The following is a 56,711-nucleotide window of genomic DNA, read 5'->3' on the forward strand; positions in this document are numbered from 1 at the left end:
TCCGGATCGACGTACAGGCGCAAGAGTTCTCGCAGCGCCTCTGCGCCGCCATGTCCGATACGGTCGGAATTCGTGATCGAGAGATAATTCAGCGATAGGTGACTGATCAGCTTCCACGCGACATCGCCGGTGGCAAAGGAATGACGCGGCTTGGTTGGCATCGACAGACATCGCGTCGCGGAAACCGGAGCTCCGATTTCGAGTGTGAAGTCTGTCTCTTTATGACCGATTGGCAATAGAAGCGGCAGATGCCTGTTCGAGCAAAGGCATCGTACCGACAACTGCCGGGGATTTACCGAATTGGCAGCCGCCCGACGATCAACAATTGAGATGAAAGTCTCTGTGCCGCCATAATCAGTCCTGGCACTGTTGGGGCGCTGGTGCTGCGAGCGCAGACGACTCTCGCGCCTGACTGTATAATAGCTGGAGTGCTGCACCTCCCGTCCATGGGCGCTGATGCTGTAAAATGGAAAAAACTGAATGGGGGCGGCTTCGCCGCTGCCTCCTTCGCCGCTCATCTCGAGGATCGACTGAACCTCGAAGTCGACCGGCCTCATTCGATCTACAACCAGATGATGCTCGTAGCTCTTGTCGCTCAAGTGAATGCGATCCGCCTGGCGTTCGAAAAGATTGATCGCCGGCGTCGCGAACAGACTGATGTTCTGAGTTCCGAGGTGATGTTCCAACCGTGGCTCGGCACGGTCGAGCACGAATACAATCTCAAGGCTCTCAGTCGTCGACATCGCCACGGCGTTGGCGAGCCCGCCGAGCTCGATGAACAGGGTTCGCTCTGCAAGGGCAAAATACTCTTGAAGTAGACGATACCCGTCGAAGGAGCGGGGAACCTCGGGCAGGAGAGCGGAGTCTGGCTCCAGACAGCACTGCCGCAGTTGGCCGAGCGGAATTTTCTCCTGCCAGGGGGGCGGCAGGCTGGCGGGCCGGGCGACAATTGCGCTAGCATCGCCCATAAGCTGTTCGGCGACTGTTGCACCGATGCCACCAGGGCCGGCGAGGTAGAGTGTCAGGGCTCTCAGCGCGAGATTTTTGAACGGTATGCCATTGGTTGTCCGAAGGCGCAGTCGCAGCGCGGCCTTCGCATCTTGCCGGGGCGGAAGATTCAGGCCCGAAATTTGCGCCGGCGTCGTGTAGTAGTCTACAGCACTCACCGCAATCGGCCAGAGGTGGACATCGTGCGCCGTGCGGAACTCGCAATGGGTGATCGCATCCGAAGCGAGTTGGCCCAGCAGCTTGGTTCCGCGCGGCACCACATATCCTTGCTCAAACCGTCCGGCCAGTGGATCCGGCCCGAATTGGACAATTGTCATCGAGGGGATTGGCGCCAGAAAATGGGGATAGACCAATTCCAGCAGGTGCTGCGTGAAGTCTGGAAAACGAGCTTGCAGCTTCAATTGGACCCGTGCTGCCAGAAAGGCAAAGCCTTCCAGCAGCCTCTCGACATAAGGGTCGGCGATCCCAGCTGCTTCCATTCCCAGCCGGCCGGCAACCTTTGGGAATGCGCGGGCAAACTCAGCTCCCATCTCCCGCATATACGCAAGCTCATCATTGTATAACCGCAGGAGCCTTGGGTCCATCAGCTTATCTCTGCACCTAGATCGGTAACGCGTAACCTCTTGCGTTCCGGGTCAAGCTCGGTGCAGATCACAATGCGCAGCGGCACTGACTGCGCTGGGAGGTCGGCCTCGATCCTAAAGCCTAGAGAGCCATTGCGGTCGGCCTCAGTCAGGGGTGTGACCTTGACACTGTTGGCAAGCAGCCGAGGTTCAAAACGTTGCAAGCTGTCAGCAATCTCCTGTCCAAGTGAGGCAGCGTCGAGGCCATCGACGATGTGCCCTGCAAAGGGCCGGATACCGAAATTGAGAGTGCTGGCTGCCACGTGGGGGTAGGACTGGAGGTCCACGGTTGCAGCCAACTGGTTTGCGTTAAACAGCCACGACACGTCGCGAAGGATCATTGCTTGCACTTGTCGCAGCGACAAGCTGGATAATTTCGACGATTCGGATGCGCTGCGTGGCTCGTCATCCGTTAGCTGGTCGAGAAGGGATGGCTGGACCAAATCCCACTTGGGAGTAATAACCATGTTCAATCTCCACATCTTGAGCAGCTATCCGAAACCCGAATGCGTGGCGAGCGGCTAGACGCACGCGGATCTGCAAGCTCAGGCGACGAGCTTATTGAAGTCAGTACTGTTGGCGATTTGGTTCCAGATCCCCTCACCAGCCTTGGTAAGAGCACCTGTCTCGTCCTGAGAGTAGTATATGATCTTGCAGGCGCCGAATCGGAAGGTGATCGTCTCCTCCGGAGCTTCTTCAGCATAGGCCCACTCGACCTTCTCGATCGCAAGCATATTAAAGGTCCAGTGTAAGAACAGGTTCGAACCGGCCGTCGCCAGCCCGGCGCCCGTCGATTTGAATAGCTTCAGATCGACGTTGTTGAAATGGACTCCGCGGCCACATGCTACGTATAGAGAAGCAGAGGCGTTATCCACTTGCTTCTTGATGGTGAAGACCTCGAATTCGGCCTTACCTGACCCGGCGCCTGCGGTGTGAGGGCCGATATTGAGCTTGTTCTCCATTGAGAAACTCCATTGGTCGCCAAGCGTGACAGCGTTCTTCAGGATAATGGATTCGCCCTTCGGCTGGATGCCATCCTTGGACGCTTGGGTGAACATCATAACTGCATCGAATGCCATTTCTAAATTCCTCTATCTGGCGGTTTCGTATCGGGCCGGAATGGGCCGGACAACCGCGTGGTATGAAGGCGGGCTCTATGCCTTTAGCGGCGGGACTTAAGGGCTCAGCCCTTGCGGGCCGCAGGTAGCCGTGACACCAGCCTCAGAGAGATGGTAAGACCCTCGAGCTGATAGTGTGGTCGCAGATAGAATATGGCGGTGTAATAGCCGGGATTATCTTCGACGTCCTCGACATTGACCTCTGCTGAGGAGAGCGGCTGTCGCGCCTTGCTTTCTTCGCTCCCCAACTCGGGCGAGGGATGAACATAGCCTTGGATCCATTGGTTCAGCCACTCCTCGACCTCATGCCGTTCTTTGAACGCGCCAATCTTGTCGCGGACCATGCACTTCAGGTAGTGCGCAAAGCGGCAGGTCGCAAAAATATAGGGTAGCCTGGCGCTAAGCTCTGCATTCGCCGAGGCATCCGGGTCTGCGTATCTGATTGGCTTGTTGACAGTCTGGGCACCGAGGAACACGCCCAGCGAGGTGTTCTTCCGATGCAACAATGGCAGAAGGCCGTTCTTGGAGAGTTCCGACTCGCGCCGATCGCTGATTGCGATCTCCGTTGGGCACTTGAGATCGACGCCACCGTCGTCACTGGGGAAGCTGTGCACCGGTAAGTCCTCAACCAGGCCACCGGATTCGAAACCACGGATTTTGGACAGCCAGCCGTAGAGCTTGAACGACCTCGTGATGTTCACACCCATGGCATAGGCGGCATTCATCCAAAGATACTTTGCGCTGTCGCTGCCGTCGATGTCCTCTTCGAACGCAAATTCATCGACTGGATTGGTCTTAGCGCCGTAGGGCAGCCGTCCGAGCACCCGCGGCAGTGTCAGCGCCACGTACCGGGAGTCTTCGCTCTCGCGAAAAGCCCGCCAGGCGGCGTGCTCGGGTGTTAGGAAGATCTTCGTTATGTCGCGAGGATTGGCAAGTTCACGCCAAGAATCCATCTGCAGCAAATGCGGTGAGGCTGCTGAGACAAAAGGGGAATGGCTAGCCGCAGCAATTTGCGCAATTCCAGTCAGTATATCAATGTCGTGGGGGCTATGGTCGAAATAGTAGTCCGCAACCAAGCAGCCAAACGGGTCGCCGCCAATTTGCCCGTATTCCTCTTCGTAGATCTTCTTAAACAGAGGACTCTGGTCCCAGGCTATTCCCTTGTACTTTCGCAGCGTTCGAGACAGTTCTTTCTTCGAAATGGAAAAGACGCGGATCTTCAATGTCTCGTCCGTCTCGGTGTTGAATGTAAGGTGATGCAAGCCCCGCCAAGCCGACTCCAGCGCCTGAAAGTCCTGGTGATGGAGTATCTCGTTAATTTGTTCAGATAATTTGCCATCGATCGATGCGATGATTGATTGGATCGTATCAACGGCGTCAGCGCTGATTAACGGTGTGTGTCGGAGGGCTTGGTCAGCCAACGTTTTGACCGCATTCTCAACTGCGTTGCGGGCTTGATCCGAATGAGTCTTGAACTCGCGTTGCAGCAGAACGACGAAATCCTCGGGATCGACAACCGGCGCCTGCACCTCGGCAGGTATTGAGTTTACGAAAGTCACAATCAATCCTCCTTCATCTCTGGGAAGGAGGGCAGGGGTGCTTTCGTCGTGTCATCGGGCGTTTCGTCCTTCGGCACGCCACTGAGGCTGCTTAGCAGCGCTGGATTGCCGAGGAAGTAGGCGATCAGTTCCTCGGCACCCATCTTGCCGTCCATGTAGGCTAGCAGATTGGAGAGCTGCATGCGGGCCTCCAACAGCGCGTTGAGACTTCCCACTTTGCGCGCTACGGATGCGGGCGAGAAATCGCTCATACACTCGAAGGTCAAGTCCACAACCAGTTGGCCCTCGCCGGTCAAACGGTTGGGTACCCGCATGGCCACCCTGGGTTTTAGCGATCTGAGCCGATCATCGAAATTATCGATGTCGATCTCCATCATCTTGCGCTCGCCCACTGGGGGTAGCGGCTCGGCGGGGTTGCCGGCGAGATCAGACATGACTCCCACCACAAAGGGAAGTTCTACCTTTTTTGGGGAGCCGTAGGTCTCTAGATCGTATTCGATCTGGACCCGCGGGGGGCGATTTCGGGTGATGAATTTCTGACTGCTTGCCTTTGCCATTCTGCGGTTTGTCCTCATGTTAGGCTTCGAGATTCCGAGGTCATGCCCCCGAGTCGGCCGCAAGACCCGCGATCGAGCGGTATTGAGCAGCTCCATCTGGCGCGAGATCCTCGATCAGAGCCATAAAGTCCTTCGATACGAGTCGCTTCGCCCGCTCAAGCAAGGCTGGCACAGGGCTGGCCGGCTCATTCACTTGATACCAACGGCAGATACCGTCGAGTATGCTGATGACATCGTTACGGCCGCGTATCTCTCCCGGACTGCGCACCTCGGCTCCTGGTAGGAGTGGCTGCATAACGGTTTCGGATTGAGGGATTTTCAGGTGGCGACTTACCATGTCCTTGCACTGACGGAGCACCGACATGAGGGGTTCGAATCGGACCGCATCGATGATATCGACGTGTTCTTTCATTATGGCGTCTAGGCCGGTCGCAGCCTTTAGGCTGGCGTCGAGATCCGCTCCGAGTTGATAGAGGAGGGCGGGGTCGGTGTCGCCGAAGGCGAGGTCGATCGTCGCTGAATCGATCTCGGTCGATTGAGATCGCTGCGTCTCCATCCTGTCGCGCAGCGTAAAGGTGCCAAACTGTCTGGACGCAGTGAGGGGAACCTGGCAAACCTCGGCGATAAGCCCGGAGGGATCACAGAGATTTGCCAGAGCGTTAAGGCGCACCGTCTGATCGCCAGAGTCTTCTACGTCTGGCCGCGGATGCAGCTCCGGCCAATGGAATTCCGCATACCCAACGAGCAGCTCCAGGCCGTTTCGAAGGCCGGGGTAACCGAATTGGCTGAGAGCGGAGCGGGTGAGCAGGACACCGACGCGCAGGTCCTTTGTGCGGGTAGCGAGCTCCAGGCCAAGCTGCCAGACTTGGCGCCAATCGGGAGCCTCCGCGGCTATGACGGAATCTCCCATCTGCCGAGCGGGCTTGCCCTGCGCCGCCATCTCAAGTTCGAGAAAACTCAGATCGTAATCGAGAGCATCACCGCATGGGTTGCTGTCGCTGACCGGCTCCATCAAACGATCTACATCAAACATGGCCAATTCGTGTTGCCCTATCAGGTTCGCGCCGCCCTTGACCAAACCAGTCTCAGGGAGTTTGTGTCTCTTAGGCGATGATGATGCCTCATCAGGCATGCGAAATTGATATGCAGCTATTGATGTTCAGCTATGGTGAGAGCGAACGAGCTATGGCGGAAAATGGGTGATGACGGTTTGAGAAGGGCGGCGTATCGAGGCGGGTGATTGAAGCCTGCCAGAACCTCTCAAGGAGAGCGATACGCCATGAACGAGACTATCAACATTGTTCGCCTTCGTCAGCCCGACGAGATCGATGATCCCCTGACGGATGTGCTCCGCACCGGCGCGCGCAAATTGCTGGCGCAGGCGATCGAGATGGAGGCCGAAGCGTTTCTTGCCGAGATGCGGGATCTGAAGCTGCCGGACGGACGTGAGCGGCTGGTCCGGCACGGTCGCGGCCCGGAGCGGAGCATCCAGACGGGGATCGGGCCGGTGCCCGTCAGCCGGGTGAAGGTCCGGGACCGCGGCGCGACCGGCGAAGCGGACCGGGTCCGGTTTTCCTCATCGATCCTACCCAAATGGGCGCGTCGGACGCGAAGTCTGGACGCGCTGCTTCCCGTTCTTTACCTGCGCGGCGTTTCGACGGGCGACTTTCAGGAAGCTCTGGCAGCCCTGCTCGGCAAGGAGGCAGCGAACCTCTCACCCTCGGTGATCACGCGGCTGACGGCAGAGTGGACCACCGAATACGAGCGTTGGCAAAAGCGCGATCTTTCGGCGCGCCATTATGTCTATGTGTGGGCGGACGGGGTCTATCTCCAGGCGCGCATGGAAGACCATGCCGAATGCATGCTGGTGCTGATCGGCGCCACGCCTGAGGGCAAAAAAGAACTCGTCGGCTTCCAGACAGGGATTCGTGAGAGTGCGCAGAGCTGGCGCGAGCTGCTGGTCGACGTGAAGCGTCGTGGCCTGCAAATCGCGCCCGATCTTGCCGTCGGCGACGGCGCGCTTGGCTTCTGGAGCGCGCTCGATGAGGTCCTTCCCGGCACCAAGCACCAGCGGTGCTGGGTGCACAAGACAGCCAACGTGCTCAACAAGGTGCCGAACTCAATGCAGGCCGGCATGAAGACAGATCTGCGCGAAATCTTTTCCGCCCCGAACCGAGCCTCAGCCGAGACGGCGATTGCCGTCTTTGTCGAGAAATATGATGCGAAATACGGCAAGGCGGTCGACTGCCTGACCAAAGATCAGAATGCCTTGCTGGCGTTCTACGATTTCCCCGCCGAACATTGGGATCATCTGCGGACATCGAATCCCATCGAGAGCGTTTTTGCCACCGTTCGCCATCGCACGGTGCGCACGAAAGGCTCCCTATCATCGAAGACCGCAAGGCTGATGGTCTTCAAACTGGTCATGGCCGCCGCCAGGACATGGCGACGATTGAAAGGACAAAATCAGTTGCCGAAACTCATCGCAGGTGCCAGATTCCAAGATGGAATCGAGGTCATCGAATTGAAGCCGCAGAGCGCCGCTTGATCAGCCTCGTCACCCAAATTCCAGCATAGCTCCGCGCATAATCAGGGCCGTGCTTTCGGCACCATCGGCGGATGGTCTCGTAGGAAAGATCCCGCGATCGAGCAGCATTTCCTCGACATCGCGCAGGCTCAGATTGAAGCGGAAGTAGAGCCAGACAGCACGGGCCACGATTTCGATCGGATAGCGGTGGTTCTTGTAGGTCGGTGCACTCACGGTCATGGGCGCGCTGCTACCTCAATTTCCTTACCCCTCAATCAATGTGACAGCACCAGCGCTGGGGCTGCGGTTGAGCCAGGCATGGAAGCCTGATCGGGACACATCCAGCGCATTACACAGCCATGCCACCGGCCAGATATTCCGGTGCCTCGCGATGAAAGCGAACCTCATGTCACTTCCCTCGCGAAGTAGGCTGCGGCCTTCCTAAGGTCTTAACTCCCGTCGGGCAATCGGCCGCGCTTGAGAAGCTTGGCGCGAGCCTGTTTATAGTATTTCTCAACAGTAGCGGAGTCGACCCCAATTCGTTTACTGATCTGGTCGTAAACTTCCTTTCGCTTCATTCCGCGCTCACGGCGGCGCATCCAATCGAAGATTTCCTGCTCCCGGCCCGTTAGCCCTGAATAGTGAAAATCATCCGCCAGCTGGTCCTTTTCCGATATCCGGATAGCGAATCCGCCTTGTGAGATATCCTGTAGCACCTCAGCCAAAAGTCCGCGCATCAGTCCGGTCTTGCTCACATATCCAGCTACCCCAATCCGACGACAGTGGTTAGCTTCGGCAACCGAACCTAATCCAGTGATGACCACGTGTGTCGCCAAAGGGGATGCATCAACGATCTGCTGGATAACCGAAAGCCTATCCCAGAGTGAGGTTGGATTTACCCCCGGCAAGCCGGGGTCTATGAGAATGAGATTAAACTCTTGGGACTTAATTCGCGCCTGGGCGCTATCTAATGTAGGGGCTCCAAGAAGAACGCTTTCGGTATGGCAGTCCTTAAGTTCCTGGATCAGCGCCAAGCGCATTAAATCCTGATCTTCAATCACTAAAATCTCTTGCATAGTGCGGTCCGATTATGACTGAGCCCACACTCGCCCTACGGGTCTATGAATAATATGATCGAGAAAGGCAACCTCAAATGGGAGTGCGCCCCTTGGGGCGGACCGATTGGGATTTTCGGATTGACCCAGTTGAGGTGCTCCCCGTCTTTGGATGAGCTATGGCGGAAAATGGGTGATGACGGTTTGAGAAGGGCGGCGTATCGAGGCGGGTGATTGAAGCCTGCCAGAACCTCTCAAGGAGAGCGATACGCCATGAACGAGACTATCAACATTGTTCGCCTTCGTCAGCCCGACGAGATCGATGATCCCCTGACGGATGTGCTCCGCACCGGCGCGCGCAAATTGCTGGCGCAGGCGATCGAGATGGAGGCCGAAGCGTTTCTTGCCGAGATGCGGGATCTGAAGCTGCCGGACGGACGTGAGCGGCTGGTCCGGCACGGTCGCGGTCCGGAGCGGAGCATCCAGACGGGGATCGGGCCGGTGCCCGTCAGCCGGGTGAAGGTCCGGGACCGCGGCGCGACCGGCGAAGCGGACCGGGTCCGGTTTTCCTCATCGATCCTACCCAAATGGGCGCGTCGGACGCGAAGTCGCAGCCCGGTGCTGTCACATTGATTGAGGGGTAAGGAAATTGAGGTAGCAGCGCGCCCATGACCGTGAGTGCACCGACCTACAAGAACCACCGCTATCCGATCGAAATCGTGGCCCGTGCTGTCTGGCTCTACTTCCGCTTCAATCTGAGCCTGCGCGATGTCGAGGAAATGCTGCTCGATCGCGGGATCGTCGTTTCCTACGAGACCATCCGCCGATGGTGCCGAAAGCACGGCCCTGATTATGCGCGCCGCATACGCCGCAAGGCACCAACGAAAGACGATGTCTGGCATCTGGATGAAGTCGTGGTGCGCATCAACGGTCAGAAGTGCTGGTTGTGGAGAGCGGTTGATCAGGACGGATATGTGCTCGACGAGATTGTCCAGACGCGTCGCAACACCAAGGCCGCCAGGCGCCTGCTGACGCGACTTCTGAAGAAGCAGGGTCTGCCGCCAAAGCGTATGATCACCGACAAACTGCGCTCCTACGGGGCGGCCAAACGCCAGGTCATGCCGAACGTGGAACACCGCTCGCATAAAGGCTTGAACAATCGGGCGGAGAATTCTCATCTGCCGTTCCGAAAACGGGAACGAACGCGACAGGGTTTCCGGTCGGTCGGCTCATTGCAGCATTTCGTGTCGATCTTCTCCGCCGTCCGAAATCTCTTCGTCCCCTCCCAGACCAACCGCTCGGCAGCACAAATTCGAACCCATCGACGCCAGGCAATGGCCGCGTGGGAAGCCGTGAGTGCACTGCCTGCCTGAAAAGCGCGGTGTCGGCCTCACGCGGCCACATTTCAAACAACGTGACAACGCCGCAGCCCCAGCGCTGGTGCTGTCACATTGATTGAGGGGTAAGGAAATTGAGGTAGCAGCGCGCCCATGACCGTGAGTGCACCGACCTACAAGAACCACCGCTATCCGATCGAAATCGTGGCCCGTGCTGTCTGGCTCTACTTCCGCTTCAATCTGAGCCTGCGCGATGTCGAGGAAATGCTGCTCGATCGCGGGATCTTTCCTACGAGACCATCCGCCGATGGTGCCGAAAGCACGGCCCTGATTATGCGCGGAGCTATGCTGGAATTTGGGTGACGAGGCTGATCAAGCGGCGCTCTGCGGCTTCAATTCGATGACCTCGATTCCATCTTGGAATCTGGCACCTGCGATGAGTTTCGGCAACTGATTTTGTCCTTTCAATCGTCGCCATGTCCTGGCGGCGGCCATGACCAGTTTGAAGACCATCAGCCTTGCGGTCTTCGATGATAGGGAGCCTTTCGTGCGCACCGTGCGATGGCGAACGGTGGCAAAAACGCTCTCGATGGGATTCGATGTCCGCAGATGATCCCAATGTTCGGCGGGGAAATCGTAGAACGCCAGCAAGGCATTCTGATCTTTGGTCAGGCAGTCGACCGCCTTGCCGTATTTCGCATCATATTTCTCGACAAAGACGGCAATCGCCGTCTCGGCTGAGGCTCGGTTCGGGGCGGAAAAGATTTCGCGCAGATCTGTCTTCATGCCGGCCTGCATTGAGTTCGGCACCTTGTTGAGCACGTTGGCTGTCTTGTGCACCCAGCACCGCTGGTGCTTGGTGCCGGGAAGGACCTCATCGAGCGCGCTCCAGAAGCCAAGCGCGCCGTCGCCGACGGCAAGATCGGGCGCGATTTGCAGGCCACGACGCTTCACGTCGACCAGCAGCTCGCGCCAGCTCTGCGCACTCTCACGAATCCCTGTCTGGAAGCCGACGAGTTCTTTTTTGCCCTCAGGCGTGGCGCCGATCAGCACCAGCATGCATTCGGCATGGTCTTCCATGCGCGCCTGGAGATAGACCCCGTCCGCCCACACATAGACATAATGGCGCGCCGAAAGATCGCGCTTTTGCCAACGCTCGTATTCGGTGGTCCACTCTGCCGTCAGCCGCGTGATCACCGAGGCCCAACTTGAACAGTTGGACGTGAACGGATAGCGAACACTGTCCGTTAAGCCATTGAATTCATTTGCCTTGAATTTCGGGCGCGAAAATGTGTGGTAACAACATTTGTGCTGTTTGCTCTGTTTTGTCTGGATTTGACGGCATTTATTTACTAACAACGCTGGCATGTTTGTCGTTGAGAGAGTCGCGCGCGGCCATCGCTATCTCTACCTCGTGGAAAGTGTCCGCGACGGCAAAACCGTTCGCCAGCGCACGATAAAGGCACTGGGCCGCAAGGATGCGCTGGTTGCCAGCGGCGAACTTGACAGATTGGCGGCCTCGATTGCGCGCCATGGCGAACGCAGCCTCATCCTGTCCGACATTGACGCGGGGCGGATTGCCTCTCGCCGCATTGGCGGTCCGCTGTTGTTCGGGCGGCTGTGGCAGCGGCTCGGGATTGGCGATGTGCTGGAAGAGGTGCTGGAAGGGCGCCAGTTCGGCTTTGCGGTGGAACGGGCGGTGTTCATTGGCACGTTGCATCGGCTGTTCGTGTCGGGCTCGGACCGCGACTGCGCGAACTGGATGGCCGATTATGGTATCGAGGGCGCCGAGGGTCTGGCGCTCCATCACTTTTACCGGGCCATGGCGTGGCTGGGCGAGGAACGCGGCGAAAAGGCGCAAGGCGCGCTGGTGGCGCGCTGCGTGAAAGACGTGATCGAGGAAAAGCTCTTCGCGCGCCGGCAGGACCTGTTCACCGACCTCAGCCTTGTGTTCATGGACACAACCTCGTTATCCTTCTACGGCGCGGGCGGCGAGACGCTGGGCAAGCGCGGGCATTCCAAGGACTTCCGCCCCGATCTGGCGCAAATGATCCTGGCGCTGGTCGTTGATGGCGAGGGCCGGCCGATCTGCACCGAGATGGTGCCTGGCAACACCGCTGACGTGACCGTCCTGTTGCCGGTGGTCGATCGGCTGCGAACGCGCTTCGGCGTCACACGCGCCTGCGTTGTCGCCGATCGCGGCATGATCAGCGCCGATACCATCGCCGCGCTCGAAAAGCTGGGCATGGAATACATTCTGGGGGCCCGCGAACGCTCGAGCAGCGTGATCCACAACGTCGTGCTCAATGACACGGCGCCGATGGTTCCGCTCGTTCTCGAGCGCCAGCGCGGTGAAACTCAGTTGTGGGTCAAAGAGGTCAAGTTCGGTAAAGACCGCTACATCGTCAGCCGCAATGACGCCGAGGCCGAGAAGGACAAGGCCGACCGCCAGGCGATCATCGCCGGCCTCGAGGCACAGCTCAAGAAGGGCGACAAGGCACTGGTCGGCAACTCGGCCTACCGGCGTTACCTCAAGGCCGGCGGCAAGAACTTCAAGATCGATGTCGGCAAGCTTGCCGAGGAAGCCCGCTACGACGGTATCACCGTGGTGCGGACCAACGCGAAGGTGACCCCGCTCCAGGCCGTGCTGCGGTATCGCGATTTGCTCGAGGTCGAGAGCCTGTTCCGCGCCGCCAAGGCAACCTTCAATACCCGGCCGATCTTCCACCAATCCGATGCCGCCATCCGCGGGCATGTGTTCTGCTCGTTCCTGGCGCTCGTGCTCAGCAAGGAACTGCGCCGCCTCTGCCGGGCCAAAGGCCTGACGCCCGAATGGCAGCCGCTCCTACGCGATCTCGATCGCCTCCAGGAAGCCACCATCGAAAAGGATGGTCGCATCGTCACAACCAGAACTCACGTCACCGGCCAAGTGGGCAACGTCTTCAAGGCAGCTGGCATCGCTCTGCCACACAACCTCGACGAACAACTCGCCTGAGATCCCCCCAAAATGTAGTGGTAACACGCGCCGGCGCGCGCCTAACATGCTGACTTAATGACATATTCTCACAGGCGGTGTTTAAGTCGGGTCAGATCCCGCATCTCGGCAAGAAACGCTTCGGCCTCCATCTCGATCGCCTGCGCCAGCAATTTGCGCGCGCCGGTGCGGAGCACATCCGTCAGGGGATCATCGATCTCGTCGGGCTGACGAAGGCGAACAATGTTGATAGTCTCGTTCATGGCGTATCGCTCTCCTTGAGAGGTTCTGGCAGGCTTCAATCACCCGCCTCGATACGCCGCCCTTCTCAAACCGTCATCACCCATTTTCCGCCATAGCTCTTATGCGCGCCGCATACGCCGCAAGGCACCAACGAAAGACGATGTCTGGCATCTGGATGAAGTCGTGGTGCGCATCAACGGTCAGAAGTGCTGGTTGTGGAGAGCGGTTGATCAGGACGGATATGTGCTCGACGAGATTGTCCAGACGCGTCGCAACACCAAGGCCGCCAGGCGCCTGCTGACGCGACTTCTGAAGAAGCAGGGTCTGCCGCCAAAGCGTATGATCACCGACAAACTGCGCTCCTACGGGGCGGCCAAACGCCAGGTCATGCCGAACGTGGAACACCGCTCGCATAAAGGCTTGAACAACCGGGCGGAGAATTCTCATCTGCCGTTCCGAAAACGGGAACGAACGCGACAGGGTTTCCGGTCGGTCGGCTCATTGCAGCATTTCGTGTCGATCTTCTCCGCCGTCCGAAATCTCTTCGTCCCCTCCCAGACCAACCGCTCGGCAGCACAAATTCGAACCCATCGACGCCAGGCAATGGCCGCGTGGGAAGCCGTGAGTGCACTGCCTGCCTGAAAAGCGCGGTGTCGGCCTCACGCGGCCACATTTCAAACAACGTGACAACGCCTTTCCTCGACATCGCGCAGGCTCAGATTGAAGCGGAAGTAGAGCCAGACAGCACGGGCCACGATTTCGATCGGATAGCGGTGGTTCTTGTAGGTCGGTGCACTCACGGTCATGGGGAGCTATGCTGGAATTTGGGTGACGAGGCTGATCAAGCGGCGCTCTGCGGCTTCAATTCGATGACCTCGATTCCATCTTGGAATCTGGCACCTGCGATGAGTTTCGGCAACTGATTTTGTCCTTTCAATCGTCGCCATGTCCTGGCGGCGGCCATGACCAGTTTGAAGACCATCAGCCTTGCGGTCTTCGATGATAGGGAGCCTTTCGTGCGCACCGTGCGATGGCGAACGGTGGCAAAAACGCTCTCGATGGGATTCGATGTCCGCAGATGATCCCAATGTTCGGCGGGGAAATCGTAGAACGCCAGCAAGGCATTCTGATCTTTGGTCAGGCAGTCGACCGCCTTGCCGTATTTCGCATCATATTTCTCGACAAAGACGGCAATCGCCGTCTCGGCTGAGGCTCGGTTCGGGGCGGAAAAGATTTCGCGCAGATCTGTCTTCATGCCGGCCTGCATTGAGTTCGGCACCTTGTTGAGCACGTTGGCTGTCTTGTGCACCCAGCACCGCTGGTGCTTGGTGCCGGGAAGGACCTCATCGAGCGCGCTCCAGAAGCCAAGCGCGCCGTCGCCGACGGCAAGATCGGGCGCGATTTGCAGGCCACGACGCTTCACGTCGACCAGCAGCTCGCGCCAGCTCTGCGCACTCTCACGAATCCCTGTCTGGAAGCCGACGAGTTCTTTTTTGCCCTCAGGCGTGGCGCCGATCAGCACCAGCATGCATTCGGCATGGTCTTCCATGCGCGCCTGGAGATAGACCCCGTCCGCCCACACATAGACATAATGGCGCGCCGAAAGATCGCGCTTTTGCCAACGCTCGTATTCGGTGGTCCACTCTGCCGTCAGCCGCGTGATCACCGAGGGTGAGAGGTTCGCTGCCTCCTTGCCGAGCAGGGCTGCCAGAGCTTCCTGAAAGTCGCCCGTCGAAACGCCGCGCAGGTAAAGAACGGGAAGCAGCGCGTCCAGACTTCGCGTCCGACGCGCCCATTTGGGTAGGATCGATGAGGAAAACCGGACCCGGTCCGCTTCGCCGGTCGCGCCGCGGTCCCGGACCTTCACCCGGCTGACGGGCACCGGCCCGATCCCCGTCTGGATGCTCCGCTCCGGGCCGCGACCGTGCCGGACCAGCCGCTCACGTCCGTCCGGCAGCTTCAGATCCCGCATCTCGGCAAGAAACGCTTCGGCCTCCATCTCGATCGCCTGCGCCAGCAATTTGCGCGCGCCGGTGCGGAGCACATCCGTCAGGGGATCATCGATCTCGTCGGGCTGACGAAGGCGAACAATGTTGATAGTCTCGTTCATGGCGTATCGCTCTCCTTGAGAGGTTCTGGCAGGCTTCAATCACCCGCCTCGATACGCCGCCCTTCTCAAACCGTCATCACCCATTTTCCGCCATAGCTCGTCATGGGCGCGCTGCTACCTCAATTTCCTTACCCCTCAATCAATGTGACAGCACCATGTGGCCATATTCATAGAGCACACCGAGCACAAAGCATTCACAAGCTCGGTGCGCTGATGGAGGAGGCGCTCCCGGGCTCGGAACAACACCGCGCAGGCCTGCTGATCTTCCGACTTCGGCTGGACAAAACGCATCTCGGGGCGCTGTGCCGCAACGACGATTGCTTCGGCATCGGCAGCATCGTTTTTCTGCCTCTTCACGAAGGGCCGTACGTATTGCGGCGCGATCAGTTTCACCTCATGGCCAAGCTTGACCATTTCCCGCGCCCAATAGCTCGCGCTGCCGCACGCCTCCATCACCACCACTGCAGGCGGTTGGCATGACATAAACTGCCGGAACCGTGACCGCGTCAGCTTCTTACGGAATTTCAAATCCCCTGTCATTGTCGCGCCCTGAAGCTGGAAAACGTTCTTTGCCAGGTCCACCCCGATCATTGTATTCTTCATTTGCCGTCCTCTCCTTCTTGTGGCGTTGAACACCACGACCTTGGCACATTGCGATGCCGTCTGGGGAGGGCGGCAACCATCCCATCTTGTAGGTCGGTGCACTCACGGTCATGGGCGCGCTGCCACCTCAATTTCCTTACCCCTCAATCAATGTGACAGCACCAGTGTTCCACTTATAACTCCGGAATTCCTGTCCAAACAAACCGAGCCACCTCTGTTGAGCTGATGACAGCGTATTGCGGGGAAAGTGGAACAGGTTGGCAATCGGATCATGGATGGAAACGAACCGCTGAAGCTGGCGTGCCGACTTGAAGCGTTTCATGGTCCTTTCGCGTCGTCGGGTCGGCTGGTGCGAATTTTCCGCTCGATTATTGAGGCCTTTGTGCGACCGGTGTTCGACACCGGGCATGAGGTCGCGCCTGGCGGCATCATAGGACCGGAGCTTGTCGGTGATCATGACCCGCCCTTGAGCCTTCAGCAACTTGCGCATCAGACGCTTTGCCGCCTTGGCATTTCGGCGGCTTTGCACCAGCACTTCGAGGACGAAGCCGTCCTGATCGACGGCACGCCAGAGCCACTGCTTCTTGCCATTGATGGCCACCACACATTCGTCGAGATGCCATTTGTCGCCCAGGCAGCCGGCTGACCGTCGCTTGATCTCCCGGGCGAAATGCCGCCCGATAGATGTCCGTCCCAAGGGGCACAATCCAAATAGGGAGGGCCGCCCCCCTTTTTTAGGAAACGGAATACGTCCATGGTCGTCAGCGTGGGAGGTTGTGGAAATCCCCGAACCCGACGAATCGAGGAATAGAGACCATGCGCGAGCTCTCTTGTCGAAATGCCGCACAAAATTGCAGTCGGCCGCACGCAGGTCTGTTAGCCCCCCACCACTATGTCGAACGGCGACCAAATCTGAATCTGGCATCCATCGACCTGAACCTGCTGGTGGCATTGGAAGCCTTGCTGGAAGCCCGCAACGTCACGCATGCGGGCTGGCGCGTCGGCAAAAGTCAACCAGCGATGAGCCGGGCGTTGGCGATGTTGCGCGACATTTTCAATGATGAACTCTTGGTCCGAGGCTCAAGGGGCTTCGTTTTGACGTCGCAAGGCGAACGCTTGGCCCTAATGCTGCCATCGGCGTTGAATGCGATTCGAAAAATTTTGGTGGACAGCAGCGTCCCCACAGGGGAGTGGCGTTCGAAGGCCACGATCGCCGTGCCCGATCACCAAACGCTGATCCTGCTGCCCCGGCTCATGCAGCGCGCGCCTGACCTTGAGATCGTCTTCCATTCGCTCTTTAAAGGCACTCTACGAGCGCTTGAGGATGGCGATATCGATCTGGCCATTGGGCAGATAGCCGCCGCTCCGCCAGGCTACTTGCGCCGCCGCCTCTATACTGACCACTTCGTGTGCTTGCTGCGCCACGACCACCCGTCACTGGCGCAGGAACGGACAATTGAGAGCGTTATGGCCCTGCGTCATGCCGCCATCAGTTCAGACTCCGGTAGCCAAGTCGGGCAAATTTACGACGTTATGCCAGAGTTGGGATTACCGGACCGCAGGATGCGGTTTTCCAACGTGTTAACAGCCGCCATGGTGGCTGCGACTTCCGATATGGCCCTCGTTGTCCCGCACCGGGCGGCTATGCGGTTTTCCGCCATGCTACCGCTCAGGGCGGTCGACCTACCGATCAAAATGGAGCCCTACGAGGTTGCGCTGATCTGGCACGAGCGTTGTCATCGCGACCCAGAGCACAAATGGCTGCGTGGTGAGATCGCTGCGGCACTGACTGCAGGAGCCGACTGAGCCAAGGACTGGCGAGGAAGGCTGCACCATAGTGATGATGCCTGCAGCTTACCTTGTCTGAAACAGACGTCATTCCCTAGTCTACGGCAATTAAGACCACATGAACCGGATCGGATGCTCGGGAACAGCGAGTTTTCCTGAACCCTGATTAGCTGTGAAGCCCGGACACAAATGCGTTGGTCGCCGCAAACGACATAGCAGCCGGTCAGATCATACAGTTGAACCTACTCGATAGTTTCGTCGCTGAAACGTGCACGAAATAATTCGACCAGTATGACATACACGGCTCATCAGGGGCTGATTAATGAGTATAAAGGGATCCGATTGAAGTGTTCCGTATTTCTTTTTTTAGAGTGGCTGCCATCCTCATATGTGCTTGGGCACTGCTCATTTTTCGCCGGTTCACTACGGTGCAGCCGGTGCCATGATCCTAAAACGATTCTTCAACTCCACAGCCGGCATCTACGCCGCGCTGGCGATGGCACTGTCACTAGGCTGCTGGTCGTTTGTTCTGTCCGAACACTACCGACAAGAGACCGGACGATCAATCGGCAAGGCCTTCGAAACTCTGCACCTGGCGGGAGAGGCCCGGGTGGGCATCACGCGGATTGCCGGCTGGCTTCGTCTCGCCAGCGCGACCGGAGAACTCGAGCCGGCGTTCGGGCGCCAAATCACATCGATCGTCGAAAATATCGACCGACTACTGACGCTCCGACAGTTGAGCCAAAAGGAGGTCGAACTTCTGCTCAGAGCCCGGAAAGCCATAAAGACGCAGGTCGCGCCAGTCGCTCTGACCGGCAGAGGTTACTATGAGGCGCTCCGGTGCACGGACGAAATCGAGCAATCTCTGTCCGAAATCGGTCGTTTGCCAGCTGCTTACCGCACCAGCGTCAAAGAGAAAGCAAAGATCACGATCGCTGCTACGCGTAACCGCTTCGTTTTCGCACTCGCGCTCGTTTTGGTGGTTATCGGCTTCATAATAATTGTGCAACGTGCCGAGTTTTCCAGGCGCCGCGATGGATACGTTCGGGCTTTTTCGTTGCTGCATGCGCATATGACCCGATCACGCCTTGTCGCACTTCGGCTGTTTCTTGGCGATCAGACTTCAGCATCACCCGTGATGCATAAGGCAGCACAAGACGCGGTAAAGGAACTTGAAGGTGTCACTAACGGGCTCATAAGGATCGCCAATTCAGAGCGCGACGTTCGTACCCAGCCGCTCGGCAAACTTCTTCAGGAGAATCGCGGTGCACTGGACACTCACATCCGATTTGACATCGAAGACAACGTGCAGGAGCTGCAAGTTCCGGCGACCCAAGTTCGCATGATTGTCGAAGAGCTTGTAAACAACGCTATGACGGCTGTTCAAGGAAAACAAGACAAACAGGTCACAATTGGAGCGCGCCTTCTCAATCGACGCTTTTTGTTCGCGCGCAGGCTTCTCATTGAAATTGCAGACAATGGTTGTGGCATGTCCTCGGATATTCTGGGCAAAGCCGCAACGCCGTTCTTTTCGACGCGAGGAGGGTCGAACCCTGGGCTCGGTTTGACAGGTTGCATTGAAATGGTGAGCGCGATGCGTGGCAATGTGAGAATTAAATCCACGCCCGGGGTCAGCACTGTCGTGCGGATTCTGTTGCCGATCGGCCCCCGCAGCCACCATTCTGACCGGCATCGAAATGATTCACATGATGCGCAAGTGACAGGCGAGGTACGCCTTCAATCCGAATCCGTCCTTGGCCGAGCAGTTCGAAAGGTTCTGTCGCAAACTCTAAGTGTCCGCTCCAAAAAGAAGTGAGTGATTTCAGCGGGTTGTGATTCTGTCGGATTGCTGAGATTCGACGGAGATCATGATGCCCTGGACCGAAACCACTGGCCCTCACTATGAACGGCGCTGCCCGCGCTACGCAAGCGACCTGACGGACGCGGAGTGGGCGCTGATCGAGCCGCTGATGCCGGCGCCGAACCGGATCGGCCGGCCGCGGAAGACGGACCTGCGCGAGCTCGTGAACGCGCTGCTTTACATGGCTTCGTCGGGCGGAGCATGGCGGCTTCTGCCGAAGGACTTCCCACGGCACTGTAAAGTTATCAGCGGATTGATGCAGCGATAGCTGGCCGGGACGGCTGTCACGCTGCGGCGAGACACGCGATTTTGTTCCAGATTTGCATGGCGGCGTTACGCAGGTCTCGATGTTGAGCCGATGACAGCGTATTGCGGGGAAAGTGGAACAGGTTGGCAATCGGATCATGGATGGAAACGAACCGCTGAAGCTGGCGTGCCGACTTGAAGCGTTTCATGGTCCTTTCGCGTCGTCGGGTCGGCTGGTGCGAATTTTCCGCTCGATTATTGAGGCCTTTGTGCGACCGGTGTTCGACACCGGGCATGAGGTCGCGCCTGGCGGCATCATAGGACCGGAGCTTGTCGGTGATCATGACCCGTGGTGTCCGCCCTTGAGCCTTCAGCAACTTGCGCATCAGACGCTTTGCCGCCTTGGCATTTCGGCGGCTTTGCACCAGCACTTCGAGGACGAAGCCGTCCTGATCGACGGCACGCCAGGGGACTGTCAGGAATTCCGTGTGCGGGCGGGCTGTTGAACATTATGCAGCCATTGCCCTGATGAAGCGCTCGCCGAAGATGACAGCGAATTGGGCCTTGGCCATGGTCCACTCACGTGGCGGCATTTTCCACTCTTTCTCGGATCGGTTCAAGATCAGATAGAGCAGCTTGGTCGCCGCGTCGTCGCTGGGGAAATGGCCCCTGGCCCTGACAGCCCGTCGAAGTTTCGAGTTCAACGCCTCTATTGAGTTCGTCGTGTAAATGATCCGGCGGACGTCGTCAGGGAACGCGAAGAATGGAATGACCTCGGCCCAGGCGCGCCGCCAGCTCTGGCCGATGGCGGGATAGCGCAGGCCCCAGGGGCCGGCCTCGAACGCCGCCAGCGCCTTTTCGGCGGCATCGGCATCGACGGCGCGGTAGATTTCCTTGAGTGCGCCGGCGAGGCTCTTGCGATCTTTCCAGGACACGAAGTCCATCGAGTTGCGCAGCAGATGGACTATGCACGTCTGGACGATCGCCTCCGGGAACACAGCGGTGATCGCGTCCGGGAAGCCTTTCAGGCCATCGACGACGGCCAGAAGGATATCCTCCGTGCCGCGGTTCTTGAGCTCGTTCATCACCCGCAGCCAGAACTTGGCGCCTTCATTCTGCTCGAGCCACAGGCCCAGCACCTCCTTTGCACCATCGGCGCGCACGCCCAGTGCGATGTGGATGGCCTTGTTGCGGACCATCCCTTCATCGCGGATCTTGACCCGGATCGCATCGAAGAAGACCAGCGGGTAAATCGGATCGAGCGGCCTTTGCTGCCAGGTGGCGACTTCGTCGAGCACGGCGTCCGTCACCGTTGAGATCAGGTCCGCAGACACATCGATGCCGTACAGATCGCGCAGGTGCCCGGTGATCTCCCGGGTGCTCATGCCACGCGCGTACATCGACACGATCTTGTCATCAAAGCCGGGAAAACGGCGCTGGTACTTGGCGATCAGTTGCGGATCGAAACTCGACTGGCGGTCACGCGGAACATCGATCTCCAGCTTGCCGGTCTCGGTCGTCACCGTCTTGCGGCCATAACCGTTGCGCGTGTTGCCAGCGTCTTCGCCGCTCGCCAGATGATGGTCCATCTCCGCGTTCAGCGCGCGCTCGGTCAGAGCCTTCTTGAGCGTATCCAGCAGGCCGCCCTGTTCGAAGGCAGCACTGGCTGCCCCGCCTGCCAGAAGCTGGTCGAGAAGATCATTCGGTATCGCAGGTTCTTTGCGTCGGGTCATAGTGGGAAACCTTTTTACCCATTATGCCCGCCCGCACACGGAATTCCTGACAGTCCCCACGCCAGAGCCACTGCTCCTTGCCATTGATGGCCACCACACATTCGTCGAGATGCCATTTGTCGCCCAGGCAGCCGGCTGACCGTCGCTTGATCTCCCGGGCGAAATGCCGCCCGAATTTCTCCGCCCAGCTTCGAATGGTCTGATGCGTGACGATGATGCCGCGGGCCGCCAACATGTCCTCAACCATGCGCAGGCTGAGCGGAAAGCGAAAGTAGAGCCATACCGCGTGCGCAATGATCTCGGCGGGAAAGCGGTGGCGACGATAAAGCGGATCACGAGCAACTTCTGACATGGCCCATGTTCGCACATCTTCATCAGCCGTCGGGTTAACTTTACGGTGCCGAGACGCGGCATGAAGACCAACACCACTGTCGATACCGCCAAGCTCAGCCTGCTCCTCAACGAACTGCGCTTGCCGGCCATCAAGCTCATGTGGCCGCAATTCGCCGAACAGGCCGACAAGGAAGGCTGGCCCGCCGCCCGCTTTCTCGCCGCGATCACCGAGCATGAACTGGCCGAACGCGACCGCCGCCGCATCGAACGCCACCTCGCCGAGGCCCGCCTCCTGCCGGGCAAGACCCTCGACACCTTCGCGTTCGAGGCCGTGCCGATGATCTCCAAGGCCCAGGTGATGGCGATCACCGCCGGCGACAGCTGGCTGGAGAAGGGGGCGAACCTGCTTCTGTTCGGCCCGCCCGGCGGCGGCAAAAGCCATCTCGCTTCAGCCATCGGCCTTGCGCTCATCGAGAATGGCTGGCGGGTGCTCTTCACCAGAACAACCGACCTCGTCCAGAAGCTTCAGACGGCACGGCGAGACCTGGCGCTCGAGAGCGCTCTGGCCAAGCTCGACAAGTTCCATCTCCTGATCCTCGATGATCTCGCCTACGTCACCAAGGACCAGGCCGAGACCAGCGTGCTGTTCGAGCTCATCAGCGCCCGCTACGAGCGGCGCTCAATGCTCATCACCGCCAACCAGCCGTTCGGCGAATGGGGCAAGGTCTTCCCCGACCCCGCCATGACGCTCGCCGCGGTCGACCGCCTCGTCCATCACGCCACCATCTTCGAGATGAATGTCGAGAGCTACAGGCGCCGCGAGGCCATGGAGCGAAAGCGTGGCCCGGGACGCCCCGCGTCCTATGCCACACCCGCCAACAGCGTCGCTGATTGACGCGCCGCGACAATCAAACCGACAAACCCTCTTGCGCGCGGCAATCAATGCCGCGATCATCACCTCCGCCGCGACACCAGATTCTCATCCAGATTGTCGCGCGCTTCTCATCAGAATTGTCGCGCCACAGTCGGCACGTGGCCGCCGGCATGATGGTGTTCGTGGGTCCGCTCGGTTCAAAGCTCTTCGACGTGCTCGGAGGCCGGCAACGACAGATCGTGCGAACTCGCTCGGACCGCGCCCTGCATCGAGCGCTCGCCGTTCCGTGGGCGGGCCTGCCTAGGCGGCCGTCCAGCGGAAGTCTTGTTCGTCGATCCACATGCGATGAAGCGTGACCGCCATCCTTCGAGCAAGTGCTACCTTTGCGCGTCGAACACCCTGACGATCGGCAATCTTCATGGCCCAGGCCTTCATGCTTGACCATCTGGTGGTCGGGCGAAGAATGACATTGGCCGCCTCGAACAACGCCGTTCGCGTCTCGCCGTCGCCGACTTTCGTGATGCGACCGACCCTGTCGACTTCTCCGGACTGGTATCGTCGCGGAGTGAGGCCGAGATAGGCGCCAACAGATCTGGATCGCCGGAAGCGCTTTGGGTTATCGATCGTCGCCCTGTATGTGAGTGCCGTCACGGGTCCAATGCCCGGCATGGTCATGAGGCGTCGACAGATTGGATCCGTACGAACTGCCCTGAGGACAAGGCGGTGCAGATCGGCCAGGCTCTGGCGCAGGCTCTTGTGTAGCCGCAGGAGCGGCTCAAAGATCGCCAGCAACAACGGGACTGTCAGGAATTCCGTGTGCGGGCGGGCTGTTGAACATTATGCAGCCATTGCCCTGATGAAGCGCTCGCCGAAGATGACAGCGAATTGGGCCTTGGCCATGGTCCACTCACGTGGCGGCATTTTCCACTCTTTCTCGGATCGGTTCAAGATCAGATAGAGCAGCTTGGTCGCCGCGTCGTCGCTGGGGAAATGGCCCCTGGCCCTGACAGCCCGTCGAAGTTTCGAGTTCAACGCCTCTATTGAGTTCGTCGTGTAAATGATCCGGCGGACGTCGTCAGGGAACGCGAAGAATGGAATGACCTCGGCCCAGGCGCGCCGCCAGCTCTGGCCGATGGCGGGATAGCGCAGGCCCCAGGGGCCGGCCTCGAACGCCGCCAGCGCCTTTTCGGCGGCATCGGCATCGACGGCGCGGTAGATTTCCTTGAGTGCGCCGGCGAGGCTCTTGCGATCTTTCCAGGACACGAAGTCCATCGAGTTGCGCAGCAGATGGACTATGCACGTCTGGACGATCGCCTCCGGGAACACAGCGGTGATCGCGTCCGGGAAGCCTTTCAGGCCATCGACGACGGCCAGAAGGATATCCTCCGTGCCGCGGTTCTTGAGCTCGTTCATCACCCGCAGCCAGAACTTGGCGCCTTCATTCTGCTCGAGCCACAGGCCCAGCACCTCCTTTGCACCATCGGCGCGCACGCCCAGTGCGATGTGGATGGCCTTGTTGCGGACCATCCCTTCATCGCGGATCTTGACCCGGATCGCATCGAAGAAGACCAGCGGGTAAATCGGATCGAGCGGCCTTTGCTGCCAGGTGGCGACTTCGTCGAGCACGGCGTCCGTCACCGTTGAGATCAGGTCCGCAGACACATCGATGCCGTACAGATCGCGCAGGTGCCCGGTGATCTCCCGGGTGCTCATGCCACGCGCGTACATCGACACGATCTTGTCATCAAAGCCGGGAAAACGGCGCTGGTACTTGGCGATCAGTTGCGGATCGAAACTCGACTGGCGGTCACGCGGAACATCGATCTCCAGCTTGCCGGTCTCGGTCGTCACCGTCTTGCGGCCATAACCGTTGCGCGTGTTGCCAGCGTCTTCGCCGCTCGCCAGATGATGGTCCATCTCCGCGTTCAGCGCGCGCTCGGTCAGAGCCTTCTTGAGCGTATCCAGCAGGCCGCCCTGTTCGAAGGCAGCACTGGCTGCCCCGCCTGCCAGAAGCTGGTCGAGAAGATCATTCGGTATCGCAGGTTCTTTGCGTCGGGTCATAGTGGGAATCCTTTTTACCCATTATGCCCGCCCGCACACGGAATTCCTGACAGTCCCGCAACAACCTATCTGTTCCGATCAGCTGGCAGACCCTGGCCTCGAACCGAACGCGCGTCACCGCCCCGATCTTCAGCCCCAACGGCCGCAACAGACCGCGGATGACCTGCTCGTTGCCGGTCAATGCTCTCACGGCCGCCTTGCGCGCCGCCGTCAGGGTGCGCAGCCGCTGGCCAGCAGCGGACTTCAGATGAACGGCCTTGAACCAACCCGTGCGGACGATTTGCGCGATGCCTTGCGCGTCATTCCGGTCCGTCTTAACCGTCATCGCGCTCAGAGCTGCTTTGACATGCCGCCTCTCCAGGCAGACGACGGGAAAGCCCTCATCAACAAGATGCCCGCCAATCCATTCCGACGTCGCACCGGCTTCCAAACCTACGCGAACGAGATCATCCCGCCATCGGTGAAGAATAGCCTTCACCGGCTCGGGGTCACCGAGCACCTTCCCCTGCCACAGCATCTCGCCGGTCTCGCCAATGACGCAAATGGCTACTGCGTCGAGAGAGATATCCAGTCCTGCATAAACGCCCATGCCGATCTCCTCTTTGCTAGGTCGGCTCAGAGCATCAGGCGAACACCGTCATCCGGAAAGGGGTCGGGCAGTCAGTGAAGCTGAACCGAATACCCCATATCTTCGGAGAAGCGGCTACGTTTCATGTCCTGGTCCTCTCGATGGGCCAGAACGAACTTCAAACCGGATTAGATCAGAGGGGCAAGGTCAGCGGTGATCAAACTCGGGGAGATAGTCATGATCTTGGATATGCATCGGCAGGGGCTGTCGGCGTCAGCGATCGCCAGGCAGACCGGCGTCGATCGAAAGACAATCCGCAAATACATCGAGCGTGGCCTTGAGGCCCCTGCATGCGCCAGAAGCGTGGCCAACACTACACCTTGCAGACAAATCAACAAGTTTGTCCCGAGCAGAAGCCCGAAACGTCCACGACGTTTCTCGGTTGCTGCATTTTGTTCAGAGTCGTCAGCTTCTGGAAAGCTGGCGCTCGTAACTTGATTAAATGATGGTGTTAGGCGTCCCCCAATGGAAACTGATGTAGGAGAACCGGATGGTTGCAGGAGTTGGAAGTGGAGGTGGTATCGCCAGCTTTTCCTTGACCCGCAGTGGGCATGGAGATCGGAATGCCAAACCACAGCACCCGTCCCCCGTCCAATCTGCCCATAATAAGCCGGTTGATGGGAGTGATCATCGTAACAAGCCTGTTAGCGGGGGTGATCGGCCGGAGGGTCCGACCGTCTCTGGAGATGGCGCGCAAACTCTAACTGAACACTTCGATGCCGTTCTCTCCTCTTTTATGATGACTATTGCGAACGATGCTATGGCTGACGCCGACGACGCTTTGGCGGAAACTGACGAGGATGCCTGATGTGGATGGTCTGCGTCAGGAGGTGGTGTCGTGTTAACGGCACAGTTTGAACAGACAAGGAGAACAAAATGACTAAAGCAAGTACTGGTATGAGTGCGGTTGGTACTGGTGGTACAATGGCTGCAGACGTCGGCACCAAAGCCGCTGGGGAAGTCGCTTTCAAGGCCCAAATCGCGGAGCTATCGGCGATGAGCTTGGAGGCTACGGCTAGGAGTGTACTGCTCCGCACCGTTACGACCAATCTCAACACAATCAAGAAAGCGGCCGACGAACGCGTTTCCTAATCGTTCAACGGGGCTCAAGGTAGCCTCCTTCCGCGCCTCTATGGTAGCGCGACGTGGAGCGAAAATGGCCGCATGGCAATTGCTGTGCGGCCTCTGTCCTTTATTTGAGAGATCATCCGTGGATGACACCATTTCCCTCTATTACGAAGTGCTGTCGGGGCTCTATTGTGGGTTGGCCGGTAAGACTTCTCTCGAAACGAGCTTAGTCGGCAGCGGCTTGGACGCCGATATGATCTTCGTTGAGCAAGGGCTGGCCTCGCATCATTTTCGTATCAAACTTCTTGGCAACTCGGTCGAGGTCGAGGCGCTTGCTGCCGGACTAAGGATTGAAGGGAAGCGGAACATTGCCGTGGGCGAGAGCGTTGTCGTGTCCCTCCCCGTCGTCGTTCTCTCAGGCGAGATGTCCATTCTCTGGTCCGTAAAGAATGGAGTCCTAAATAGTTCGATCGGCATATCAAGCGTCTCGAGCCGTGTTCTGGCCATGGTTATGTTCGCCTCTCTAGCGGCCGGTACTCTCGCAGCCATTTTCTCCTATAACGGGGATGCTGGTGTATCGAGACCCGATACACCCAGGGCCGATTATGAGTCGAAGCGAACCAGTCCCCGCGCCAGCGACCAGACTGCAGAGGCGGTGGCCAAAGAGCTGCAGGACGAAGTGGACAGAGCGGGCCTGCTGAATGTTAAGGTCACCTCGGCGAGGGGTGCTGTGACCGCAGAGGGTACGGTCACGTCTGCATCGATCATCAGCTGGCGGAAGCTTCAGCAATGGTTCGATCATCGTAGCAAGGGCGCACTAACCCTGATCAATGGAGTGCTCACCCAAGACGAAAAAGCGCCATCCGCAATCGCCGTCGAAGCCGTTTGGCATGGACCCCAACCGTATCTCGTCGTCGATGGCGAGAAGTATTTTGTTGGCGCCGTTCTAGAGGACGGATGGACGGTCGACCGGATCGAGGAAGGCCGTGTGCTTCTAAGCCGAAACGGCCGCCTTGCGGCCCTCCCCTATTAGCCCGCCTATCAACCAGAATAACGTCGTCGGCAATCATTCTGCTGCGGCCGGTACCTCGCGTATTTTTCTGGCTCCCATGCGCGGCCTGGCGATTGGCTGGCCCAAAACTTTGGAAGAGCCGACCGACTTCGCTTGCCACGCTTTCACTGCGAAGCAGCAGAGTGACACTCAAACGATCGAAAAGGGGCCTCGATGGCCAACGCCCTCCGCAACTTCATCAAGCGTTCGCCAGCCAACCCTGACCTAATGGTCGCGCTGATGCTGCTTCTGGCGATCGCTCTGATGGTCATGCCTATCCCGGTCGTGCTGGTCGACGCGATGATAGGATTCAATATGGGACTCGCGATCCTACTGATGATGGTTGCCCTTTATGTTGGCACTCCACTTGATCTTTCTTCTTTGCCCGGCGTCATTTTGCTTGCCACGGTATTTCGCCTCGCGCTCACCGTCGCAACCACGCGCCTGATCCTGGCCGAGGGGGAGGCAGGTGCCATCATCCACACGTTCGGAGATTTCGTGATCTCGGGCAATATTGTTGTGGGTTTCGTCATATTTCTGGTCGTCACCATGGTGCAATTCATGGTCCTGGCAAAGGGCGCCGAACGCGTAGCAGAGGTGGCGGCGCGCTTCACCTTGGACGCACTGCCTGGTAAGCAAATGGCCGTCGACGCGGAGCTACGCAACGGCCACATCGACGCTGCCGAATCTCGCAGGCGGCGCGCCGCATTGGAGAAGGAAAGCCAACTTTACGGCGCTATGGATGGCGCAATGAAATTTGTAAAGGGCGATTCCATCGCCGGACTGGTGGTTATCTTCATCAACATGCTGGGTGGAATTTCGATCGGCCTGCTCTCGAAGGGCATGTCCTTCGGAGATGTGCTGCATCACTACACATTGCTGACGATAGGCGATGCATTGATATCGCAGATTCCGGCCCTGCTGCTTTCGATTACAGCGGCGACAGTCGTGACCCGTGTCACTGGGCCCGCGAAGGTTAATCTTGGTACTGAAATAGTGAGTCAGCTCACGGGCAGTAAGCGACCATTGCGGCTTGCAGCTTGTGTACTGATCCTAATGGGATTCGTTCCTGGCTTCCCTCTGCCCGTTTTTTTGATCTTGGCCGCAATCTTCGGCGCGATCAGCTTTGTCAAGAGCGATGTGCCAGACCTCGCTAGCGTCAATACCATATGTGAAACTTCAGGGGAGACCCCAAAGCAAACCGCGCCAGCACAGGAACATCCGATCGCTTTCTTCCTTGCACCAGACTTGATGTATGCGATCGAACAAAGCGAATTGCAGCAGGAGATTGCACGCCTTTCGCTACTAGTCTCAGCCGACATAGGCATTGTCGTTCCCCTGATCCCTATCACGGTAGACCTGCAGTTGTCGGAGTCGCAGTTTCGGATAGATATAGAGGGGGTGCCCGTCGAGCAGGATGTGTTAAATCCGAACGAGCTAACGCTACAAGATGATGTGGCGAAAGTCGAATCGAGCGGTATCCCCTTTCGGCGTGATCCAAAATCGGGCAGACTCGTGACCGAACAACGCCATGCACCGGCTCTCAAGCGCATCGGCATCACGCATTACGGACCAGGTGAATTCCTCGCGTTGCGCGTCCATGCAGCGTTGACCCGCTTTGCTTCACGGTTGGTCGGTATTCAAGAGACCCGCCAACTGATTGGCCGAATGGAGCAGAACTATGCTGATCTGGTAAAGGAGGTACTGCGGACCACGCCGATTCCTCGGATTGCGGATGTGCTGCGTCGGCTCCTGGATGAAGGTATCCCGATCCGCCATACCCGCCTCCTCTTGGAAGGATTGGCTGAATGGAGCGAGCGTGAGCAAGATGTTGCCCTGCTCACCGAAAATGTTCGGTCTGGTTTGAAGCGGCAGATCTGTTACCGCTATGCCAACACAGAGGGCATCGTGGCCGCGTTGGTCGTGGAACGTGGGAGTGAGGATGTGATGCGCAATGCAGTTCGAGATTCGGCTGCAGGCCCCTACCTCGTACTAGAGGATCGGCAAAGCGAAGCGCTGCTGTCGCAGATGCGTCAGATCCTTTCGAACACCGCACCGGGTCAGAACCGCCCTGTCGTTTTGACCTCAACGGATATCCGACGCTTTGTCCGGGGCTTTTTCACGCGAAACGGGATCGATCTTGCTGTGCTGTCTTATCAAGAGCTCGCCTCCGACTTTACAATTAAACCCGTGGGGTCCGTGAAATTTCCACCTGGGCCGCCATAGTAAAGCCAATCCGCTAGTCACCGACTACGTCATAGCATCCCGTTATAATTGAGAATCAAACATGAGCTCACATGTGAATATAGTTCTCCGATCGTTCAGGTTTTTTCACCTGAACTCTCTGCTCTTCCTCGTACTCGCCATTCTGCCTGTCGGCGGTTGCGCCAGCTTGGACAACCCCTCTCTTTCAGTGACGGAGTCATCATCCCTCGATTTGCGCAACGCCAACGAAATCGATCCGGCTATGCGAGAGCGCATTTTGCGCGCAGTCGGTCCGGATGCTCAAGAGCGGGCATTGAGGGATGAGCTGCAACAGCACCCTGACAATGTTGATGCAGCGATCGGACTTACGAATGCTTTGGTGGAGCAGAGACGCCCGCATGAGGCGCTTCAGGTACTCGACAGACTCTTGGTTGCAGCCCCAGGAAGTTTGCGCGTATTGAACGCGAAAGCCGTGATCTTGGATCTCGAGGGGCGGCACGACGCGGCGCAGGTGTTATATCGGCAAGCGCTCGAGTTGGAGCCTGGGAACCGAATGGTGCAGCACAATCTCGACCTGTCGCTTGCGTTTTGAAGCTCAATTCAGACCTCAACCTGCTTTCAACAAGCAGATGGCAGGCGCAGCCAAAAGGCGATCGGGTCCTGCGACACCACAAATCGCTTGCAGCATCGCTCCCGGCGCCGGCTGAAGCCGACCCAGATCCGCAAGAGTAGACACCTGATTAACCGGATCGAACAGGACCATCGGCGCATCAAGCGCCGTATCCGGCCGATGCTCGGCTTCAAGTCGTCCCTCAGCGCTGGCATCATTCTGTCCAGCATCGAAATGTCCACATGATGCGCAAGCGACAAGCGAGGTGCGCCTTCAACCCGAATCCGTCCTTGGTGTCAATACCGGGTGAAATTTCCCCAAAAGTGCCGAAGTAAAATTCCCCAATTACGCCGTCTCGGACGGCATGGAGAATTGGGTATTTTTCGGCGGCCGACCGCGCGGCCGTGATGGTGGAGCGAATGACGGTGGAGTAATCAGGGCTTTCGAACGGACGTGTTCAGGCATCAATTCGGCATGCTGGCGCAGCCTGTAGCTTGATCCTTCGATCTGAACGACGACGGCATGGTGCAAAAGCCTGTCGAGAAGCGCGGTGGCGACCACGGCGTCTCCAAAAACATCTCCCCACTCTGCAAAGCCGCGGTTGGACGTCAGGATCATTGCCCCTTTCTCGTAGCGGGCGTTGACGAGCTGGAAGAACAGATTGCCGCCGCCGGCGATCACCGGGAGATAACCGATCTCGTCGACGATCAGCAGACTTGGCCTGCAGAAGAAGCGGATGCGTTCTTGCAGCCGTCCCTCCCGCTCGGCCCTGGACAGCTCTGCAATGAGATCGGCCAGGGTGCAGAAGTAGACGCTCTTGCCCGCTTTGACAGCTTCGACGCCGAGCGCGATAGCCAGATGGCTTTTGCCAGTTCCTGGCGGCCCGAGGAAATGGGCGGCCTCGTGCCTTTCGACGAAGCCCAGTTGCGCGAGCGTGAAGATCCGATCGCGATCGAGGGAGGGCTGGAAAGAGAAATCGAAGCCGGCGAGCGTTTTAATGGTTGCCAGCCGACCCATCCGCAACGCCGTCTTTATACGGCTGTTCTCCCGTAGGGTCAGCTCTTCGGAAAGGAGAATGTCGATCGCTTCGAGCGCCGACAGCTCGCCATGCTCCAGGCGGCGGACAATATGGTCGAGTGCTTCAAGGGCACGTGGCATCTTCAGGCCGACCAGGTCATGGCGAATGCGGTCGATCATCGACGGCACGGCATCGAGAGCGGCGCTCATGGGCGGTTCTCCTGCGCCATAGCTCTGGCGACGGCGTCGTAGAAGGCGAGCGGCCGTTGTGTGACCCGGTCTCCGGATCCATGAAGAATGATCTCGTCATTGTTGACGTGCGATCGCGATCGCGGCGGTGAGCGAAAGGTTCTGTGTCCTGGTTCGACGCGTCGCTGATGGCGACCTTCCAACACCGGATGCACAGCAATCAGCGCACCGTCTTCGAAGATTCGAACCTCATTGGCCAAGGTGTGAACTTCGACGAGCCGCCTTCTGGTGGCGTCGGGCACGCTGTAGGCGTTTCCACCGACACTCACCATGCCCTCTCGGGATATCCTGCGCTCAAGCCGCAGAACCGATCGGAACGGAGCCAGCGGCAAGGGACGCAGATGAAGGCGCTCTTCCGCGAAGGCCTCGACGACGACGCGCTGCGTTGTGGCGTGCACGCGCGGATTGGCAACGCCATCCAGCCATTGCCGCAGTTGGGTGTTAAGATCATCAAGGTTGCGAAACGAGCGCGCCAGGAAAAAGTCTTCACGAATAAAGCGGAATGGTCGCTCGACCTTTCCCTTCGTCTTGGCGCGATATGGTTTGCAGGCCTTTGGATGAAAGCCGAAATGGCGAGCGAGATCGAGCAGAGCGCGGTTATAAACAATGCCGCCCGTTTCGCCTTCGCCGATGACGGCAGTCTTCATTCGGTCGTAAAGAATCTCGCGCGGAACGCCGCCGATCGCATCGAACGCCGCGGCGTGGCATCGCAGCACCGTCGGCAGATCCTGATGCATGGCAAAGCGCGCCCAGATGAGACGGCTATAGCCCAGCACCATAGAAAACAGCCAGACGATCCTGGGGGTTGCCGGCTCGTCGGTGAAGACCACATGGAATTGGGCGAAATCCACCTGCGCCTGTTCGCCGGGAGCTGTTTCGAACCGAACTTCAAAGCCGGGTTCTGAGGTCGGACGAACGTCTCTGAGAAAGTCCGTGAGGGACTGTCAGGAATTCCGTGTGCGGGCGGGCTGTTGAACATTATGCAGCCATTGCCCTGATGAAGCGCTCGCCGAAGATGACAGCGAATTGGGCCTTGGCCATGGTCCACTCACGTGGCGGCATTTTCCACTCTTTCTCGGATCGGTTCAAGATCAGATAGAGCAGCTTGGTCGCCGCGTCGTCGCTGGGGAAATGGCCCCTGGCCCTGACAGCCCGTCGAAGTTTCGAGTTCAACGCCTCTATTGAGTTCGTCGTGTAAATGATCCGGCGGACGTCGTCAGGGAACGCGAAGAATGGAATGACCTCGGCCCAGGCGCGCCGCCAGCTCTGGCCGATGGCGGGATAGCGCAGGCCCCAGGGGCCGGCCTCGAACGCCGCCAGCGCCTTTTCGGCGGCATCGGCATCGACGGCGCGGTAGATTTCCTTGAGTGCGCCGGCGAGGCTCTTGCGATCTTTCCAGGACACGAAGTCCATCGAGTTGCGCAGCAGATGGACTATGCACGTCTGGACGATCGCCTCCGGGAACACAGCGGTGATCGCGTCCGGGAAGCCTTTCAGGCCATCGACGACGGCCAGAAGGATATCCTCCGTGCCGCGGTTCTTGAGCTCGTTCATCACCCGCAGCCAGAACTTGGCGCCTTCATTCTGCTCGAGCCACAGGCCCAGCACCTCCTTTGCACCATCGGCGCGCACGCCCAGTGCGATGTGGATGGCCTTGTTGCGGACCATCCCTTCATCGCGGATCTTGACCCGGATCGCATCGAAGAAGACCAGCGGGTAAATCGGATCGAGCGGCCTTTGCTGCCAGGTGGCGACTTCGTCGAGCACGGCGTCCGTCACCGTTGAGATCAGGTCCGCAGACACATCGATGCCGTACAGATCGCGCAGGTGCCCGGTGATCTCCCGGGTGCTCATGCCACGCGCGTACATCGACACGATCTTGTCATCAAAGCCGGGAAAACGGCGCTGGTACTTGGCGATCAGTTGCGGATCGAAACTCGACTGGCGGTCACGCGGAACATCGATCTCCAGCTTGCCGGTCTCGGTCGTCACCGTCTTGCGGCCATAACCGTTGCGCGTGTTGCCAGCGTCTTCGCCGCTCGCCAGATGATGGTCCATCTCCGCGTTCAGCGCGCGCTCGGTCAGAGCCTTCTTGAGCGTATCCAGCAGGCCGCCCTGTTCGAAGGCAGCACTGGCTGCCCCGCCTGCCAGAAGCTGGTCGAGAAGATCATTCGGTATCGCAGGTTCTTTGCGTCGGGTCATAGTGGGAATCCTTTTTACCCATTATGCCCGCCCGCACACGGAATTCCTGACAGTCCCAGTCCGTGACGGTAGTGTAGCCCCCGGCAAACCCACGATCCTTCAGCTCTCGCAAGAGCCGCCGACCGCTAAGGCCGGGATAGGCAGCAACCCGTTCACGCAAATAAGCGGTGAAGGGATCAATCACCGTCGCCCGCGGCTTCCTTGGTCCATAGGCAGGGGCCTCAAGGCCACGCTCGATGTATTTGCGGATTGTCTTTCGATCGACGCCGGTCTGCCTGGCGATCGCTGACACCGACAGCCCCTGCCGATGCATATCCAAGATCATGACTATCTCCCCGAGTTTGATCACCGCCATTCCCCTCTCGACCATCGAGAGCAGTATCGGTGATGACGCGCCGCCGGTCCTCCGGGGCGCGCCCCGGAAGACCGGCGGCAACGCTAAACTGAGGAAGATTCAAACGGCACTTCTGGGGAGTATTGACCCGGTATCGACACTTGGCCGAACAGTTCGCCGTTCTCGCCGCCTGACTGTCAGATGTGGCTCGGTTTGTTTGGACAGGAATTCCCGATTTATAAGTGGAACACTGCCTCTGATTAGGCCGCCTCGGGAAGCGGTATCGGGGTGAAGTAGGCCTCATCTGGCGCTCTGCCGTCAAGGCTGGAATGCGGGCGTCCCCGATTGTAGAAATCGAGATATTTTCCGATCGACGCTCGCCCTTCGCGAACGCTGTCATAGGCCTTGAGATAGACCTCCTCATATTTCACCGACCGCCAGAGACGCTCGACGAAGACGTTGTCGCGCCAGGCGCCCTTGCCATCCATGCTGATCCTGATCTCCCGGTCGAGGAGGACCTTGGTGAAGTCATGGCTGGTGAACTGGCTGCCCTGATCGGAGTTGAAGATCTCGGGTGTGAATCGGCGTGCAAAATTGACCCCATAAGCCGGGGAATCGGCGTCCAATTTTGACCCCCCTGATGCTTTGATTTGCGACCATCCGCTCGTCGTAGCGAGCGGATGGTGTGGGGATGAAGTCGGTGGATACGATTGCTCGGGTTCGGCGCGCCTTCCATGTGCAAGGATGGTCGCTCAAGCGGATTTGCCGCGAGCTGCATGTGTCTCGCAACACGGTCCGCAAGATTCTCAGATCCGACGAGACGTCGTTCTCCTACGAACGCGAGCGGCAGCCCAAGCCGAAGATCGGCCCATGGCAGGATCAGCTCGACGCGTTTCTGACCGGCAACCGTGGCAAAGCCGCCCGCGAGCAACTGACTCTCATCCGGATTTACGAAGAGCTTTGCAGCCTCGGCTACGAGGGCGGCTATGACGCCGTCCGGCGTTACGCGAAGAGTTGGGCGAAAGCGCAAGGGTCGGCATCGGCGGACGCCTATGTGCCGCTGTTCTTCGCGCCGGGCGAGGCCTACCAGTTCGACTGGAGCCACGAGATCGTCCTGATCAACGGTGTGACGGTGACCGTGAAGGTCGCCCATGTCCGGCTCTGCCATAGCCGCATGATGTTCGTGAGGGCCTATCCGCGCGAGACGCAGGAGATGGTGTTCGACGCCCACGACCGGGCGTTTGCCTTCTTCGGCGGCGCCTGCACGCGCGGCATCTACGACAACATGAAGACGGCGGTGGAAACGATCTTCGTTGGCAAGGACCGCCAATACAATCGCCGCTTCATGCAGATGTGCAGTCACTATCTCGTTCAACCTGTCGCCTGCACGCCGGCGTCTGGCTGGGAGAAGGGTCAGGTCGAGAACCAGGTCGGGCTGGTGCGCGAGCGCTTCTTCACGCCCAGGCTGCGCTTCAAGACCTATGAGGAATTGAACGCCCGGCTGCAGGATAAGTGCGTCGGCTACGCCAAGGCGCACCGTCACATCGAACAGCTGCGGATTCCGACGTGAAGCCGGCCGCCATTCCGATCAAACACCGGCCACCATTCCGGTATGAAGCCGGCCACCATTCCAACCAAAGACCGGCCGGTTTTCGGCACTGAAGATTACCTCCTGGGTCAGCAACTTTGGCATCAATTACCTCGCGATGAACGAGGACATTTTGATGCCGGCAAAGAGAAGGCTGACCATGAGACAGTTGAGACAAATGCTTCGGCTTGCCGGAAGCGGGACCAGCTCCCGCGAGATTGCGGTCGTGCTGGGAATAGCACGCAGTACGGTGCAGGATAATCTGCGGCGCGCAGCGGCAATCGGGTTGAGCTGGCCCCTGCCAGAGCTATGGCGGAAAATGGGTGATGACGGTTTGAGAAGGGCGGCGTATCGAGGCGGGTGATTGAAGCCTGCCAGAACCTCTCAAGGAGAGCGATACGCCATGAACGAGACTATCAACATTGTTCGCCTTCGTCAGCCCGACGAGATCGATGATCCCCTGACGGATGTGCTCCGCACCGGCGCGCGCAAATTGCTGGCGCAGGCGATCGAGATGGAGGCCGAAGCGTTTCTTGCCGAGATGCGGGATCTGAAGCTGCCGGACGGACGTGAGCGGCTGGTCCGGCACGGTCGCGGCCCGGAGCGGAGCATCCAGACGGGGATCGGGCCGGTGCCCGTCAGCCGGGTGAAGGTCCGGGACCGCGGCGCGACCGGCGAAGCGGACCGGGTCCGGTTTTCCTCATCGATCCTACCCAAATGGGCGCGTCGGACGCGAAGTCTGGACGCGCTGCTTCCCGTTCTTTACCTGCGCGGCGTTTCGACGGGCGACTTTCAGGAAGCTCTGGCAGCCCTGCTCGGCAAGGAGGCAGCGAACCTCTCACCCTCGGTGATCACGCGGCTGACGGCAGAGTGGACCACCGAATACGAGCGTTGGCAAAAGCGCGATCTTTCGGCGCGCCATTATGTCTATGTGTGGGCGGACGGGGTCTATCTCCAGGCGCGCATGGAAGACCATGCCGAATGCATGCTGGTGCTGATCGGCGCCACGCCTGAGGGCAAAAAAGAACTCGTCGGCTTCCAGACAGGGATTCGTGAGAGTGCGCAGAGCTGGCGCGAGCTGCTGGTCGACGTGAAGCGTCGTGGCCTGCAAATCGCGCCCGATCTTGCCGTCGGCGACGGCGCGCTTGGCTTCTGGAGCGCGCTCGATGAGGTCCTTCCCGGCACCAAGCACCAGCGGTGCTGGGTGCACAAGACAGCCAACGTGCTCAACAAGGTGCCGAACTCAATGCAGGCCGGCATGAAGACAGATCTGCGCGAAATCTTTTCCGCCCCGAACCGAGCCTCAGCCGAGACGGCGATTGCCGTCTTTGTCGAGAAATATGATGCGAAATACGGCAAGGCGGTCGACTGCCTGACCAAAGATCAGAATGCCTTGCTGGCGTTCTACGATTTCCCCGCCGAACATTGGGATCATCTGCGGACATCGAATCCCATCGAGAGCGTTTTTGCCACCGTTCGCCATCGCACGGTGCGCACGAAAGGCTCCCTATCATCGAAGACCGCAAGGCTGATGGTCTTCAAACTGGTCATGGCCGCCGCCAGGACATGGCGACGATTGAAAGGACAAAATCAGTTGCCGAAACTCATCGCAGGTGCCAGATTCCAAGATGGAATCGAGGTCATCGAATTGAAGCCGCAGAGCGCCGCTTGATCAGCCTCGTCACCCAAATTCCAGCATAGCTCCCCCTGCCAGGCGAGCTGACCGATGACGCGCTTGAGAACAAACTCTTCGCTCGCAATGGCGTCAAGCAGGGCACGCGGCGGCGCACAGAGCCGAACTGGGCCCATCTTGCCGTCGAGCTCAAGAAGCCGGGCGTCACGCTCCTCATCTTGTGGGAGGAGTATCGAGGAAGTCATCCCGACGGATATGGCTACAGCCGGTTCTGCGAGCTCTTTCGCAGCTTCGAACAGCGGCTTTCGCCGACGATGCGCCAGGAACACGCCGCCGGCGACAAGGTCTTCGTCGACTATTCCGGCAAGAAGATCCCGATCGTTGATCGAGACACCGGCGAGATCCGTGAGGCGGAGATCTTCGTGGCAGTGCTGGGTGCGTCCAGCTTGACCTATGCCGAAGCGACCTGGACCCAGACACTGCCGGATTGGATTGGTTCACACGTCAGGATGTTTCGTTTCTTTGATGGCGTTCCCCGCCTGATCGTCCCCGACAATCTGAAGTCGGGCGTCAGCCGCGCCAGCTTCTACGATCCCGAGATCAATCGCAGCTACGGCATGATGGCATCCCATTATGGCGTCGGCGTTCTTCCGGCACGGCCGCGACGGCCGAAGGACAAATCGAAAGTCGAGAACGGCGTGCGTTTCGCCCAGTCATGCATTCTGGGGCGGCTGCGCAACCAGACCTTCTTCTCGCTGGCCGAGGCCAATGCCGCAATTCGCCAGGCACTCAATCGCATCAATGATCACGTCATGCGTCGGCTGGGCGTCAGTCGCCGGCAACTGTTTGAGAGCGTCGAGCGTGCTGCGCTGGCAAGCCTTCCGAGCGAAGACTACGAATTCGCCGAGTGGCGTTTGGCCCGCGTCTCGACGGATTACCACGTCGAGTTCAAGACCTTCTTCTATTCCGTACCGCACAACCTCATTCGTCAGCAAGTCGATCTGAGGGCAACGGCACGCACCATCGAGATCTTCCACCGCGGCAAGCGCATTGCCGTCCATCAGCGCCGCTATGGCGGCCCTCGTCATGGGACGGATCCGGATCATATGCCCAGCTCCCACCGGCGATATGCCGAGTGGACGCCGGATCGTTTCCGTCGCTGGGCCGCATCCGTCGGGCCCGAGACGGAAGGCTTGGTTGTCGCAATCCTCGCCAGCCGCCCACATCCTGAACAAGGCTTTCGAACATGCCTGGGTGTCCTTCGCCTGTTTCGCGATGTCACACGCGATCGCGCCGAAGCCGTCTCAGCCCGCGCTGTCGAGATCGGTGGGCTGAACTGCAAGAGCATCGCCTCGCTCATCGCCAATCACAAGGCCGCAAGGCATTCCACCGAACCGACCGCCATCGTCGATCACGCCAATCTGCGTGGCCCTGATTACTTCCATTGAGGAGACATACCAATGCTCATCCATCCGACCATCAACATGCTGCGCGAACTCGGCCTTCATGGCATGGCCACTGCCTTCCAGGAACTCGACGCACAATCCGAAGCACGCGGCCTCGAGCATGGCGAATGGCTTGCCATGCTGCTCGAGCGCGAGGCTACCATGCGCCGCCAGAAGCGTTTCGAAGCCCGCGCCAGAGCTGCAAAACTTCGCCATGACGCACAGATCGAGAATGCCGACTTTCGTGCCGCACGCGGTCTTGATCGCAATCTGTTCATGGCGCTCGCCGGCTGCGACTGGATCAGAAAGCATCACAGTCTTCTCATCACCGGGCCGGCCGGCGTCGGCAAGAGCTGGCTGGCCTGTGCGCTTGGCCACAAAGCTTGCCGAGAGGATTTCTCCGTCGCCTATCACCGCGTTCCCCGGCTGTTTGCAACGCTTGCCCTCGCGAGAGGCGACGGACGTTATGGCCGGATCCTCAAGCAACTCGCCAAAACCGACCTTCTCATTCTCGATGACTGGGGACCGGAAAAACTCAATGATGACCAGCGGCGTGATGTGCTTGAGATCATTGAAGACCGCTACGAACGCCGATCGACAATCGTCACCAGTCAGCTGCCCCTGGATCGCTGGTACGAGATCATTGCAAACCCAACCCTGGCCGATGCCATCCTGGACCGCCTCGTTCACAACGCCTATCGCATCGATCTCACCGGTGAAAGCATGCGAAAACAGCGCTCGCCGAGAGCGTCCGAAACAGCGCACGCTTGACCTGAAACGAAACCCAATCCAAACATCAACGAGACCCAGGATCAGTCCGAAAAATGGCCGGCTTCAAATCGGAACACCGGCCGGAATGAAATCGGAATGACTGGCCGGCTTCAAATCGGAATCGATGGCCGGCTTCGTCGGAATACGCAATCAGCCGTGTGGCGCGACAATTCTGATGAGAAGCGCGCGACAATCTGGATGAGAATCTGGTGTCGCGGCGGAGGTGATGATCGCGGCATTGATTGCCGCGCGCAAGAGGGTTTGTCGGTTTGATTGTCGCGGCGCGTCAATCAGCGACGCTGTTGGCGGGTGTGGCATAGGACGCGGGGCGTCCCGGGCCACGCTTTCGCTCCATGGCCTCGCGGCGCCTGTAGCTCTCGACATTCATCTCGAAGATGGTGGCGTGATGGACGAGGCGGTCGACCGCGGCGAGCGTCATGGCGGGGTCGGGGAAGACCTTGCCCCATTCGCCGAACGGCTGGTTGGCGGTGATGAGCATTGAGCGCCGCTCGTAGCGGGCGCTGATGAGCTCGAACAGCACGCTGGTCTCGGCCTGGTCCTTGGTGACGTAGGCGAGATCATCGAGGATCAGGAGATGGAACTTGTCGAGCTTGGCCAGAGCGCTCTCGAGCGCCAGGTCTCGCCGTGCCGTCTGAAGCTTCTGGACGAGGTCGGTTGTTCTGGTGAAGAGCACCCGCCAGCCATTCTCGATGAGCGCAAGGCCGATGGCTGAAGCGAGATGGCTTTTGCCGCCGCCGGGCGGGCCGAACAGAAGCAGGTTCGCCCCCTTCTCCAGCCAGCTGTCGCCGGCGGTGATCGCCATCACCTGGGCCTTGGAGATCATCGGCACGGCCTCGAACGCGAAGGTGTCGAGGGTCTTGCCCGGCAGGAGGCGGGCCTCGGCGAGGTGGCGTTCGATGCGGCGGCGGTCGCGTTCGGCCAGTTCATGCTCGGTGATCGCGGCGAGAAAGCGGGCGGCGGGCCAGCCTTCCTTGTCGGCCTGTTCGGCGAATTGCGGCCACATGAGCTTGATGGCCGGCAAGCGCAGTTCGTTGAGGAGCAGGCTGAGCTTGGCGGTATCGACAGTGGTGTTGGTCTTCATGCCGCGTCTCCCGTCAGGCTGGCGCCGAGCAGGGCTTCATAGGCATTGAGCGGCGCAAGGCGCACGACGACATTCGGCAGCCGGGAGGGATCGGGGGCGAAGCGTTCCCGCAAGGCGGCCATGTCGGGCAATCGGCGCGCCTGCAGCGCGGCATCCAGTTGGTCGGCCAGTTCGCTCTCGCAGGCGCGCTCGTGAGCCATGGCGAGAAGATCCACCATGATGCGGCAGGCCTGCCGCTCCGGCAGCCGCTCCATGAGCATGTCGAAGGTGTGCCGATACGCCTCGCGCGGAAAGAGCTGGTCGCGATAGACCAGGTTCAACAGCGCCATCGGCTTGCGACGCAGCGAATGGATGACATGCCGGTAATTGACGACCTGATCGTGTTTGCCCGATGGAGAGGCACGTCCGCGCGGCAGCGTCACGAGAAGGGTGCCGCCGATGAAGATGTCCAGTCGATCGTCGAAAAGGCGCACCCTGAGCCGGTGGCCGATCAGGCGCGAGGGCACGGTGTAGAACACCTTGCGCAGCGTGAAGCCGCCCGATGAGGTGACGCGCACGGTGACCTCCTCGTAGTCGGATGTGCGCCGGACGGGCAGTTCCTGGAGCTCGGCGCGCTCGATGTCGATGCGCTTGGAATTGCGGGCGTTCATGCGGCTGACGATCTCGTCGACGAAGCGGCGGTAGCAGACCAGATCGCCGAAATCGCTCGATCCTCTCATCAGAGCCGCGTCGTCGATCGCCCGCTTGAGATGGCCGTGCGGGCCTTCGATGGAGCCGTTCTCATGCGCGATGCCGCGATTGTTGCGGGAAGGGGTCATGCCGTAGTGGCCGCACAGTTCGTCGTAGCGGCGCGTCAGGTCCGCCCGGGCGTCCTTGTCCAGGTTGCGGAATGCCGGCGAGAGGCTGTCGCTGCGATGCTCGCGGGGAGCCCCGCCGAGCGACCACAGCGCGTTCTGCAGGCCTTCCGCCAGGGCGACGAAGCTCTCGCCGCCGAGCACGACATGAGCGTGCTCGAAGCCGGAATAGGCGAGCCGGAAATGATAGAGCCGGTGGTCGAGCGGCTGGCCGGCGATCGTGATGCCGGCTTTACCCATGTCGGTGAAATCCGACAGGCCGAGGCGGCCGGCCTCATGCACCTGTCGGAAGATGACCTCCTGCTCCACGCCGTGGACGGCGCGCCAGGAGCGGACGCGCCGCTCCAGCGTGCGGCGAACGCCGTTGCCCAGATCGGGGTGGCGGCGCAGCATCTCCTCGAAGATAGCTATCGCGCGAATGCCGGGCGCGGCTTGCAGCATCGGCACGACCTCGGTCTGAAAAATATCGGCAAGCGGGTCGGCACGGCGTCGTTCCCGCGGCGCCTTCTTCTGCGAGGGCAGCCTCGAATCCTTCTCGATGCGATAGGCCGTGGCCGTGCTGATCGACGCCTTTGCCGCCGCGACGGCTGTCGAATTGGTCTGACGGAACTTCATGTAGAGCCTCATCTGGTGATCGGTTACGTGGCGGCCGGGCACAAAGTGATCGGAAAAACCACCGGCATACCCGGTCGACCGCGATCACCAGACAAACGCCCCCAAAAAGGCAGCGGCGCTGGCGGGTTGAAACTCCAGTCGGGCTACGCCCTCCCTGCGATCCAACCCGCCAGCATTCTCATCTTGATTGACGCAACGCTCGCACCTTCATTGTCGCGCCGCACAGCCGGAACGAACGATCTGGAACGTGTTCGAGGAGGAGCGCGGCAAGCTGGTCGCATACCGCGGCCCCTTCGACGGATTCCATACGGTGCCGGCCTCGGTGTCGAAGACCTGCACGGTTCGCTTCGACAACAACAAATACTCGGTGCTGTCGACCGCGGTCGGCCGCCCGGTGGAGATCCAGGCCTATGCCGACAGGATCGTCATCCGCCAGGACGGCGTGGTCGTCGCCGAACATGCCCGCTCCTTCGGGCGCGGCGAGACGATCTACGATCCCTGGCATTACGTCCCTGTGCTTGCCCGCAAGCCTGGCGCCTTGCGCAACGGCGCGCCGTTCCAGGACTGGGTTCTGCCGTCGGCCATGGAGCGGGTGCGGCGGAGATTGAGGGCGGCGCATGACGGCGATCGGCAGATGGTGGCGATCCTGGCCGCGGTGTTGACCGACGGCATCGATGCGGTCGAGGCTGCCTGCCAAGAAGCGATCGACCAGAACGTCTGCTCCGCCGCCATCATCATCAACATCCTGGCACGGCGGCGCGATCCGGCGCCCGCCATCACCATTCTCACCCCGGACGCGCTCCGCCTGCAGCATGAGCCGCAGGCCGACTGCGCCCGTTATGACAGCCTCAGGAGGGCAAGCTGATGGAACGAACCCAGGTTCTGGAACTGATGGGCACGTTGAAGCTCTACGGGATGCGCGGTGCCTATGACGAGGTCATGACGACAGGCATCAAGCGCCAGCACGAGCCGCCGAGGATCGTCGGCGATCTGCTGTCGGCCGAGATCGCCGAGAAGCAGGCCCGCTCCATCAAATACCAGCTCACTGTCGCCAAGCTGCCAATCGCCAAGGACATCGATGAGTTCGACTTCGACGGCACGCCGGTCAACGAGGTGCTGGTCCGGGACCTTGCCAACGGCACCTTCGTTGCCGATCAGCGCAATGCCGTTCTCATCGGCGGCACCGGAACCGGCAAGTCGCATCTGGCAATCGCCATTGCCCGCGCCCTGATCCGCAACGGCTCACGTGGCCGCTTCTTCAACGTCGTCGATCTCGTCAACCGGCTCGAGACCGAGCACCGTGGCGGCAAGCAGGGCCGTATCGCCGATTACCTCACCCGGCTCGACTTCGTCGTGCTCGATGAACTCGGCTATCTGCCCTTTGCCCAGGCCGGCGGGCAATTGCTCTTCCACCTGATCAGCAGGCTCTATGAACGGACCTCGATCATCGTCACTACCAACCTGGCGTTCGGCGAATGGCCCGCCGTCTTCGGCGACGCCAAGATGACGACAGCGCTCCTCGACCGTCTCACCCATCATTGCGAGATCATCGAGACCGGAAACGAATCCTGGCGCTTCAAGAACCGCGCCTGATCACCCCATCAACTGCCAAGCGCCATCCGCGCTCGCCCGGGCTGCGCAACCCTGACCAGCTCCGCCCGGGCGAACGCTGACCGCCGCGCATTACATAGGGGGGCCAAAATTGGACGCCTATCGGGGGTCAGTTTTGGAAGCCGTTTGACACTCGGGCTTGCCGTATGTCGCCAGCGCCTCCTCGAGGGCTTCAATGCAAAAGGCCGCATCCATGGTGATCGACAGCCGCCAGCTCAGTACCTTGCGCGTGAACCAGTCGACGACAGCACCCAGGTAGCAGAAGCCGCGGGCCATCGGGATATAGGTCAGGTCCGTCGCCCAGACCTGGTTGGGCCGCGTCACCGCCAGCTTGCCCAGCAAATACGGATAGATCTTGTGCCCGTCGCCCGGCTTCGAAGTGCGCGGCTTGCGGTAGAGCGCCTTGATTCCCATGCGCGTCATCAAGGTGCGCACATGCAGCCGACCCGTCTGTAGCCTTCGCGCTTCTTCTGCACCATGCGGCTGCCCGCGAACGGGTAATCCAGGTGCAATTCGTCGATGCGCCGCATCAGCTTCAGGTCTGCCACCGATGTCGGCTTGGGTAGGGAATAGACGCTGCCGCGGCTGATCCCCAGTTCGGCCGCCTGCTTGGCAATCGGCAGTTCATGTTCCCGGCCGATCATCGTCTTGCGCTCCCCGACCAGCCGGCCTTGCCGAGCGCCGAGCCTAAGAAATCATTGGCCAGCGTCAGCTCTCCGATCTTGGCATGGAGGGCCTTTATGTCCACCGTCGGCTCCGATTTCTCCGCGCCAAACACGTTCGAGGCCCCTTCCAGAAGCTGCTTTCGCCAATCCGTGATCTGGTTCGCATGCACATCATATTGCTGCGCCAGCTCGGCCAGCGTCTTTTCTCCCTTGATCGCCGCAAGCGCAACTTTCGCCTTGAAAGCCGGGCTGTGGTTCCGGCGTGGTCGTCTGGTCATTCGTCATTCTCCTGTTCCGGCACTCATGCCGATCTCAGGCAGAAATTCCACTTATCACCCTGTCCAATTTTGCCGAGCCACCTCTTACCAAGCGGGTTGCAGTCCACAAAATGCCTCGGTTAGGCCGGCCCATTTCGCATATAGGCCCGGTCGCTCAACAAGGACTTACAGAAGGCGGGGGCGAGCTTGCCGCGGTGGATTGCGTTGTCGTAACCTTTCTTAGCCCGGGAGCTCTGCCACTGCCGATTATGGCCGCGCTGTTCATTGGACTTGACGTGGCAAGCGGCGAACTCGGCGCTGTCCAGCGTTGCCAACTGCTGCGCATATATCTTGGATGTCGTGTGGATGTGCACCCACATTGGACTCGGTGGGGTACCGTTGCTCAGCGCCTTTGGCTGCAGCCTAATCTCGAACAGATTGCTCGGCTCTGGGTTCAACGCGCACGGGGGATCCACAGGCGTCAACTCCTCGGCGTCGAGCAACTTTTCAAGGTAGTTCTGCGAGGGAAATGAATACCTCTTCATGCAGTCTGTAACCATAGCGGCCTTTTTTTCGTCCCACCTATTTGCCAGTCCCCGCACTTGGGACAACATTTCCTTGAGCTGAACCGTTAGTCGGTGCAAGTCGTCCAGCTTTCCCTTCTTGGAGAGAAGAAACGCCTCCAACGTTGAGAGGCAGGCCTCTATCTCGGCAGTCTGCGTTTGCAGCCGCTGGACCGCGAGGCCGATGGCGTGTTCGGCGTCCTCGGGTTTCAGGGAAAGCGCTCGGGAGACCACACTTTGCTGAGCAGGCAGATCGAACTTCAAAAGTTCGGTCGACCGTGCGACTAGTGACTTCGTGTCCTGCCCCGCTGTTACATTTTGCAAAATCGCCAGGCTTGCTGCCGCGGACGACGCACTGTTCCGCGCCTCCTCTGCACTCACGAGCTTCTTCGTACCTAAATCCGTGCGTACGAGCACCTGGGCTGCCGGTGCAGGGTCGCTGACGGCCGCAGCGACTTGCGGCTCCGGCCGTCCGGCCGCCGAACTCCCAGCACCAGCGGCCTGCTTGCTCTTGCCTTTTCCTTTTTTTCTGGGCGCTGTAGTGCTTTCGGCCACCATAGTCGTGCCAGCAGCTCCAGGTGTCGCAGCGTCAGCGTTGGCCGGCAGTTCAGGGGCTGGTGACTTCGGCTGCAGTGCGAGCAGGTACGTAACCTCCTCTGAAGCGATCCAGGCGTCGTCCACGATCCGGGTCAACAGTTTCAATGGGAGGCCAGCACTTGCTTGGTGCATTAGCCTATCAACATCGGAGTGCAAGGCCGACGCAAAATCCGCAAGCCGCTCCAGAACCCCCTCCAGAACGGCGCAGTGTTCCGAGTCGAACGGGCGTCCTTTCCCCTGCCATACAGCTTTGGCCGTCGAGAGGAATGCCGGAAAAATCTCGCCGATGAAGTTACCCAGCAGACCCGTTTGCCCGTTCTCACCGATGAGGCGTGCCCTGATGGGTTCATCGAGCATGGTCACCTGCTGAGCCAGGAACTTGGCGAGATTGATCCGCGATTGCAGCTGCATTATTCTTGAATTGACAACGTGGCCCGATTCCAGCCGCAGCGCGCCCTCTTCTTCCCGCCGCATTTCGGCTGTAGAGCTTGGTAAGTCCGCTGTCGCGATGCAGACAGACCGCTTAATTTCGTGGCGCTGTCCAATCTTGTCCCAAAGCTCCGCGCAGGCCACGTGATATTTCGCCCTGCTGGGAGCCGATCGGCTCAGTTGGTCGACAGTGGCATTGGAGTTGACCAAGTTGCTGACAATTGCCTGCACCCGCTTCCGTTTTTCTTCCTCCTCGGTCTCGAAGATATGTTGGGCCAGATCGTTAGCACTATTCGCCCTTTTAATCACGTTGGCGCGGTATTGACGCACATCAGCGTCGGATAGAGTTCGGCGCGCCACATACTTGGGCAGGCTCGCATAACATTGCAGTAGTTCTTCGCCCGCATTAACGATCTGATCGAGCTCGTATAGGGACTGCGAGGGGGTTCCGCTATGCAGGCTCTTCCCTTCGAGAACTTCGATCTCGTCAATCAGTGAGCGGATTCGTCGCTTTGTCTCGTTGATGTCTTCGCCTGACAAGGAACTGGATACTGTCACCCCCGAAGTTGACGGCTGGGTGGCTACCGGCGCCAGGGCTTCACAATCCGAGGCTGACGAAACACTGCGCCTCCGCGAACCGGCTGCACGTGGCGCAGCCGCCGGGATCCGATGTGGGGCAGTGGAAGCGCCGGAATATCTGCCACCAAGGTCATCATGGGTACCGCGCGCAATGGCAGCCGAGGATGACATCCGCTCTAGGACGGAACCGAACGACTGGCTGCCTTCCCCGGAGGCAAGACTCGATTGCGAGCGCGAACTGCTCAATCCGGCTCCAGTATCCGCGATGCGTGATTTTCCGGATCTGCCAATGCCCGTCATGTTTCATCTCCGATTTAGGTGAGAATGCGCAGCGTATGGTTTGTGCCTGCTGTCGTAGTACATCAGGGCTCTGGCGGGTGAGTGCAATCGCCGAGACGACAGGTGGCATGACGTGAGAGAACCAGCAGCATTTTTTCGTCAGTCGTCATGCCAGGTCGGGTCGTCCCTGCTGCGACGGTCCAGACTGAACCCAATGCAAAACACACGAAGACCTGTCGATCTCCACTATAGGAGGCCGCGAGACTAGCGAGTACGAGCGTGCCGGCGCTGGAGACGAACTCTCATTGAGATCAGGCGGCGCCATGTGCGCAAGTGCTTGCCAAACCCGTCGCTGCCCTTGACCGTAGCGGGTTGTTGGCTTGGTTGGAGCTTTCGGATGAGCACTTTCCGACCGTACATGGCATTCGTCCCTTTTTTTGGCGGAAGTCTTTCAATATGATTTGAGTTTGGGTCGCTCTCGAAGAGAGCTATTCGAACGAGCTGACGGGGAGCTGACGACGATGCACACACTGCGGTCGCTCTTCTCTCGGGGCCGTGGGAATCCCCCGTATTCGGCACTCGCGCAGCGCCTCACGGGTGGGAATTAACTTTGGATGCGATCGGAATACCGCCCTGTCGACTGTTGCGCACGATGGATGGCGGGCGCAACCATCGACCTACTGGCCGGCCTCGGGTTTCCAAATCGAGACAAGAACCGCGAGTCATCACCCATCGGCGGCCAAAGCGCGATCCGTGCTCGCCCAGGCTGCGGGCGCGCCTTCGGCGCATTTTGAGAAGGTGCTATCGCGAACGCACGACACCTTCCGATCATTGTGATCCAGGATGCCGGTCTCGAACGTTCTGGCTCCACCGCGTACTGCAGGCTGAAGGGATCGAAAGCAGCGTCGCCGATGCCGCCTCGATCGCGACCTCTCGGCGTCGCCGGCGGGCGAAGACCGACAGGATCGACGGGCCGGGCACCGTAAAGTTAACCGAAGGCTGATGAAGATGTGCGAAGATGGGAGATGTCAGAAGTTGCTTGCGCAAGGTTGTGTTGAGCGCAAGCTTGGTCGGTTTGGGCCGACGGGCCGATCGATCCGCGCCGCTGCGGGTGGCTGCGTTGCGCCGCAGTTCACGGGAGATTGTCGAGGCGGCCCGCCCCAGGTGGCGCCCAATCGCCTGCCTGGAATAGCCCTGCACCCTGAGAAGTGCGATCTCGCGCTCCACCAATGACAGGTAGCGTCCGGAGAGCGGCTTTGCCGAGGATCTGAACATCACTGGTGACATACCGCCAGCCTTCGGAACCATCTGGTTCCTACAGGCTGCGACACTCCGGCTTCGAGCGGCGCATCTTCACTACCCAGCCCCGCGGCAATCGCCCGCCAGAATCTAATCTGTTCATCGCGCCCCGCCACCGGCGGCCGTGCTGGTGAAGGTAATGGCGCTCGTCCAGACCGTGCCGATCGCCGCTTTCCAATGCTCATCGCAACCTCCAACTTCAGAGTGTTGCGACGACCATTTGAATCCGCCCAATATGCCGCGCTCCTCTATCGCAATCTTCCCGCCGAGCACGATCTTATTGGATCGATGGGTCGGCGCGGCAATTCCTACGATAATGCCAAAGCGGAAAGCTTCATGAAGACGATGAAGGTCGAAGCCATCTATCCGATGGCCGCGCAAACCGAAGTTTCGTCTTTTTCGTCGCCCAATCATCGAGTTGGCGGATGAACACCGTCCGTTCGCGCAGGTGAGCACGTTCTGTGATCGATGAATCGATTGATGTGACAGCTGCGCTTTGTGCCCCGCGGTAGCTGATGCGCGGGTCTGGCCTGAGGAGGCCCCTGTCTGAGAAGATTTGGTGTCGAGCCAACCTTCCAGACAGGAGAACCCCAGATGGCGCAGATAAGCCCTCTGCGTCAGCGGATGATTGAAGATCTGACGATCCGCAATTTGTCAAGGCGCAAACGGTCTGGTTCAACGCGCCCCACGAGACCATGCTGTCGCCGCAGCTGCTGGAGATTTTGCGCGTCTATTGGCGGTTGACCAAGCCGGGGCGATGGCTTTTTCCCCGGCGCGATGGCCGCGGCCCGATCCACCCGCAGACCTTGGGGATCGCCTGTCGAGCAGCGTGCGAGTTCCTGGGCATTGAGAAGCGGGTGACGGTGCACACCCTTCGCCACAGCTTCGCCACCCACCTTTTGGAAGCCGGCACGGACATAAGGATCATTCAGGTGCTGCTGGGCCATCGCAGCCTGGCGACGACGACACTATACGCCCAGGTATCAACGGCTGTGATCGGTCGGACCGCCAGTCCTTTTGACCAACTCCACATGGAGATCACGCCGCCCGGCTGAGCCGCGCGCCATGCGCCCGGATCTGGAAGTGGCGGATGGGGGATGTCACATTAACGAGAAATACTACTATCTACTCGTCAAGCGGAAAAGTTTCGGGCAAAAGAAATCAAAGGGTTAGGGCGTCAAGAATCGGCGCGGCGCGATGGAAAAAGCTCTTTACTGAGTTAATGTGACATCCCCAGGTTTTCTGTTCCGTTGCTACTCAGACCCCTTCTTCTATCGTTCGTGCTTTTGAGGTGCAAAGCGTGCCAGCAACTGGATCATGCCCATCGCGCCCCATGTGATGGCGAACGAGAGGATGGCCAGAGCGGCAGGTTCGTAGGCTTGTGCGACGCCGACTTTTTGGATGTAGGTGCCGAAGGCCGGGCGTGTCAGGAGGCTGGCCATGACGAATTCACTGATGACGACGGCAAACGTCAGGAATGCGCCCGACAACACCGAAAAAAGAATATTGGGTAGGATCACCAGCCGGATCACCGTGATCGGGCTCGCGCCCAGGATCGTCGCCGCATCTGTCAGCGTTCGCGCATCGATCGCCTGCAGGCCGGAATCGACCGCGCGATAGAAGTAGGGCAGCGACAGGGTCATGTAACCGCAAACGAGCAGCGCATTGGAGCCCATTTCGGTGCTCGTCAGCGGCAGGACCGACGACGACGAAAATAGCTTGAGATAGCCGAAGACCAGGACGATCGGCGGCACGACGAGCGGAAGCATGACGATGAACTCGACGATCGGTCTCAGCCAGGGAAACCGCAGGCGGACAAAGTAGGTCATCGGGACCACCAGAACGACACCGAAGACGATGGTGCACACAGCGATCACTGCCGAGTATCCAAACGTCGCGAAGAACTCGGGGTCGGAAAAGACGGAGCGGTAGGCGTCGAGCGAATAGCCGTCTCGCCGGATACTCAGCGAAAACTCGGCGGTACTGATCAGTGGCAACAGGAAATAGATTCCTGCCACAACAATCGCCGCCCACGGTAGGAGACGCAGGACGGTCTTCATTGCATCCACCTTTCCGCACGTGCGCGCAGGACCAGATAAGCCGTAATGGCGAGTGCCACGACCAGGACCATGCACAGCGCGAGGGCCGCCCCCAGTTGCTCGTTGTGCAGCACGTCGCCGCGGATTTGCGCATAGAGCAGGATCGGCACGATGTTCACCGCGTAGCCTGTCAGTGCATAGGCCGTCGCAATGGCGCCGAAGACGTTGGCGAACAGCAGCGCCAGCGTTCCAAGCACCGTTGGCCACAGCACCGGCAGTCCGACATACCGCCAATACTGCCAGGCTGATGCACCGAGCATCTCGGCTGCTTCCCGGCACTCCCGAGGGAGCCTGTCGATGGCAGGCATCATGATGGTGAGTGCGATGGGGACCTGGAAAAAGAGGTAGGTGAGCGTCAACCCGGAAAAGCTCGCCAGGTCAAAACCAGCTGCATAGAGGTTGATGCCAAATACCTGTTTCAGCACCACCGTTACCAGGCCCAGTCTGCCGAAGGTGGCGATGAAGGCGAAGGCCAGCGGAACGCCGGAAAAATTCGACGCAACCCCGCAAAACGTCATGATGATCGTTCTGGCCTTCCGGTTGCCGATGCCGCGGCCGACGATCAGGGCGAGGCCAAGGCCAAGGAACGAGCCGAGCAACGCTGTCGTCGCTGAAATCTGAGCCGAGGTCACGAAGGCGTTTGCGATCTCCGAGGTTGCGAGATCCGCGAAGTTCGTCAGCGTGATGCTTCCCTGCCGATCGACAAAAGCGTTGGCAAGCAGTGCAACGGTCGGCATGATGATCATGACGGCCGCAAAGACGAAGAAGGGCACCGTGCCGATCAGCGCCGGCCAGTCGGGACGGGGAACACGAAGCATCGCACGCGGCTCTGACGGTTTCCCGGAGCGGGCGTGTCCCGCGCCGGGTGTGCTATTGGTCGACGTCCGATCCAAATTACTTGCTTCCTGCACCAACGGTGGTGGTCCATTCCTTTGCGATCACGTCGCTTGCTTCCACAAGGTGACCAAGCTCTGGGAAGACCAGGTTGGACCCGGTTTGCGGAAGCTTCGCCAACATCTCATCGGTGATCTTGCCGGATTTGCGCATCGCCTCGAAGCGGATCGGATGGCATAGGCCTTTCAGGAAGCCGGTTTGGCCTTCGTCGGAATAGAGATACTCCATCCAGAGCTTGGCGGCATTTGGATGCGGGGCGTATTTGCTGATGGCTTGCGCATAGACGCCAGCGACCGTCACGCTTGCCGGCACGATTGTGTCGAGGGGAGGATTTCCCTTGAAGTTCTGGTTATAGGTGATGCCGTTGAAGTCCCATCGTGTCGTGATCGGGGTTTCGCCCTTGGCGATCGATGATGCAATGCCGAAACCGGCGACGAGATTGCCGGCATCCTTCAGCTTGCGATAAAACGCCAGGCCGGCTTTGGCAGCTTCCGCCCCGGGCTGTGCGCCTGTCGCCAGACCAGCGGCATAAATGCTGAGGATCGCGTTGTTGGCCGTACGGGGATCTGCCGGGATCGATACGCTCTTCCGATAGGCGGGATCGAGGAGATCGGACCAGTCGGCAGGAGATTTTGCGACGATATCCTTGTTGACGATGAACGCCAGCACTCCATAGTAGTCGCCATACCAGTAGCCGTCAGGATCTTTGACGACGGCCGGAATTTCATCCCAGGCCTGCACTTTGTACGGTTGCAGGAGGTCATCCTGTTTTGCGGTCGGACCAAAGACGAGGCCGATGTCGATGACGTCGGGAGCTTGAGGCCCCTTGTTGTCCATATTGGCCTTGATCGTCGCCAGCTCCTCGCCCGAGCCGGCATTCGGATTGAGCTCGTTCACCGCGAGGCCGTACTTGTCCTTGAAGCCCTGGATCAGCGCGCCGTAGCCGCACCAATCATGGGAAACGGCGATCACGGTAAGCTGACCTTCGGCCTTTGCCGCCACAACGAGTTCGACCATGTTCGCCGCTTGTGCGATGGGAGGCAACCCGATCAGGGACGCTACTCCACAATATGCCAATCTCTTCCAATCCATTGAAATTCCCTTTCTTGAAACGCAGTGCGCTGCTCCATCAGCAAGGCGTCGATCGCACTCGGTATAGGTATGGCTATTAACGGTAATGTGACATTACGTGGCTAAATTTGGCATTAATTGACGTTTCGCGGTTTTACATGTCGACACTCGGCCGCGACCTGTTGCTCTGCGATCCTGTTGGCTTTGCACGGGATAACCTTCTGCATCGGAAATCTGTTTGATTTCAGTCAATATTCTTGGGTTTCGAGCTGAAGCTCCGGTCCCAGATTGACATGAGGCTTGGGCTCGACTATCCCACAAAACATCACACCGTAAACGCCAAGCAATATCTCCGAGCCTATCGGGTAGTTTGGGAATGGGGGGCTCGTGGCGAGACTACCGGCAGCAAGTCGCATTCAAGCCATCGCAGAACAACTTGAGGCCGGGGACGGCATCAGTATCGCTGCGATGGCCGAGCGATACTCCGTCTCCATGGAGACTATTCGCCGCGATCTTGCGAGCCTTGAAAAGAATGGGCTTCTCACGCGCGTGCATGGCGGCGCAATACCAACGGCACGCGCGGCGCCGATCTCGATGCGGGTCAACAGCCTGAGCAGTGAGAAGGCCTCGATCGGCGAGCTGACGGCAAAGCTGGTCGGACGCGATGGTTGGATCTTCATTACGCACGGCAGTACCACGCTCTCTGTTGCCAAGGCCTTGGACGAGGGGAGCCCGATCTCGGTGATGACCAACATGCCCGCTATCGCCGAGGCACTGCACGGCGGGGTGAAGCACCGGGTCACCCTAACAGGCGGCGAATATGACTATGCCGACGGCGCGCTGAATGGCCAACAGGTGCTGGACGCAATTTCCGAATGTGTGTTCGACACGGTGGTCATCGCCGCCTATGGCATCGATCCGGTGCATGGTTTGGTCGAGTCGGGAAAATACCTGCAGCACATGAAGCGCTTGCTCTTCCAGCGCAGCCATCGCCGCATCGCCGTTGCGGACCACAGCAAGTTCGGAGCGCCCGGCTCCTATATCTCGGCACCACTTTCCGAGATAGGGACGATCGTCACCGATCAGCCGCCGCCGTCCGCTTTCGCCGAAGCGTTGGACGAGGCTGGCGTTCGGGTGATTTATCCCGCAACCGTCAAGGAATCAGACAATGACCAATGAGGTACGCCACGTCGTGGTCATGGGCATCGACGGCCTGCGGCCGGATCTGGTCGATGAGATAACGATGCCCAACCTCGTCGCACTGGCGAACGCCGGCACGTGGAGTACCCATCATACGACGGTGTTTCCGAGCGAGACCCGCGGCGCGCTGACCGCCCTGGCAACAGGTTCCCCCGCCCAGACGAACGGGATTGCCGGCAATCAGTTCTACGTGCGCGACGGGTTTCCCGAGCAGATATTCACTGAGACGGTGCATGATTGGTACGCGGCCGATGAACGGCTTGGAGGGCAGCTGGTCGAGGCGACCTCGCTTTCGGAGACGCTCCACCGGGTGGGCCAACCCTTCGCGGTTATCGCGTCGAGCGGGCCTGGCGTGCTGCCCGCCCTGAACTGGAAAGGTGCACAACGCGATCAACTCGGGTTCAACGTCCGCCATCCTCAGACGGCCCATCCGCACGAGTTTGCGGCGCGCGTCCACCGCTCGCTAAGGATCCCGGCAGGGGGCGTGTCCGCCGACGGCCCGAGGGCGGCGTTGAGGGTCTTCGAGCAGGAGGTGTGGCCTCACAGCAAGCCGGCAGTGAGCATCCTCTGGTGCACCGAAGTGGACAGCGCGGCGCATCTGTACGGACTGGGATCGGATCAGCTGCGCGAGAAGATCCGCGTTTGCGATGAAGTGGTCGGCGCGCTGATGGCCTGGCGCGAGGCGCAGCCCGAGCGCAACAGCATTGCGCTTCTGGTCGTCTCCGATCATGGCCACGTCACGATTGGCGGCCTGGTTTCCGTCGCGGATTCGCTCTGTGCAGGCGGGTTCAAGGCAGCAGCCTCCTTCGCAGACGCCGCGACCGACATACTGGTGCGACCAGGACGTGCAGCCGGTGTCTGGCTCAGGAGGCACGACCCAGTCTTGTTGCAGGAGGTTGCGAGCTTCATGACTGAGCAGGCCTGGTTCGGCGGCGCCTTCAGCTGCGCGGGAGTGCCTGGAAGCATCCACGGGCGCGTGGAAGGAAGCCTGGCCTTGGAGTTGCTCGGCGCCGGCGGCGCCCGTGCGCCTGATCTGTTCGTACAGCTTGGAAGCAGGGTAAACGATGACGTGGCCGGTGGCATCGGTTCGGTCTATTACGATGCCGGCGACAACGATCTGCGGCCGGGCGGCGGGACCCATGGCGGTCTGCATCGCGGCGAACTGTTCGCGGCCCTCGCCGGGTACGGAGCGGGCCTGGGGCAGGGACGCGTTTCGACTACGCCGAGTGCCATTACCGACATCGCGCCGACCATACTGTCGCTGCTTGGTGTTCCGCAGCCGCAAACGATGACCGGTCGCGTGTTGCGGGAATTGATGGCGGAGGCGCCGACCGAGATCGAGCGGGTGTCCGAAGACATCCGATCCAGCGGAACTGGAAAGGTTACCGTCCTCTCCGGGATGCGGGCGATGGGGCGCTTCTACATGAGTGAAAGCCGGATTGTTCCGGCGACCTGATCACCGATGGCTACTGCCCGGGCACCGTAAAGTTAACCGACGGCTGATGAAGATGTGCGAACATGGGCCATGTCAGAAGTTGCTCGTGATCCGCTTTATCGTCGCCACCGCTTTCCCGCCGAGAGCATTGCGCGAAGCCGACGAGTTCTTTTTTGCCCTCAGGCGTGGCGCCGATCAGCACCAGCATGCATTCGGCATGGTCTTCCATGCGCGCCTGGAGATAGACCCCGTCCGCCCACACATAGACATAATGGCGCGCCGAAAGATCGCGCTTTTGCCAACGCTCGTATTCGGTGGTCCACTCTGCCGTCAGCCGCGTGATCACCGAGGGTGAGAGGTTCGCTGCCTCCTTGCCGAGCAGGGCTGCCAGAGCTTCCTGAAAGTCGCCCGTCGAAACGCCGCGCAGGTAAAGAACGGGAAGCAGCGCGTCCAGACTTCGCGTCCGACGCGCCCATTTGGGTAGGATCGATGAGGAAAACCGGACCCGGTCCGCTTCGCCGGTCGCGCCGCGGTCCCGGACCTTCACCCGGCTGACGGGCACCGGCCCGATCCCCGTCTGGATGCTCCGCTCCGGGCCGCGACCGTGCCGGACCAGCCGCTCACGTCCGTCCGGCAGCTTCAGATCCCGCATCTCGGCAAGAAACGCTTCGGCCTCCATCTCGATCGCCTGCGCCAGCAATTTGCGCGCGCCGGTGCGGAGCACATCCGTCAGGGGATCATCGATCTCGTCGGGCTGACGAAGGCGAACAATGTTGATAGTCTCGTTCATGGCGTATCGCTCTCCTTGAGAGGTTCTGGCAGGCTTCAATCACCCGCCTCGATACGCCGCCCTTCTCAAACCGTCATCACCCATTTTCCGCCATAGCTCGGCGCCCTGGCAGCCAGCGACAGAGTTGCAGTGCGCCCTGCCGCGCCCAGTCGGTCAGCAGCTTATGGCGCCGCCCACGTTGATGGTCGGATCGCTCGGATGGGGCAAGCAAGGTCAGGACCGGCAAGGCCTTTACCAGGCTCGTCCATGGCACCGGGGTCAGCACCATGAAGCTCAACCAGCGCAGGCCACTGGCTTTGACGAAATGGCCATGGCTGGAGCGCACTGGATCCCGGTAGATGCCCCGTGCGCTGATCCGGCGTCCCCATCGGCGTTCGATGGTGTCGTCCATGCCAATGACGATGGGGCCATCGGGCACGAGCCGTTCGACCACGAGGCCCAGCAATCGCCTGGCAACGGCACGGGGGCTCCAGCAGGCTCGGTTGAAGATTTGGTGGTAGCTTGCAAAGTTGGCGGCCTCGGCCCTGCCGGTCATGCGCAAGCAGGAGCTGACGGTCCGCTTGCCCGGCGCCAGCAAAGCTCCCATGACCAGAACAAGGACATGTTCCCAACTGGGCGCTGTGAAACAGGTGCGCAACTCTTGGAGCCACTGGCGCAGGATCTGAGGAACGGCATCGCTGACGGCGGCGTTGGGATGGTGCAGCATCCCATGCTTCGAATCCCGGCCAGCACATGTTGCAAGGCAATGACCGTGCGGCGAAGTGAATCAGACCTGACTAGGGCTGCGGCAGCTATGACTGCACAATGGAAAAGGACGACATAGCCCTGCGCATCGAAGCGTTCGACCAGGCCAATGGCGGCGGCGTTGGCTGGTACAAGGACAAAGGTGCCTACCACCTGTACCTGCTGGCAACCGAGGTGCCGATCGCCCGTCTCAAGCCGATCGGCAGAGGCGATGAGG

Annotated in this window: 39 protein-coding genes and 25 pseudogenes (2 of these 64 cut by a window edge); 28 read left to right on the forward strand and 36 right to left on the reverse strand. The window is 59.7% G+C overall.

Annotated elements, in window-relative coordinates:
• The 6 genes from tssF to tssA form a co-directional block, all read right to left on the reverse strand.
• Positions 1-1,592, reverse strand: partial view of a type VI secretion system baseplate subunit TssF gene (gene tssF, locus ACVILI_RS33580; protein ID WP_038654590.1) — the 5' portion only. The gene continues 295 nt to the left of window position 1, outside the view; only the first 1,592 of its 1,887 coding nucleotides appear in the window; the start codon lies at positions 1,590-1,592; its stop codon lies off the left edge, out of view.
• Positions 1,592-2,098, reverse strand: coding sequence for a type VI secretion system baseplate subunit TssE (gene tssE, locus ACVILI_RS33585; RefSeq protein ID WP_038654785.1), 507 nt, complete (start codon positions 2,096-2,098; stop codon positions 1,592-1,594). The genes tssF and tssE overlap by 1 nt, the downstream gene beginning before the upstream one ends.
• 78 nt (positions 2,099-2,176) lie before the next feature.
• The gene (locus ACVILI_RS33590) at positions 2,177-2,710 is read right to left on the reverse strand and encodes a type VI secretion system tube protein Hcp (RefSeq protein WP_038654587.1); all 534 of its coding nucleotides are present in this window, start codon (positions 2,708-2,710) and stop codon (positions 2,177-2,179) included.
• A gap of 104 nt (positions 2,711-2,814) precedes the next feature.
• Positions 2,815-4,308 (reverse strand): type VI secretion system contractile sheath large subunit, encoded by a 1,494-nt coding sequence (gene tssC / locus ACVILI_RS33595; protein ID WP_051726980.1) that lies wholly within the window; start codon positions 4,306-4,308, stop codon positions 2,815-2,817.
• 2 nt (positions 4,309-4,310) lie between these two features.
• Entirely contained in the window at positions 4,311-4,865 is a 555-nt protein-coding gene (gene tssB / locus ACVILI_RS33600) for a type VI secretion system contractile sheath small subunit (RefSeq protein WP_038654584.1), read from the reverse strand.
• Between the two features lie 40 nt (positions 4,866-4,905).
• Complete coding sequence (gene tssA / locus ACVILI_RS33605; protein ID WP_038654779.1) at positions 4,906-5,898, reverse strand: type VI secretion system protein TssA; 993 nt, start codon at positions 5,896-5,898, stop codon at positions 4,906-4,908.
• Between the two features lie 246 nt (positions 5,899-6,144).
• Between tssA and ACVILI_RS33610 the strand changes: the two genes are divergently transcribed.
• Complete coding sequence (locus ACVILI_RS33610; RefSeq protein WP_457102496.1) at positions 6,145-7,413, forward strand: IS256 family transposase; 1,269 nt, start codon at positions 6,145-6,147, stop codon at positions 7,411-7,413.
• A 31-nt stretch (positions 7,414-7,444) separates the two neighbouring features.
• Here ACVILI_RS33610 and ACVILI_RS33615 read toward each other — a convergent pair.
• From ACVILI_RS33615 to ACVILI_RS33625, 3 genes and pseudogenes are all read right to left on the reverse strand, one after another.
• Positions 7,445-7,632, reverse strand: a pseudogene (locus tag ACVILI_RS33615) (IS6 family transposase); the annotation flags it as partial.
• Positions 7,633-7,686: 54 nt separating this feature from the next.
• Positions 7,687-7,833: pseudogene (locus ACVILI_RS33620) on the reverse strand (IS3 family transposase); the annotation flags it as partial.
• Between the two features lie 8 nt (positions 7,834-7,841).
• Positions 7,842-8,468, reverse strand: a complete 627-nt coding sequence (locus tag ACVILI_RS33625; RefSeq protein ID WP_038654578.1) for a response regulator — start codon at positions 8,466-8,468, stop codon at positions 7,842-7,844.
• A gap of 252 nt (positions 8,469-8,720) precedes the next feature.
• Between ACVILI_RS33625 and ACVILI_RS33630 the strand changes: the two are divergent.
• From ACVILI_RS33630 to ACVILI_RS33640, 3 genes and pseudogenes are all read left to right on the forward strand, one after another.
• Positions 8,721-9,071, forward strand: a pseudogene (locus tag ACVILI_RS33630) (IS256 family transposase); the annotation flags it as partial.
• 44 nt (positions 9,072-9,115) lie between these two features.
• A complete protein-coding gene (locus ACVILI_RS33635; protein WP_038655013.1) occupies positions 9,116-9,820 on the forward strand; it encodes an IS6 family transposase in 705 nt (234 codons plus the stop codon).
• Positions 9,821-9,937: 117 nt separating this feature from the next.
• Positions 9,938-10,125, forward strand: a pseudogene (locus ACVILI_RS33640) (IS6 family transposase); the annotation flags it as partial.
• 31 nt (positions 10,126-10,156) lie between these two features.
• Here the strand turns inward: ACVILI_RS33640 and ACVILI_RS33645 are convergent.
• Positions 10,157-10,984 (reverse strand): annotated as a pseudogene (locus ACVILI_RS33645) (IS256 family transposase); the annotation flags it as partial.
• 166 nt (positions 10,985-11,150) lie between these two features.
• Between ACVILI_RS33645 and ACVILI_RS33650 the strand changes: the two are divergent.
• Positions 11,151-12,779 carry an IS1634 family transposase gene (locus ACVILI_RS33650; protein ID WP_038655116.1) on the forward strand — a complete coding sequence of 543 codons (1,629 nt, stop codon included), beginning with the start codon at positions 11,151-11,153 and terminating at the stop codon, positions 12,777-12,779.
• Positions 12,780-12,871: 92 nt separating this feature from the next.
• On the opposite strand, the pseudogene ACVILI_RS33655 reads toward ACVILI_RS33650, so the two are convergent.
• A pseudogene (locus ACVILI_RS33655) lies at positions 12,872-13,021 on the reverse strand (IS256 family transposase); the annotation flags it as partial.
• 94 nt (positions 13,022-13,115) lie between these two features.
• Between ACVILI_RS33655 and ACVILI_RS33660 the strand changes: the two are divergent.
• Positions 13,116-13,643 (forward strand): annotated as a pseudogene (locus tag ACVILI_RS33660) (IS6 family transposase); the annotation flags it as partial.
• A 53-nt stretch (positions 13,644-13,696) separates the two neighbouring features.
• Here the strand turns inward: ACVILI_RS33660 and ACVILI_RS33665 are convergent.
• The 4 genes and pseudogenes from ACVILI_RS33665 to ACVILI_RS33680 all read right to left on the reverse strand — a co-directional run.
• Positions 13,697-13,807, reverse strand: a pseudogene (locus tag ACVILI_RS33665) (IS6 family transposase); the annotation flags it as partial.
• A gap of 35 nt (positions 13,808-13,842) precedes the next feature.
• Positions 13,843-15,111, reverse strand: coding sequence for an IS256 family transposase (locus ACVILI_RS33670; protein ID WP_457102496.1), 1,269 nt, complete (start codon positions 15,109-15,111; stop codon positions 13,843-13,845).
• A 151-nt stretch (positions 15,112-15,262) separates the two neighbouring features.
• Positions 15,263-15,714: pseudogene (locus ACVILI_RS33675) on the reverse strand (IS110 family RNA-guided transposase); the annotation flags it as partial.
• A 136-nt stretch (positions 15,715-15,850) separates the two neighbouring features.
• A pseudogene (locus ACVILI_RS33680) lies at positions 15,851-16,393 on the reverse strand (IS6 family transposase); the annotation flags it as partial.
• Positions 16,394-16,530: 137 nt separating this feature from the next.
• On the opposite strand from ACVILI_RS33680, the gene ACVILI_RS33685 reads away from it, so the two are divergent.
• The 3 genes and pseudogenes from ACVILI_RS33685 to ACVILI_RS33695 form a co-directional block, all read left to right on the forward strand.
• Complete coding sequence (locus tag ACVILI_RS33685) at positions 16,531-17,520, forward strand: LysR family transcriptional regulator (RefSeq protein WP_084791830.1); 990 nt, start codon at positions 16,531-16,533, stop codon at positions 17,518-17,520.
• Between the two features lie 1,324 nt (positions 17,521-18,844).
• Positions 18,845-19,153, forward strand: a pseudogene (locus ACVILI_RS33690) (ATP-binding protein); the annotation flags it as partial.
• Positions 19,154-19,373: 220 nt separating this feature from the next.
• A pseudogene (locus tag ACVILI_RS33695) lies at positions 19,374-19,592 on the forward strand (transposase); the annotation flags it as partial.
• 73 nt (positions 19,593-19,665) lie between these two features.
• Here the strand turns inward: ACVILI_RS33695 and ACVILI_RS33700 are convergent.
• The 3 genes and pseudogenes from ACVILI_RS33700 to ACVILI_RS33710 form a co-directional block, all read right to left on the reverse strand.
• Positions 19,666-20,076, reverse strand: a pseudogene (locus tag ACVILI_RS33700) (IS6 family transposase); the annotation flags it as partial.
• A gap of 42 nt (positions 20,077-20,118) precedes the next feature.
• Positions 20,119-21,342, reverse strand: a complete 1,224-nt coding sequence (locus tag ACVILI_RS33705; protein WP_038649879.1) for an IS256 family transposase — start codon at positions 21,340-21,342, stop codon at positions 20,119-20,121.
• Between the two features lie 58 nt (positions 21,343-21,400).
• A pseudogene (locus ACVILI_RS33710) lies at positions 21,401-21,694 on the reverse strand (IS6 family transposase); the annotation flags it as partial.
• Positions 21,695-21,754: 60 nt separating this feature from the next.
• Between ACVILI_RS33710 and istB (ACVILI_RS33715) the strand changes: the two are divergent.
• On the forward strand, positions 21,755-22,570 hold the full coding sequence (istB, locus tag ACVILI_RS33715; protein ID WP_284278837.1) for an IS21-like element helper ATPase IstB: 816 nt from the start codon (positions 21,755-21,757) through the stop codon (positions 22,568-22,570).
• A gap of 279 nt (positions 22,571-22,849) precedes the next feature.
• Here istB (ACVILI_RS33715) and ACVILI_RS33720 read toward each other — a convergent pair whose 3' ends face one another.
• Genes ACVILI_RS33720 through ACVILI_RS33730 form a run of 3 tightly spaced genes read right to left on the reverse strand, consistent with a single transcriptional unit; the run spans position 22,850 to position 25,199 of the window.
• A complete protein-coding gene (locus ACVILI_RS33720; RefSeq protein WP_457102800.1) occupies positions 22,850-23,344 on the reverse strand; it encodes a transposase in 495 nt (164 codons plus the stop codon).
• A gap of 42 nt (positions 23,345-23,386) precedes the next feature.
• The gene (locus tag ACVILI_RS33725) at positions 23,387-24,610 is read right to left on the reverse strand and encodes an IS256 family transposase (protein WP_038649879.1); all 1,224 of its coding nucleotides are present in this window, start codon (positions 24,608-24,610) and stop codon (positions 23,387-23,389) included.
• Positions 24,576-25,199: an IS110 family transposase gene (locus tag ACVILI_RS33730; protein ID WP_457102801.1), complete on the reverse strand. Its 624-nt coding sequence runs from the start codon at positions 25,197-25,199 to the stop codon at positions 24,576-24,578. Before ACVILI_RS33730 ends, ACVILI_RS33725 begins: the two co-directional genes overlap by 35 nt.
• A gap of 192 nt (positions 25,200-25,391) precedes the next feature.
• Between ACVILI_RS33730 and ACVILI_RS33735 the strand changes: the two are divergent.
• The 6 genes and pseudogenes from ACVILI_RS33735 to ACVILI_RS33760 all read left to right on the forward strand — a co-directional run.
• Positions 25,392-25,529 (forward strand): annotated as a pseudogene (locus tag ACVILI_RS33735) (helix-turn-helix domain-containing protein); the annotation flags it as partial.
• A 585-nt stretch (positions 25,530-26,114) separates the two neighbouring features.
• Complete coding sequence (locus ACVILI_RS33740) at positions 26,115-26,330, forward strand: hypothetical protein (RefSeq protein ID WP_038654879.1); 216 nt, start codon at positions 26,115-26,117, stop codon at positions 26,328-26,330.
• Positions 26,331-26,394: 64 nt separating this feature from the next.
• Positions 26,395-27,339 (forward strand): SctD/MshK family protein, encoded by a 945-nt coding sequence (locus ACVILI_RS33745; RefSeq protein WP_276315583.1) that lies wholly within the window; start codon positions 26,395-26,397, stop codon positions 27,337-27,339.
• A gap of 192 nt (positions 27,340-27,531) precedes the next feature.
• Positions 27,532-29,583, forward strand: coding sequence for a type III secretion system export apparatus subunit SctV (sctV, locus tag ACVILI_RS33750; RefSeq protein WP_038654873.1), 2,052 nt, complete (start codon positions 27,532-27,534; stop codon positions 29,581-29,583).
• A gap of 61 nt (positions 29,584-29,644) precedes the next feature.
• Positions 29,645-30,154, forward strand: coding sequence for a tetratricopeptide repeat protein (locus ACVILI_RS33755; protein WP_038654870.1), 510 nt, complete (start codon positions 29,645-29,647; stop codon positions 30,152-30,154).
• A 126-nt stretch (positions 30,155-30,280) separates the two neighbouring features.
• Positions 30,281-30,507: pseudogene (locus ACVILI_RS33760) on the forward strand (DDE-type integrase/transposase/recombinase); the annotation flags it as partial.
• 10 nt (positions 30,508-30,517) lie between these two features.
• Here the strand turns inward: ACVILI_RS33760 and istB (ACVILI_RS33765) are convergent.
• The 5 genes and pseudogenes from istB (ACVILI_RS33765) to ACVILI_RS33785 form a co-directional block, all read right to left on the reverse strand.
• Entirely contained in the window at positions 30,518-31,399 is an 882-nt protein-coding gene (istB, locus tag ACVILI_RS33765) for an IS21-like element helper ATPase IstB (protein ID WP_240565535.1), read from the reverse strand.
• Positions 31,396-32,367 (reverse strand): annotated as a pseudogene (gene istA, locus ACVILI_RS33770) (IS21 family transposase); the annotation flags it as partial. The pseudogene istA (ACVILI_RS33770) and the gene istB (ACVILI_RS33765), both read right to left, overlap by 4 nt.
• A gap of 49 nt (positions 32,368-32,416) precedes the next feature.
• The gene (locus tag ACVILI_RS33775) at positions 32,417-33,640 is read right to left on the reverse strand and encodes an IS256 family transposase (RefSeq protein ID WP_038649879.1); all 1,224 of its coding nucleotides are present in this window, start codon (positions 33,638-33,640) and stop codon (positions 32,417-32,419) included.
• Positions 33,641-33,710: 70 nt separating this feature from the next.
• Positions 33,711-33,989: pseudogene (locus ACVILI_RS33780) on the reverse strand (helix-turn-helix domain-containing protein); the annotation flags it as partial.
• A 245-nt stretch (positions 33,990-34,234) separates the two neighbouring features.
• A pseudogene (locus tag ACVILI_RS33785) lies at positions 34,235-34,564 on the reverse strand (transposase); the annotation flags it as partial.
• Between the two features lie 101 nt (positions 34,565-34,665).
• Between ACVILI_RS33785 and istA (ACVILI_RS33790) the strand changes: the two are divergent.
• The 4 genes and pseudogenes from istA (ACVILI_RS33790) to istB (ACVILI_RS33805) all read left to right on the forward strand — a co-directional run.
• Positions 34,666-35,523: pseudogene (gene istA / locus ACVILI_RS33790) on the forward strand (IS21 family transposase); the annotation flags it as partial.
• Between the two features lie 442 nt (positions 35,524-35,965).
• Positions 35,966-37,234: an IS256 family transposase gene (locus ACVILI_RS33795; RefSeq protein ID WP_457102496.1), complete on the forward strand. Its 1,269-nt coding sequence runs from the start codon at positions 35,966-35,968 to the stop codon at positions 37,232-37,234.
• Between the two features lie 47 nt (positions 37,235-37,281).
• Positions 37,282-38,643, forward strand: coding sequence for an IS21 family transposase (gene istA, locus ACVILI_RS33800; RefSeq protein WP_457102817.1), 1,362 nt, complete (start codon positions 37,282-37,284; stop codon positions 38,641-38,643).
• Positions 38,644-38,655: 12 nt separating this feature from the next.
• Entirely contained in the window at positions 38,656-39,411 is a 756-nt protein-coding gene (gene istB / locus ACVILI_RS33805) for an IS21-like element helper ATPase IstB (RefSeq protein ID WP_038646815.1), read from the forward strand.
• Between the two features lie 286 nt (positions 39,412-39,697).
• Here the strand turns inward: istB (ACVILI_RS33805) and istB (ACVILI_RS33810) are convergent, their stop codons facing one another.
• Both istB (ACVILI_RS33810) and istA (ACVILI_RS33815) read right to left on the reverse strand, forming a co-directional pair.
• The gene (gene istB / locus ACVILI_RS33810; protein WP_284278837.1) at positions 39,698-40,513 is read right to left on the reverse strand and encodes an IS21-like element helper ATPase IstB; all 816 of its coding nucleotides are present in this window, start codon (positions 40,511-40,513) and stop codon (positions 39,698-39,700) included.
• Positions 40,510-42,024 carry an IS21 family transposase gene (istA, locus tag ACVILI_RS33815; protein ID WP_457102398.1) on the reverse strand — a complete coding sequence of 505 codons (1,515 nt, stop codon included), beginning with the start codon at positions 42,022-42,024 and terminating at the stop codon, positions 40,510-40,512. Before istA (ACVILI_RS33815) ends, istB (ACVILI_RS33810) begins: the two co-directional genes overlap by 4 nt.
• Positions 42,025-42,190: 166 nt before the next feature.
• On the opposite strand from istA (ACVILI_RS33815), the pseudogene ACVILI_RS33820 reads away from it, so the two are divergent.
• Together ACVILI_RS33820 and istB (ACVILI_RS33825) are read left to right on the forward strand one after the other, a co-directional pair.
• Positions 42,191-42,914: pseudogene (locus ACVILI_RS33820) on the forward strand (Mu transposase domain-containing protein); the annotation flags it as partial.
• Positions 42,847-43,575 (forward strand): ATP-binding protein, encoded by a 729-nt coding sequence (gene istB, locus ACVILI_RS33825; protein WP_457102783.1) that lies wholly within the window; start codon positions 42,847-42,849, stop codon positions 43,573-43,575. The pseudogene ACVILI_RS33820 and the gene istB (ACVILI_RS33825), both read left to right, overlap by 68 nt.
• Before the next feature lie 150 nt (positions 43,576-43,725).
• Here istB (ACVILI_RS33825) and ACVILI_RS33830 read toward each other — a convergent pair.
• Positions 43,726-44,536, reverse strand: a pseudogene (locus ACVILI_RS33830) (IS3 family transposase); the annotation flags it as partial.
• A 119-nt stretch (positions 44,537-44,655) separates the two neighbouring features.
• Positions 44,656-46,644 carry a hypothetical protein gene (locus ACVILI_RS33835; RefSeq protein ID WP_240565483.1) on the reverse strand — a complete coding sequence of 663 codons (1,989 nt, stop codon included), beginning with the start codon at positions 46,642-46,644 and terminating at the stop codon, positions 44,656-44,658.
• Between the two features lie 1,142 nt (positions 46,645-47,786).
• Between ACVILI_RS33835 and ACVILI_RS33840 the strand changes: the two are divergent.
• A pseudogene (locus ACVILI_RS33840) lies at positions 47,787-47,935 on the forward strand (IS110 family transposase); the annotation flags it as partial.
• A gap of 68 nt (positions 47,936-48,003) precedes the next feature.
• On the opposite strand, the pseudogene ACVILI_RS33845 reads toward ACVILI_RS33840, so the two are convergent.
• A pseudogene (locus ACVILI_RS33845) lies at positions 48,004-48,446 on the reverse strand (helix-turn-helix domain-containing protein); the annotation flags it as partial.
• Here ACVILI_RS33845 and ACVILI_RS33850 point away from each other — a divergent pair.
• On the forward strand, positions 48,439-48,690 hold the full coding sequence (locus ACVILI_RS33850; protein ID WP_051726993.1) for a hypothetical protein: 252 nt from the start codon (positions 48,439-48,441) through the stop codon (positions 48,688-48,690). The pseudogene ACVILI_RS33845 and the gene ACVILI_RS33850 sit on opposite strands and share 8 nt — an antisense overlap.
• A gap of 266 nt (positions 48,691-48,956) precedes the next feature.
• Entirely contained in the window at positions 48,957-49,316 is a 360-nt protein-coding gene (locus ACVILI_RS33855; RefSeq protein WP_038654942.1) for a tyrosine-type recombinase/integrase, read from the forward strand.
• 216 nt (positions 49,317-49,532) lie between these two features.
• Here the strand turns inward: ACVILI_RS33855 and ACVILI_RS33860 are convergent, their stop codons facing one another.
• From ACVILI_RS33860 to ACVILI_RS33870, 3 genes are all read right to left on the reverse strand, one after another.
• The gene (locus ACVILI_RS33860; protein WP_038654945.1) at positions 49,533-50,321 is read right to left on the reverse strand and encodes an ABC transporter permease; all 789 of its coding nucleotides are present in this window, start codon (positions 50,319-50,321) and stop codon (positions 49,533-49,535) included.
• On the reverse strand, positions 50,318-51,178 hold the full coding sequence (locus ACVILI_RS33865; protein WP_038654948.1) for an ABC transporter permease: 861 nt from the start codon (positions 51,176-51,178) through the stop codon (positions 50,318-50,320). Before ACVILI_RS33865 ends, ACVILI_RS33860 begins: the two co-directional genes overlap by 4 nt.
• Before the next feature lie 76 nt (positions 51,179-51,254).
• A complete protein-coding gene (locus ACVILI_RS33870) occupies positions 51,255-52,346 on the reverse strand; it encodes an ABC transporter substrate-binding protein (protein ID WP_038654951.1) in 1,092 nt (363 codons plus the stop codon).
• 366 nt (positions 52,347-52,712) lie between these two features.
• Between ACVILI_RS33870 and ACVILI_RS33875 the strand changes: the two genes are divergently transcribed.
• Both ACVILI_RS33875 and ACVILI_RS33880 read left to right on the forward strand, forming a co-directional pair.
• Positions 52,713-53,504 carry a DeoR/GlpR family DNA-binding transcription regulator gene (locus ACVILI_RS33875; protein WP_038654954.1) on the forward strand — a complete coding sequence of 264 codons (792 nt, stop codon included), beginning with the start codon at positions 52,713-52,715 and terminating at the stop codon, positions 53,502-53,504.
• On the forward strand, positions 53,494-54,981 hold the full coding sequence (locus tag ACVILI_RS33880) for an alkaline phosphatase family protein (protein WP_038654957.1): 1,488 nt from the start codon (positions 53,494-53,496) through the stop codon (positions 54,979-54,981). Before ACVILI_RS33875 ends, ACVILI_RS33880 begins: the two co-directional genes overlap by 11 nt.
• Positions 54,982-55,090: 109 nt before the next feature.
• On the opposite strand, the pseudogene ACVILI_RS33885 reads toward ACVILI_RS33880, so the two are convergent.
• Both ACVILI_RS33885 and ACVILI_RS33890 read right to left on the reverse strand, forming a co-directional pair.
• A pseudogene (locus ACVILI_RS33885) lies at positions 55,091-55,750 on the reverse strand (transposase); the annotation flags it as partial.
• A 76-nt stretch (positions 55,751-55,826) separates the two neighbouring features.
• Positions 55,827-56,456 (reverse strand): transposase, encoded by a 630-nt coding sequence (locus tag ACVILI_RS33890; protein ID WP_457102802.1) that lies wholly within the window; start codon positions 56,454-56,456, stop codon positions 55,827-55,829.
• A gap of 98 nt (positions 56,457-56,554) precedes the next feature.
• On the opposite strand from ACVILI_RS33890, the gene ACVILI_RS33895 reads away from it, so the two are divergent.
• Positions 56,555-56,711, forward strand: the 5' portion of a protein-coding gene (locus ACVILI_RS33895; RefSeq protein WP_038645292.1) for a hypothetical protein. Its footprint extends 128 nt past the window's final position; 157 of the gene's 285 nt are visible here — the first part of the coding sequence; the start codon lies at positions 56,555-56,557; the stop codon falls past the right edge of the window.

Source organism: Mesorhizobium sp. USDA 4775, assembly GCF_054062655.1.

Excerpts from the sequence above, each read along its gene's own strand:
- tssE (WP_038654785.1), bottom strand. The coding sequence starts at position 2,098 with ATGGTTATTACTCCCAAGTGGGATTTGGTCCAGCCATCCCTTCTCGAC.
- ACVILI_RS33590 (WP_038654587.1), bottom strand. The coding sequence starts at position 2,710 with ATGGCATTCGATGCAGTTATGATGTTCACCCAAGCGTCCAAGGATGGC.
- tssB (WP_038654584.1), bottom strand. The coding sequence starts at position 4,865 with ATGGCAAAGGCAAGCAGTCAGAAATTCATCACCCGAAATCGCCCCCCG.
- tssA (WP_038654779.1), bottom strand. The coding sequence starts at position 5,898 with ATGTTTGATGTAGATCGTTTGATGGAGCCGGTCAGCGACAGCAACCCA.
- ACVILI_RS33610 (WP_457102496.1), top strand. The coding sequence starts at position 6,145 with ATGAACGAGACTATCAACATTGTTCGCCTTCGTCAGCCCGACGAGATC.
- ACVILI_RS33625 (WP_038654578.1), bottom strand. The coding sequence starts at position 8,468 with ATGCAAGAGATTTTAGTGATTGAAGATCAGGATTTAATGCGCTTGGCG.
- ACVILI_RS33635 (WP_038655013.1), top strand. The coding sequence starts at position 9,116 with ATGACCGTGAGTGCACCGACCTACAAGAACCACCGCTATCCGATCGAA.
- ACVILI_RS33650 (WP_038655116.1), top strand. The coding sequence starts at position 11,151 with ATGTTTGTCGTTGAGAGAGTCGCGCGCGGCCATCGCTATCTCTACCTC.
- ACVILI_RS33670 (WP_457102496.1), bottom strand. The coding sequence starts at position 15,111 with ATGAACGAGACTATCAACATTGTTCGCCTTCGTCAGCCCGACGAGATC.
- ACVILI_RS33685 (WP_084791830.1), top strand. The coding sequence starts at position 16,531 with ATGCGCGAGCTCTCTTGTCGAAATGCCGCACAAAATTGCAGTCGGCCG.
- ACVILI_RS33705 (WP_038649879.1), bottom strand. The coding sequence starts at position 21,342 with ATGACCCGACGCAAAGAACCTGCGATACCGAATGATCTTCTCGACCAG.
- istB (WP_284278837.1), top strand. The coding sequence starts at position 21,755 with ATGAAGACCAACACCACTGTCGATACCGCCAAGCTCAGCCTGCTCCTC.
- ACVILI_RS33725 (WP_038649879.1), bottom strand. The coding sequence starts at position 24,610 with ATGACCCGACGCAAAGAACCTGCGATACCGAATGATCTTCTCGACCAG.
- ACVILI_RS33730 (WP_457102801.1), bottom strand. The coding sequence starts at position 25,199 with ATGGGCGTTTATGCAGGACTGGATATCTCTCTCGACGCAGTAGCCATT.
- ACVILI_RS33740 (WP_038654879.1), top strand. The coding sequence starts at position 26,115 with ATGACTAAAGCAAGTACTGGTATGAGTGCGGTTGGTACTGGTGGTACA.
- ACVILI_RS33745 (WP_276315583.1), top strand. The coding sequence starts at position 26,395 with ATGGCCGCATGGCAATTGCTGTGCGGCCTCTGTCCTTTATTTGAGAGA.
- sctV (WP_038654873.1), top strand. The coding sequence starts at position 27,532 with ATGGCCAACGCCCTCCGCAACTTCATCAAGCGTTCGCCAGCCAACCCT.
- ACVILI_RS33755 (WP_038654870.1), top strand. The coding sequence starts at position 29,645 with ATGAGCTCACATGTGAATATAGTTCTCCGATCGTTCAGGTTTTTTCAC.
- istB (WP_240565535.1), bottom strand. The coding sequence starts at position 31,399 with ATGAGCGCCGCTCTCGATGCCGTGCCGTCGATGATCGACCGCATTCGC.
- ACVILI_RS33775 (WP_038649879.1), bottom strand. The coding sequence starts at position 33,640 with ATGACCCGACGCAAAGAACCTGCGATACCGAATGATCTTCTCGACCAG.
- ACVILI_RS33795 (WP_457102496.1), top strand. The coding sequence starts at position 35,966 with ATGAACGAGACTATCAACATTGTTCGCCTTCGTCAGCCCGACGAGATC.
- istB (WP_038646815.1), top strand. The coding sequence starts at position 38,656 with ATGCTCATCCATCCGACCATCAACATGCTGCGCGAACTCGGCCTTCAT.
- istB (WP_284278837.1), bottom strand. The coding sequence starts at position 40,513 with ATGAAGACCAACACCACTGTCGATACCGCCAAGCTCAGCCTGCTCCTC.
- istB (WP_457102783.1), top strand. The coding sequence starts at position 42,847 with ATGGAACGAACCCAGGTTCTGGAACTGATGGGCACGTTGAAGCTCTAC.
- ACVILI_RS33850 (WP_051726993.1), top strand. The coding sequence starts at position 48,439 with ATGCTCATCGCAACCTCCAACTTCAGAGTGTTGCGACGACCATTTGAA.
- ACVILI_RS33855 (WP_038654942.1), top strand. The coding sequence starts at position 48,957 with ATGCTGTCGCCGCAGCTGCTGGAGATTTTGCGCGTCTATTGGCGGTTG.
- ACVILI_RS33860 (WP_038654945.1), bottom strand. The coding sequence starts at position 50,321 with ATGAAGACCGTCCTGCGTCTCCTACCGTGGGCGGCGATTGTTGTGGCA.
- ACVILI_RS33865 (WP_038654948.1), bottom strand. The coding sequence starts at position 51,178 with ATGCTTCGTGTTCCCCGTCCCGACTGGCCGGCGCTGATCGGCACGGTG.
- ACVILI_RS33870 (WP_038654951.1), bottom strand. The coding sequence starts at position 52,346 with ATGGATTGGAAGAGATTGGCATATTGTGGAGTAGCGTCCCTGATCGGG.
- ACVILI_RS33880 (WP_038654957.1), top strand. The coding sequence starts at position 53,494 with ATGACCAATGAGGTACGCCACGTCGTGGTCATGGGCATCGACGGCCTG.
- ACVILI_RS33890 (WP_457102802.1), bottom strand. The coding sequence starts at position 56,456 with ATGCTGCACCATCCCAACGCCGCCGTCAGCGATGCCGTTCCTCAGATC.